This is a genomic window from Tateyamaria armeniaca (assembly GCF_045797845.1).
GTDB classification, from domain to species: domain Bacteria; phylum Pseudomonadota; class Alphaproteobacteria; order Rhodobacterales; family Rhodobacteraceae; genus Tateyamaria; species Tateyamaria armeniaca.
Window position 1 is genome coordinate 2,424,795 of sequence record NZ_JBHDIY010000002.1, and the last position, 53,462, is coordinate 2,478,256.

The 53,462-nt window shown below is 62.1% G+C and carries 60 protein-coding genes, 2 tRNA genes, 1 other RNA gene and 2 pseudogenes (2 of these 65 cut by a window edge); 34 read left to right on the top strand and 31 right to left on the bottom strand.

The annotated features are described in order from the left end of the window. Both ACERZ8_RS12225 and ACERZ8_RS12230 read left to right on the top strand, forming a co-directional pair. Positions 1-460: the end of a fatty acid desaturase gene (locus tag ACERZ8_RS12225; RefSeq protein ID WP_407592460.1), read on the top strand. 470 nt of this gene lie to the left of the window's left edge; only the last 460 of its 930 coding nucleotides appear in the window; its start codon lies off the left edge, out of view; its stop codon occupies positions 458-460. Positions 461-476: 16 nt separating this feature from the next. Beyond that, positions 477-1,379, top strand: a complete 903-nt coding sequence (locus tag ACERZ8_RS12230) for an EamA family transporter (protein ID WP_407592461.1) — start codon at positions 477-479, stop codon at positions 1,377-1,379. Between the two features lie 68 nt (positions 1,380-1,447). Here the strand turns inward: ACERZ8_RS12230 and ACERZ8_RS12235 are convergent, their stop codons facing one another. Further along, positions 1,448-2,146, bottom strand: a complete 699-nt coding sequence (locus ACERZ8_RS12235) for an NUDIX hydrolase (RefSeq protein ID WP_407592462.1) — start codon at positions 2,144-2,146, stop codon at positions 1,448-1,450. Between the two features lie 45 nt (positions 2,147-2,191). Beyond that, entirely contained in the window at positions 2,192-2,629 is a 438-nt protein-coding gene (locus tag ACERZ8_RS12240) for a DUF983 domain-containing protein (protein WP_407592463.1), read from the bottom strand. A 172-nt stretch (positions 2,630-2,801) separates the two neighbouring features. Here ACERZ8_RS12240 and ACERZ8_RS12245 point away from each other — a divergent pair, with 172 nt between their 5' ends. The 4 genes from ACERZ8_RS12245 (at position 2,802) to ACERZ8_RS12260 (ending at position 4,748) form a co-directional block, all read left to right on the top strand. Then, positions 2,802-3,251 carry an EF-hand domain-containing protein gene (locus tag ACERZ8_RS12245; RefSeq protein ID WP_407592464.1) on the top strand — a complete coding sequence of 150 codons (450 nt, stop codon included), beginning with the start codon at positions 2,802-2,804 and terminating at the stop codon, positions 3,249-3,251. 57 nt (positions 3,252-3,308) lie between these two features. Continuing rightward, positions 3,309-3,899: an RNA polymerase sigma factor gene (locus ACERZ8_RS12250; protein ID WP_407592465.1), complete on the top strand. Its 591-nt coding sequence runs from the start codon at positions 3,309-3,311 to the stop codon at positions 3,897-3,899. 5 nt (positions 3,900-3,904) lie between these two features. Continuing rightward, entirely contained in the window at positions 3,905-4,171 is a 267-nt protein-coding gene (locus tag ACERZ8_RS12255; RefSeq protein WP_407592466.1) for a hypothetical protein, read from the top strand. Between the two features lie 94 nt (positions 4,172-4,265). After that, complete coding sequence (locus ACERZ8_RS12260) at positions 4,266-4,748, top strand: periplasmic heavy metal sensor (protein ID WP_407592467.1); 483 nt, start codon at positions 4,266-4,268, stop codon at positions 4,746-4,748. Between the two features lie 90 nt (positions 4,749-4,838). On the opposite strand, the gene ACERZ8_RS12265 is transcribed toward ACERZ8_RS12260, so the two are convergent. Continuing rightward, positions 4,839-6,236: a diguanylate cyclase gene (locus ACERZ8_RS12265; RefSeq protein WP_407592468.1), complete on the bottom strand. Its 1,398-nt coding sequence runs from the start codon at positions 6,234-6,236 to the stop codon at positions 4,839-4,841. A gap of 95 nt (positions 6,237-6,331) precedes the next feature. Between ACERZ8_RS12265 and ACERZ8_RS12270 the strand changes: the two genes are divergently transcribed. From ACERZ8_RS12270 to ACERZ8_RS12310, 9 genes and pseudogenes are all read left to right on the top strand, one after another. Then, positions 6,332-6,616, top strand: coding sequence for a DUF3572 domain-containing protein (locus ACERZ8_RS12270; RefSeq protein ID WP_407592469.1), 285 nt, complete (start codon positions 6,332-6,334; stop codon positions 6,614-6,616). A gap of 8 nt (positions 6,617-6,624) precedes the next feature. Next, positions 6,625-7,328, top strand: a pseudogene (locus ACERZ8_RS12275) (HAD family hydrolase). A 112-nt stretch (positions 7,329-7,440) separates the two neighbouring features. After that, positions 7,441-9,003: a trimethylamine methyltransferase family protein gene (locus tag ACERZ8_RS12280; RefSeq protein ID WP_407592470.1), complete on the top strand. Its 1,563-nt coding sequence runs from the start codon at positions 7,441-7,443 to the stop codon at positions 9,001-9,003. A gap of 104 nt (positions 9,004-9,107) precedes the next feature. Then, a complete protein-coding gene (locus ACERZ8_RS12285; protein WP_407592471.1) occupies positions 9,108-9,695 on the top strand; it encodes a heme NO-binding domain-containing protein in 588 nt (195 codons plus the stop codon). Next, positions 9,692-10,819 (top strand): diguanylate cyclase domain-containing protein, encoded by a 1,128-nt coding sequence (locus tag ACERZ8_RS12290; RefSeq protein ID WP_407592472.1) that lies wholly within the window; start codon positions 9,692-9,694, stop codon positions 10,817-10,819. The genes ACERZ8_RS12285 and ACERZ8_RS12290 overlap by 4 nt, the downstream gene beginning before the upstream one ends. A 327-nt stretch (positions 10,820-11,146) precedes the next feature. Then, entirely contained in the window at positions 11,147-11,308 is a 162-nt protein-coding gene (gene pufB / locus ACERZ8_RS12295) for a light-harvesting antenna LH1, beta subunit (RefSeq protein ID WP_407592473.1), read from the top strand. Between the two features lie 12 nt (positions 11,309-11,320). Next, positions 11,321-11,647 (top strand): light-harvesting protein, encoded by a 327-nt coding sequence (locus ACERZ8_RS12300; RefSeq protein WP_407592474.1) that lies wholly within the window; start codon positions 11,321-11,323, stop codon positions 11,645-11,647. Positions 11,648-11,748: 101 nt separating this feature from the next. Then, entirely contained in the window at positions 11,749-13,206 is a 1,458-nt protein-coding gene (locus ACERZ8_RS12305; RefSeq protein WP_407592475.1) for a PucC family protein, read from the top strand. Further along, on the top strand, positions 13,203-13,886 hold the full coding sequence (locus tag ACERZ8_RS12310) for a hypothetical protein (RefSeq protein ID WP_407592476.1): 684 nt from the start codon (positions 13,203-13,205) through the stop codon (positions 13,884-13,886). Before ACERZ8_RS12305 ends, ACERZ8_RS12310 begins: the two co-directional genes overlap by 4 nt. 216 nt (positions 13,887-14,102) lie before the next feature. Here the strand turns inward: ACERZ8_RS12310 and ACERZ8_RS12315 are convergent. The 5 genes from ACERZ8_RS12315 to ACERZ8_RS12335 form a co-directional block, all read right to left on the bottom strand. Next, positions 14,103-14,177: transfer RNA gene (locus ACERZ8_RS12315), tRNA-Glu, on the bottom strand. 88 nt (positions 14,178-14,265) lie between these two features. Beyond that, the gene (recJ, locus tag ACERZ8_RS12320) at positions 14,266-16,005 is read right to left on the bottom strand and encodes a single-stranded-DNA-specific exonuclease RecJ (RefSeq protein WP_407592477.1); all 1,740 of its coding nucleotides are present in this window, start codon (positions 16,003-16,005) and stop codon (positions 14,266-14,268) included. Between the two features lie 50 nt (positions 16,006-16,055). Then, positions 16,056-17,024: a class II fructose-bisphosphatase gene (gene glpX / locus ACERZ8_RS12325; protein ID WP_407592478.1), complete on the bottom strand. Its 969-nt coding sequence runs from the start codon at positions 17,022-17,024 to the stop codon at positions 16,056-16,058. 31 nt (positions 17,025-17,055) lie between these two features. Next, positions 17,056-18,342 (bottom strand): homoserine dehydrogenase, encoded by a 1,287-nt coding sequence (locus ACERZ8_RS12330; RefSeq protein WP_407592479.1) that lies wholly within the window; start codon positions 18,340-18,342, stop codon positions 17,056-17,058. 99 nt (positions 18,343-18,441) lie between these two features. Then, positions 18,442-18,729 (bottom strand): hypothetical protein, encoded by a 288-nt coding sequence (locus ACERZ8_RS12335; RefSeq protein ID WP_407592480.1) that lies wholly within the window; start codon positions 18,727-18,729, stop codon positions 18,442-18,444. 107 nt (positions 18,730-18,836) lie between these two features. On the opposite strand from ACERZ8_RS12335, the gene ACERZ8_RS12340 reads away from it, so the two are divergent. Continuing rightward, positions 18,837-19,439 carry a TetR/AcrR family transcriptional regulator gene (locus ACERZ8_RS12340; RefSeq protein WP_407592481.1) on the top strand — a complete coding sequence of 201 codons (603 nt, stop codon included), beginning with the start codon at positions 18,837-18,839 and terminating at the stop codon, positions 19,437-19,439. Between the two features lie 71 nt (positions 19,440-19,510). On the opposite strand, the gene ssrS is transcribed toward ACERZ8_RS12340, so the two are convergent. The 7 genes from ssrS to ACERZ8_RS12370 form a co-directional block, all read right to left on the bottom strand. Then, a non-coding RNA gene (gene ssrS, locus ACERZ8_RS21725) (6S RNA) lies at positions 19,511-19,666 on the bottom strand. A 104-nt stretch (positions 19,667-19,770) separates the two neighbouring features. Next, positions 19,771-20,199 (bottom strand): SRPBCC family protein, encoded by a 429-nt coding sequence (locus ACERZ8_RS12345; protein WP_407592482.1) that lies wholly within the window; start codon positions 20,197-20,199, stop codon positions 19,771-19,773. Beyond that, positions 20,199-20,618 carry an SRPBCC family protein gene (locus tag ACERZ8_RS12350; protein ID WP_407592483.1) on the bottom strand — a complete coding sequence of 140 codons (420 nt, stop codon included), beginning with the start codon at positions 20,616-20,618 and terminating at the stop codon, positions 20,199-20,201. The genes ACERZ8_RS12345 and ACERZ8_RS12350 overlap by 1 nt, the downstream gene beginning before the upstream one ends. Further along, complete coding sequence (locus tag ACERZ8_RS12355; RefSeq protein ID WP_407592484.1) at positions 20,615-20,935, bottom strand: ArsR/SmtB family transcription factor; 321 nt, start codon at positions 20,933-20,935, stop codon at positions 20,615-20,617. The genes ACERZ8_RS12350 and ACERZ8_RS12355 overlap by 4 nt, the downstream gene beginning before the upstream one ends. Then, positions 20,932-21,342, bottom strand: a complete 411-nt coding sequence (locus ACERZ8_RS12360) for a cupin domain-containing protein (RefSeq protein ID WP_407592485.1) — start codon at positions 21,340-21,342, stop codon at positions 20,932-20,934. The genes ACERZ8_RS12355 and ACERZ8_RS12360 overlap by 4 nt, the downstream gene beginning before the upstream one ends. A 117-nt stretch (positions 21,343-21,459) precedes the next feature. After that, a complete protein-coding gene (locus tag ACERZ8_RS12365; protein WP_407592486.1) occupies positions 21,460-22,221 on the bottom strand; it encodes a COG3904 family protein in 762 nt (253 codons plus the stop codon). Beyond that, positions 22,218-23,498, bottom strand: a complete 1,281-nt coding sequence (locus ACERZ8_RS12370; protein WP_407592487.1) for a hypothetical protein — start codon at positions 23,496-23,498, stop codon at positions 22,218-22,220. The genes ACERZ8_RS12365 and ACERZ8_RS12370 overlap by 4 nt, the downstream gene beginning before the upstream one ends. A gap of 106 nt (positions 23,499-23,604) precedes the next feature. Here ACERZ8_RS12370 and ACERZ8_RS12375 point away from each other — a divergent pair, with 106 nt between their 5' ends. Continuing rightward, a complete protein-coding gene (locus ACERZ8_RS12375) occupies positions 23,605-24,075 on the top strand; it encodes an MmcB family DNA repair protein (protein WP_407592488.1) in 471 nt (156 codons plus the stop codon). 4 nt (positions 24,076-24,079) lie between these two features. Here ACERZ8_RS12375 and ACERZ8_RS12380 read toward each other — a convergent pair whose 3' ends face one another. From ACERZ8_RS12380 to ACERZ8_RS12390, 3 genes are all read right to left on the bottom strand, one after another. Continuing rightward, positions 24,080-24,664, bottom strand: a complete 585-nt coding sequence (locus tag ACERZ8_RS12380) for a ferric reductase-like transmembrane domain-containing protein (protein ID WP_407592489.1) — start codon at positions 24,662-24,664, stop codon at positions 24,080-24,082. Positions 24,665-24,675: 11 nt separating this feature from the next. Beyond that, a complete protein-coding gene (locus tag ACERZ8_RS12385) occupies positions 24,676-25,164 on the bottom strand; it encodes a peptidase associated/transthyretin-like domain-containing protein (protein ID WP_407592490.1) in 489 nt (162 codons plus the stop codon). Positions 25,165-25,316: 152 nt separating this feature from the next. Next, positions 25,317-25,505 (bottom strand): DUF6324 family protein, encoded by a 189-nt coding sequence (locus ACERZ8_RS12390; RefSeq protein ID WP_407592491.1) that lies wholly within the window; start codon positions 25,503-25,505, stop codon positions 25,317-25,319. Between the two features lie 81 nt (positions 25,506-25,586). On the opposite strand from ACERZ8_RS12390, the gene ACERZ8_RS12395 reads away from it, so the two are divergent. Both ACERZ8_RS12395 and ACERZ8_RS12400 read left to right on the top strand, forming a co-directional pair. Further along, the gene (locus ACERZ8_RS12395; protein WP_407592492.1) at positions 25,587-26,069 is read left to right on the top strand and encodes a GNAT family N-acetyltransferase; all 483 of its coding nucleotides are present in this window, start codon (positions 25,587-25,589) and stop codon (positions 26,067-26,069) included. Positions 26,070-26,112: 43 nt separating this feature from the next. Next, positions 26,113-26,189, top strand: a tRNA-His gene (locus tag ACERZ8_RS12400). A 124-nt stretch (positions 26,190-26,313) separates the two neighbouring features. Here ACERZ8_RS12400 and ACERZ8_RS12405 read toward each other — a convergent pair. Further along, entirely contained in the window at positions 26,314-26,631 is a 318-nt protein-coding gene (locus ACERZ8_RS12405) for a DUF6476 family protein (RefSeq protein WP_407592493.1), read from the bottom strand. Here ACERZ8_RS12405 and ACERZ8_RS12410 point away from each other — a divergent pair. The 6 genes from ACERZ8_RS12410 to ACERZ8_RS12435 all read left to right on the top strand — a co-directional run bounded on the left by ACERZ8_RS12410 (position 26,603) and on the right by ACERZ8_RS12435 (position 31,187). Then, positions 26,603-27,625 (top strand): RluA family pseudouridine synthase, encoded by a 1,023-nt coding sequence (locus tag ACERZ8_RS12410; protein ID WP_407592494.1) that lies wholly within the window; start codon positions 26,603-26,605, stop codon positions 27,623-27,625. The genes ACERZ8_RS12405 and ACERZ8_RS12410 overlap by 29 nt on opposite strands. A 251-nt stretch (positions 27,626-27,876) precedes the next feature. After that, entirely contained in the window at positions 27,877-28,773 is an 897-nt protein-coding gene (gene rpoH / locus ACERZ8_RS12415; RefSeq protein WP_407592495.1) for an RNA polymerase sigma factor RpoH, read from the top strand. A 170-nt stretch (positions 28,774-28,943) separates the two neighbouring features. Then, positions 28,944-29,930, top strand: a complete 987-nt coding sequence (locus ACERZ8_RS12420) for a Gfo/Idh/MocA family protein (RefSeq protein WP_407592496.1) — start codon at positions 28,944-28,946, stop codon at positions 29,928-29,930. 31 nt (positions 29,931-29,961) lie between these two features. After that, positions 29,962-30,231 carry a DksA/TraR family C4-type zinc finger protein gene (locus ACERZ8_RS12425; protein WP_407592497.1) on the top strand — a complete coding sequence of 90 codons (270 nt, stop codon included), beginning with the start codon at positions 29,962-29,964 and terminating at the stop codon, positions 30,229-30,231. Between the two features lie 180 nt (positions 30,232-30,411). Further along, positions 30,412-30,960 carry an alpha/beta fold hydrolase gene (locus tag ACERZ8_RS12430; protein ID WP_407594261.1) on the top strand — a complete coding sequence of 183 codons (549 nt, stop codon included), beginning with the start codon at positions 30,412-30,414 and terminating at the stop codon, positions 30,958-30,960. Positions 30,961-30,965: 5 nt separating this feature from the next. Continuing rightward, positions 30,966-31,187, top strand: a complete 222-nt coding sequence (locus tag ACERZ8_RS12435; protein ID WP_407592498.1) for an alpha/beta fold hydrolase — start codon at positions 30,966-30,968, stop codon at positions 31,185-31,187. A gap of 129 nt (positions 31,188-31,316) precedes the next feature. Here the strand turns inward: ACERZ8_RS12435 and ACERZ8_RS12440 are convergent, their stop codons facing one another. Beyond that, positions 31,317-32,246 carry a LysR substrate-binding domain-containing protein gene (locus ACERZ8_RS12440; protein ID WP_407592499.1) on the bottom strand — a complete coding sequence of 310 codons (930 nt, stop codon included), beginning with the start codon at positions 32,244-32,246 and terminating at the stop codon, positions 31,317-31,319. Between the two features lie 126 nt (positions 32,247-32,372). On the opposite strand from ACERZ8_RS12440, the gene ACERZ8_RS12445 reads away from it, so the two are divergent. Next, complete coding sequence (locus tag ACERZ8_RS12445) at positions 32,373-32,918, top strand: phosphoribosyl-AMP cyclohydrolase (protein WP_407592500.1); 546 nt, start codon at positions 32,373-32,375, stop codon at positions 32,916-32,918. Positions 32,919-33,262: 344 nt separating this feature from the next. Next, complete coding sequence (locus tag ACERZ8_RS12450; RefSeq protein WP_407592501.1) at positions 33,263-33,961, top strand: VPLPA-CTERM sorting domain-containing protein; 699 nt, start codon at positions 33,263-33,265, stop codon at positions 33,959-33,961. A 79-nt stretch (positions 33,962-34,040) separates the two neighbouring features. Here ACERZ8_RS12450 and ACERZ8_RS12455 read toward each other — a convergent pair whose 3' ends face one another. The 7 genes from ACERZ8_RS12455 to ACERZ8_RS12485 all read right to left on the bottom strand — a co-directional run bounded on the left by ACERZ8_RS12455 (position 34,041) and on the right by ACERZ8_RS12485 (position 40,672). Continuing rightward, on the bottom strand, positions 34,041-35,861 hold the full coding sequence (locus ACERZ8_RS12455; RefSeq protein ID WP_407592502.1) for a M3 family oligoendopeptidase: 1,821 nt from the start codon (positions 35,859-35,861) through the stop codon (positions 34,041-34,043). Positions 35,862-35,965: 104 nt separating this feature from the next. Continuing rightward, positions 35,966-36,088, bottom strand: a complete 123-nt coding sequence (locus tag ACERZ8_RS12460; RefSeq protein ID WP_407592503.1) for a hypothetical protein — start codon at positions 36,086-36,088, stop codon at positions 35,966-35,968. A 62-nt stretch (positions 36,089-36,150) separates the two neighbouring features. Continuing rightward, a complete protein-coding gene (locus ACERZ8_RS12465) occupies positions 36,151-36,822 on the bottom strand; it encodes an amidohydrolase family protein (RefSeq protein ID WP_407592504.1) in 672 nt (223 codons plus the stop codon). Next, on the bottom strand, positions 36,815-38,407 hold the full coding sequence (locus ACERZ8_RS12470) for an ATP-dependent DNA ligase (RefSeq protein WP_407592505.1): 1,593 nt from the start codon (positions 38,405-38,407) through the stop codon (positions 36,815-36,817). Before ACERZ8_RS12470 ends, ACERZ8_RS12465 begins: the two co-directional genes overlap by 8 nt. Beyond that, positions 38,404-39,402: a ligase-associated DNA damage response exonuclease gene (locus ACERZ8_RS12475; protein WP_407592506.1), complete on the bottom strand. Its 999-nt coding sequence runs from the start codon at positions 39,400-39,402 to the stop codon at positions 38,404-38,406. The genes ACERZ8_RS12470 and ACERZ8_RS12475 overlap by 4 nt, the downstream gene beginning before the upstream one ends. Before the next feature lie 38 nt (positions 39,403-39,440). Continuing rightward, complete coding sequence (locus ACERZ8_RS12480; protein WP_407592507.1) at positions 39,441-40,382, bottom strand: alpha/beta fold hydrolase; 942 nt, start codon at positions 40,380-40,382, stop codon at positions 39,441-39,443. Continuing rightward, the gene (locus ACERZ8_RS12485; protein WP_407592508.1) at positions 40,382-40,672 is read right to left on the bottom strand and encodes an SCP2 sterol-binding domain-containing protein; all 291 of its coding nucleotides are present in this window, start codon (positions 40,670-40,672) and stop codon (positions 40,382-40,384) included. The genes ACERZ8_RS12480 and ACERZ8_RS12485 overlap by 1 nt, the downstream gene beginning before the upstream one ends. Before the next feature lie 173 nt (positions 40,673-40,845). On the opposite strand from ACERZ8_RS12485, the gene ACERZ8_RS12490 reads away from it, so the two are divergent. The 5 genes and pseudogenes from ACERZ8_RS12490 to ACERZ8_RS12510 all read left to right on the top strand — a co-directional run bounded on the left by ACERZ8_RS12490 (position 40,846) and on the right by ACERZ8_RS12510 (position 45,778). After that, positions 40,846-41,304, top strand: a complete 459-nt coding sequence (locus tag ACERZ8_RS12490; RefSeq protein ID WP_407592509.1) for a tetratricopeptide repeat protein — start codon at positions 40,846-40,848, stop codon at positions 41,302-41,304. Positions 41,305-41,337: 33 nt separating this feature from the next. Next, positions 41,338-44,187 (top strand): annotated as a pseudogene (locus ACERZ8_RS12495) (helicase-related protein). Then, a complete protein-coding gene (locus ACERZ8_RS12500) occupies positions 44,188-44,574 on the top strand; it encodes an RNA-binding S4 domain-containing protein (protein WP_407592510.1) in 387 nt (128 codons plus the stop codon). Between the two features lie 52 nt (positions 44,575-44,626). Next, on the top strand, positions 44,627-44,962 hold the full coding sequence (gene fdxA, locus ACERZ8_RS12505; RefSeq protein WP_407592511.1) for a ferredoxin FdxA: 336 nt from the start codon (positions 44,627-44,629) through the stop codon (positions 44,960-44,962). Positions 44,963-45,265: 303 nt separating this feature from the next. Then, positions 45,266-45,778, top strand: coding sequence for a CarD family transcriptional regulator (locus tag ACERZ8_RS12510; RefSeq protein WP_407592512.1), 513 nt, complete (start codon positions 45,266-45,268; stop codon positions 45,776-45,778). A 52-nt stretch (positions 45,779-45,830) separates the two neighbouring features. Here ACERZ8_RS12510 and cobS read toward each other — a convergent pair whose 3' ends face one another. Next, positions 45,831-46,589 (bottom strand): adenosylcobinamide-GDP ribazoletransferase, encoded by a 759-nt coding sequence (gene cobS, locus ACERZ8_RS12515; protein ID WP_407592513.1) that lies wholly within the window; start codon positions 46,587-46,589, stop codon positions 45,831-45,833. A gap of 72 nt (positions 46,590-46,661) precedes the next feature. Here cobS and cobT point away from each other — a divergent pair, with 72 nt between their 5' ends. Further along, entirely contained in the window at positions 46,662-47,669 is a 1,008-nt protein-coding gene (gene cobT, locus ACERZ8_RS12520) for a nicotinate-nucleotide--dimethylbenzimidazole phosphoribosyltransferase (RefSeq protein WP_407592514.1), read from the top strand. An 85-nt stretch (positions 47,670-47,754) separates the two neighbouring features. Here the strand turns inward: cobT and ACERZ8_RS12525 are convergent, their stop codons facing one another. Beyond that, positions 47,755-49,635 carry a monovalent cation:proton antiporter-2 (CPA2) family protein gene (locus ACERZ8_RS12525; protein WP_407592515.1) on the bottom strand — a complete coding sequence of 627 codons (1,881 nt, stop codon included), beginning with the start codon at positions 49,633-49,635 and terminating at the stop codon, positions 47,755-47,757. A gap of 142 nt (positions 49,636-49,777) precedes the next feature. Then, on the bottom strand, positions 49,778-50,233 hold the full coding sequence (locus ACERZ8_RS12530; RefSeq protein WP_407592516.1) for an Lrp/AsnC family transcriptional regulator: 456 nt from the start codon (positions 50,231-50,233) through the stop codon (positions 49,778-49,780). Between the two features lie 139 nt (positions 50,234-50,372). Between ACERZ8_RS12530 and hppD the strand changes: the two genes are divergently transcribed. Next, positions 50,373-51,467: a 4-hydroxyphenylpyruvate dioxygenase gene (hppD, locus tag ACERZ8_RS12535; protein WP_407592517.1), complete on the top strand. Its 1,095-nt coding sequence runs from the start codon at positions 50,373-50,375 to the stop codon at positions 51,465-51,467. Between the two features lie 38 nt (positions 51,468-51,505). Here the strand turns inward: hppD and ACERZ8_RS12540 are convergent, their stop codons facing one another. Continuing rightward, positions 51,506-53,462, bottom strand: partial view of a hypothetical protein gene (locus ACERZ8_RS12540; protein ID WP_407592518.1) — the 3' portion only. Its footprint extends 602 nt past the window's final position; only the last 1,957 of its 2,559 coding nucleotides appear in the window; the start codon falls outside the window, past its right edge — the gene reads right to left on this strand; it ends in the stop codon at positions 51,506-51,508.

Sequence of the window (53,462 nt, forward strand, 5' to 3'; positions counted from 1 at the left end):
TATGCGGGGTGATTGGCAGGCGATGCGAAACGGCGACCGGCAGGTGATCAAAGGGTGGCTTTTGCACATCCCCGGTGTCGCGCTGGTGCTGGCCGTCGTATGGGCGTCGCCGATGCCGATCTGGTGCTACCTTGTGGCCTGCTACGGCGCGCTGTCGATCCTCAAGATCCGCACCTTTCTGGAACATCAGGCCCATACCCTTGCGCGCGGTCGCACCGTCATCGTGGAAGACCGCGGCCTGCTGGCCTTTCTGTTTCTGAACAACAACTTGCACGTTGTGCATCACATGCACCCCCGGGTGCCGTGGTACCGGTTGCCCGCCCTATATCGCGAGAATGCGGCACGGTATCTCAGCACCAATGAAGGCTACCGCTATCGATCCTATGCAGAGGTGTTTGCGCGCCACTTCCTTTCGGCCAAGGACCCGGTCGCCCATCCACTCTGGTCGCGCGATCCCTGATCGCGCATAGAGGGCCATGACCCTCTGGATTCCCATCACGCTTGCGGCGGCCTTCTTTCAGACGCTGCGCTTTATGCTGCAACGGCAATTGTCGCTGGGCACGCTCAGCGCGGGTGGGGCGACACTGGCGCGATTTTTTTATTCCGCGCCCTTGGTGGCTGTATTGATCGTCATCTACATGCAGGTGACCGGACAGAACTGGCCGCAGTTCAGCGCGACATTCTGGATCTATGGTGCCGCCGGTGGGCTGGCGCAGATCCTTGCCACTGTCGCAACTGTGATGCTGTTTCAGGCCCGCAATTTCGCCGTCGGGATCACGTTCAAGAAAACCGAGGTGATGCAGGCCGTTCTGGTCGGCTGGGTGGTTCTGGGCGACACGGTCAGCGGCTGGGGATTTGCGGCAATTGGGCTGGGGTTGGTGGGCGTTTTGCTGCTGTCCGCCCCACCGGAACTGGTGCGCTTTGGCTGGCGAGACATGGCGAACCGGGCGGTGGGTCTTGGCCTTGCCTCGGGTCTGCTGTTTGCCGTGTCGGGGGTGTGTTACCGCGGCGCTTCGCTCAGCCTTGGGCTGGACGATCCGCTGGCGCGCGCCGGGCTGACCCTGTCGGCGGTCACAGCGATGCAACTGGTCGCCATGGTAGTGTGGTTGCGCTGGCGCGATCCGGGGCAGGTCAGTGCAGTCTGGGCAGCACGCCGCGTCGCGGTCTGGGTCGGGTTGATGTCGATGCTCGGGTCATTCTGTTGGTTCACCGCCTTCACCTTGCAAAACGCGGCATATGTGAATGCCGTGGGGCAGGTGGAACTGGTGCTGAGTGCGTTGGCCTCGGTAATCGTTTTTCGCGAAGCGATCAGCGCGCGTGAATGGGTGGGCATGGGTGTGCTGCTTGGCTCTATCCTGATGCTGATCGCGGTGATCTGACAGGGCGCAGGACACCTGCGCCTTACCGCCCCGCGCAGCCCTAAGCCGCAGGTGTTAGGCGGCCAAACTCAGTCGGGCATCGGCGTGCCGCGCAGGCGCAGAAACAGGCTTTCCTCGTCATTGTTCTTGAAAAACGGCACGTTGTCGGGCGCGGCGCGATCCTGCACGCGCGCTGCGATCTCGCTCAGCACCACTTCTGTGATGAAGGGCATGTCGAACCGGCGCACATGGTCGAGCGCCACCCACTGCAAATGGGACAACTCGTCCGAGGCGGCGGTAAAATCGTCCGGGTCCGAGGCCAGATCGTCTGCATCGATGAGGAAAAACCGCGCATCAAAGCGGCGCGGGCGTCCCGGCGGCGTCAGCGCGCGAAACACGAACTGCAAAGGGGCTGCATGGGGCAGGTGCCCTGTGGCGGCAAATCCGTGCCAGCCGGGTGGCGGGGCATCCCACGGCCCCGGCGTGCCCAGAACCTGCCCGGTCTCCTCGAACAATTCGCGGATGGCGGCCGCTGCAAGGGCCGTGCCAAGACCCGGCGCGCTGCCCTCATCCAGACGTGCCGCATTGGGTTGGGCGACCGGCGATCCAAGGGGCACTGCGTGATCGCCCGCATCGACCGCGCCACCGGGAAAGACGAACTTGTTGGGCATGAACACAGCCTTTGCGCCGCGCTGTCCCATGAGGATTCGCGGCGTCGTGGCGCGGTCGCGCAGCACAATCACGGTCGAGGCGTTGCGTATCTGGCTTTTGTCAGTCTGTTCGCTCATGCGGGCCTGTCTATGCTCTGATCGTCGCCTGCGACGTTAGGCGCATCAGCCCGCCCGGGCAAACCCGCCCATGCCGCGCGCCCACTGAAAAGCGACAATCGCCCCTTTGAGGCGTGGCAGAAGGTAGAGCGACAGCGCCACGCACCCCACGGCAAAGATCGTAAACAGCACCAGCGGTTCGGGGCGCCATGTCACGAAGGCAAAATGTAAAAGCGGCGCCATCAGATGACCCACCAACAGGATTGTGAGGTAAGCAGGCCCGTCATCGGCGCGGTGGTGCGAGTAGTCGAGCTTGCAGACCGGGCAGGTGTCGGCCACCTTCAGATAGCCCTTGAGCAGGCCACCTTTTCCACACCGCGGGCACTTGCGCCGCCAGCCCCGGAACAGGGCAGGGCGCACGGGTCGCTGGGTCGCATCATTGTCTGCGTGATCGGTTCTGGGGTCGGTGTGCACGAAATTCATCCTTCGCCGCGATGTGCTCATACTGCGCCTCTGCGCGGCAAGAGGAAATGGGGCAATGAGCCCTTGCGTCCCGATGTCGCGCAAACGGGTCTTTGAAACTTTTTGCGACGGAACTGAGCGCGCGCGCCGTTTGATGGGTATGGCGCGGTTGGAAAAGCCTACCCGCCTCGAGGTAGAAACGGAGTAACACGACATGAAACGCACAACATTCATCACCGTCATTGCGGCTGCTGCCATCGGCATGACCACCCTGTCTGCAATGGCACGCGACGCGGGCCCCGACTTTTCCACGCTGGATGCGGACGGCAACGGCGAGGTGTCGCTGGCCGAACTGCAGGCACGCGGCGAGGCGCGCTTTGAGGCGGCAGACACGGATGGCGACGGATTTCTGACGCAAGCCGAGCTGGAAGCCGCTGGCCGCGAACGCGCCGGAGATCGCGCGGCCCGCATTCTGGCGCGCATGGATGCAAACGATGATGGCAAGCTGTCACCAGACGAGATGAAGGGCCCGCGTCGCGACCCCGGTCGTCTGTTCGAGCGGATTGATGCGGACAATTCGGGTGGCATTTCGCCCGAAGAGTTCGAAGAGGCGCGCGCCCGGATGCAGGAACGCCGCGGTGGCAAGCGTCACGGCGACAACTGATCCCAACCACGCCCCACCCCTTGCAAAAAGGGGTGGGGCAGGGATAGCCCGGACCTGATGCACATGCCGCTCGACACTGATCCGCACACGGATGACGCTGATTTGCTTGCCGCATATGCGCGAGGGGATGCCAGTGCCGCGCGTGTGTTGACGGTCCGCCTGACCCCGCGTGCCTACGGGCAGGCGATGCGGATGCTGGGGGACGGGGCAGAAGCCGAAGATGTCGCCCAAGAGGCGATGATGCGTCTGTGGCGCGTGGCGCCGGACTGGCGCGCAGGCGAGGCAAAGGTGACCACGTGGCTGTTTCGTGTGGTGGCCAACCTGTGCACAGACCGTTTGCGCAAGCGCCCGCGCCGGTCAGTGCCGCTGGATGCGGTCGCCGAACCCGAGGATCCGACCCCATCGGCCGAGGCGCGTATGCAGGCCGACGCCCGCAATGCGGCCTTGCGTGATGCGCTTGCCACCCTGCCGGAACGCCAGCGCATCGCAGTTATGATGCGTCATTTGGAGGGGGCATCGAACCCCGACATCGCGGCTGCGCTGGATGTCAGCACCGAAGCGGTCGAAAGCCTGACAGCCCGTGGCAAACGCGCCCTTGCGGCGGCACTGAAAGGGCAGGCCGCTGCCCTTGGATACGAAGAAGGATGAGCGACATGACCAAGGCCCCGAAGGATGATCCCATGATCGAGCGGATGCTGGATGATCTGGCGCGCGCGCCGGTGCCCGACACGCCGGATGATCTGATGGCGCGCGTTCTTGCCGACGGGCAGGCGATGCTGCCACCCCCGGTGGCCGCGTGGCGCCTGCCCCGTGGTGGCGCCAGATCGTGGACGGCATTGGCGGCTGGACGGCGGTGGGCGGGCTTGTTGCCGCTGCGGCCACAGGTTTTGTCGTGGGCTTGGGTGGGCTTGAGACTGTAGGTGTAAGCACGCCGTGGTCGGTGGATTACGAGACATATTATGACAGCCCCGGCACCTTGGATGCCTTTGGCTGGGACGTGGAAGAAGGCTGATCATGGACACTGAGACCAAAACCCGACGCTGCCCGATGTGGATCAAGATCGTGCTGGCCGTGTCGCTGGCGATCAACCTTGCGATCGGGGGGCTTGTGGCAGGATTTACCTTGCGCGGTGCGCCGATGGGCGCGCGCGTCCCGGCGATGGGATATGCGATGCCTTATGTTTTGGCTCTGCCGCGCGATTTGCGTCGCGAGGTTTTTGGGGTGGTGCGTGGCAATCCTGAGTTGCCGGATCGACGCGCGCGCCGGGCTGAATATAGCGAAATGATCAATGCCCTGCAGATGACGCCCTATGACCCCGCAGCCGTCGAGGCCGTGTTGACCCGCCAGGGCGCTGGCGCATCCCGTGTTCAGGCGGCGGCACAGGCCGCGTGGCTCGACGCGGTGTCACGCATGAGCGATGACGAACGGATCGCATACACGGCGCGCATGCAAGAGGCGCTGGAACGGGGCGGGCGGCCGCGGAACAAGAAGCAGTGATGTGAGGCTATCGGTTTGCGGGGGTGCAAATATGCGAAAGCCATCAGCCCGCCTTCATTGCCCTTCACCTACACGGACAATCGCGCCTTTTCAGGCGGCAGGGCGCAGCAAAGTCACCCGATCACGGCCCTCCGCCTTGGCACCATAAAGCGCCTTGTCCGCCCGATCCAACAAGGCTTCGGCGTTCATTGGCAGGGTCATCGCGGCCTTGACGGACGGATCACAGACCGTCAGCCCGATGGATATGGTCGCCGTGACAGGCGCGTCCTGTCCGGGCACGTCATAGGGGGTGTCGCGGATGGTCCGGCACAGGCGCTGCGCGGCCTTGCGTGCATTGCTGAGGCCCGCACCAGGCATCACGATCAGGAATTCTTCGCCGCCGATGCGCGCGACAAGGTCGACCGCGCGCAGGTCTTCGCGCAAGCGCCGCGCAGTTTCCACCAGAACGGCATCACCTGCGGCGTGCCCAAGCGTGTCATTGATCTGTTTGAAATGATCCATGTCCGCGACCATCACGGCAAAGGGTTTCTTGGACTTCGCGGCCCGGTCCACGATCCTTGCCAGATGCGGCATCGCATAGCGGCGGTTGTGCAGGCCGGTCAGCGGATCGATCACCGCCGCCTCGATGCCCGAGCGCACGGTGTCGCGCAGCGCATCCGACATTCGCTTGCGCGTCATCAAGGTTTCAACCCGCAGGGCAAGTTCGGCCGGGTCGCGATCAAAGTCCATCAGATCGTTTGCGCCCATATCCAGCATTTGCGCGCCTAGACGCGGGTCAGGGTCGGTCTGCACCACCATGATCGCGCTGTGGCGGGTGGAGGCATGGCTGCGGATGGTCGCCAGCAAGCCCAGCATGTTCATGCTTGTTTCAGGTTCGATCACCAGCACAAACGCATCCGGCACATCCTCGGGCAAATCGGCGACTACGCCTGCCGCCGGGGTGTTGACGGTCAGTGATGCTGACAGTTTTGGTTCCAGTGATTGTCGCCACGCATCAATGCGGGTCGGATCGCTCGCGATCACGCGCACCATCTGGCGCGGGCCGAACTGGGCGCTGGGTTCGGCAAATCCAAGCGCACGTGAGGTGCCATCGCGCAAGGTCCACTCGCTGGCCGAGGCATAGGCCCGCATGACCGAGCGCGTGCGCGCCAGCAGCAGCGCATCATCGACCGGGCGTTCCAGCACATCCTCGACCCCGCCCGCAAACAGGCGCTGTCGGTCTTGTGCAGCACCGGGCGCACCGATGACGATCACCGGAACCTTGCCGGACAACCCGGCCTTTCGCAGCCGCGCGAGCAAACGCAGCGGATCGCCATCAGGCAGCGAGTCAGCACACAGGATCATGTCCGGCACGCAGGTCGAAATCACGCTCATCGCCTCACCAATACTGTCGGCCTGCATCATTTCGTAATGACTGGCCGCCAGTTTGACGCGCAATACGATGCGATTCGTTGCGATGGCGTCGATGACGAGGATCTTACCGTGCATCCGTCCTATCCATTTCGTTACAATTCCTGTGCATTCGTTATTTGTTTGTTTAAGTTAACAAAGGGTTTCCAAATGTGCCGAAAGGGCCGGATGGGATGGTAATGTCGCAAGAATCCGCCGAAGTCGTCGGTCTCAAGGCCCTTGGCTGGATGGCGGGCAACGAAGAGTTGCTTCCCGTCTTCCTCGGCGCGACCGGAGCAAGCGAGGCTGACATCCGTGCAGGGGCAAGCGATCCGGCGTTTCTGGGGGCCTTGCTGGACTTCATCATGATGGATGACGCGTGGGTCAAAGCGTTCTGTGACACGGCCAGCCTGGCCTATGATCAGCCGATGTATGCACGCACGGCCTTGCCGGGTGGTGATCAGGTGCATTGGACGTGAGCGACGCTGTGAGCCCGGTCCATGGCATCGTCTTTGACAAGGACGGCACGCTTTTCGATTTCGCAACCACGTGGGAGGCCTGGGCCGCTGCCTTTCTGCACCGGCTGAGCGGGGGGATGAAGCGCAGGCTGCCAATCTGGGCGCGGCCATCGGGTTTGATCTGACCAAACAGCGCTTTGCGCGTGATTCTCTTGTGATCGCAGGCACCGCCGGGGAAGTTGCGAGCGCGCTCGCGCCTCATCTGCCGGACATGACATCGCCCCAGTTGCTTTATATGCTGAACGAAGAGGCCGGACAGGCGCCGCAGGCCGAGGCAGTGCCGCTTGATCCGTTTCTGACCGCATTACGCGACCGCGGGCTGGCACTGGGTGTTGCCACAAATGACGCCGAAGCCCCTGCACGCGCGCATCTTGATGCCGCCGGCGTCACCGCGCATTTCGACTTTATCGCCGGTTTTGACAGCGGCCATGGCGGCAAGCCGGCGCCGGGTCAATTGCTGGCCTTTTGCGCGGCCACAGGCCTTGCGCCGGACACCGTTCTGATGGTCGGCGACAGCACGCACGATCTGCGCGCGGGCCGTGCGGCGGGCATGCGCTGCATCGCTGTTTTGACCGGCATGGCTGATGCGGCAGAGTTGGCGCCACTGGCGCAGGTGGTTTTGCCGGATATCGGTCACATTCCGCATTGGCTCGATCAGACACAGCCCGCCTGACGACGTTCCCGAACACCCCGAACTGAAAAACGACACACACCGTCGCAAACGGCAATGTTGCCGCGCGCCGCCTGAGGTGTCCTGAGGGCAGAGTGTACCAAAGGGGATCAACATGGCCGACACCGACACCAAGCGCAAAACACGGGGCGGCGGACGCGCGGGCGCTGCGGCCCGCCGTGGTGGTGCTGTGATCGAACAGATGCCATGGAACCCGCCGATTCTGATCGACCCACCGGTTGAACCGCTTGGTCCCGAGGGTGTCGAGGCGATCCACGACGGGGCCATGCGCATTCTCGAAGAGATCGGCATTCAGTTCCTCAACGAAGAGACGCTTGGCATTCTGCGCGAGGCCGGGTGCAGGGTCGATGGGGATCTGGTCTTTATGGACCGTGATTTCGTGATGGAGATGGTGGGCAAAGCCCCGTCAGAATTCACGCTGACCCCGCGCAACCCGGACCGCAAGATCACGATCGGCGGGCGTCATATCACCTTCGGCAACGTATCTTCCCCGCCGAATTACTGGGATATGAGCATCGGAACCAAAGTGCCCGGCACCCGCGAGATGTGCGCGAACCTGCTGAAGCTGACGCAGTATTTCAACTGCATCCACTTTGCGGGCGGCTACCCGGTCGAGCCTGTGGATATCCACGCCTCCGTGCGCCATCTCGACGTGGTCTATGACAAGCTGACGCTCACCGACAAGGTCATGCACGCGTATTCGCTGGGCAAGGAGCGGGTCGAGGACGTGATGGAGATGGTGCGCATCGCAGGCGGCCTCACGGACGAAGAGTTCGAGGCGACGCCGCGTATGTATACCAACATCAATTCGACCTCGCCGTTGAAACATGACCACCCGATGATTGACGGGTGCCTGCGCCTTGTGCGGCGCGGGCAGGCGGTGGTGGTGACGCCGTTCACGCTGGCAGGTGCGATGGCCCCGGTGACGATGGCCGGGGCGGTGGCACAGTCCATCGCCGAGGCTTTGTGCGCTATCGCGCTGTTTCAGTACGTGCGCCCGGGCGCGCCATGCGCCATCGGGACATTCACCTCGAATGTGGACATGAAATCGGGCGCGCCCGCCTTTGGCACACCGGAATACATGCGCGCCACACAGATGACAGGGCAATTGGCACGGTTCTATGGCCTGCCCATGCGCTCTTCCGGCGTGTGTGCGGCCAATGTCCCCGACGGACAGGCGATGTGGGAGACATCCAACAGCCTTTGGGCGGCGGTGCAGTCGGGCACGAACATGGTTTATCACGCAGCGGGCTGGCTTGAGGGCGGGCTGATTGCAAGCCCGGAAAAATTCATCATGGATTGCGAGATTTTACAGCAAATTCAGAGGTATATGGACCCGTCTCTGACTGCGACCGGCCCGGAGGACATCGCGCTCGACGCGATCAAGTCGGTGGGCAATGCCGGGCACTTCTTTGGCATCCAGCACACGCAGGATCGCTATGCCACGGCGTTCTACCAGCCGTTCCTGAGCGACTGGAAAAACTACGAAGGCTGGGAGGCCGCCGGGGGCGTCTGGACGCAAGAGCGCGCGCACGCCATGTTCAAGAGCATCATCGCCAACTTCGAACCACCGCCCCTTGATCCGGCCATCAAGGAAGAGCTGGCTGCATTTGTGGCGCGGCGCAAAGCCGAAGGTGGTGCGCCGACCGACTTTTGACGCACTCCGCTGTTCGAGGCAAAAATAGCTCGATTTGTATCTGTTATCGGATTGTTTAGTCCTGATCGCCAAAAGTGAAGGCGCGGAATTGGGATTAAACTGCCATGCATGGGCTTATCAACCGGGCAATACAGCGCTTTGTCGTCGACAGTTACGGAACGGAAACGTGGGTCGAGGCGGCGCGCATCGCCGACCTCGGCTTTGTCGAGTTTGAATCGATGCTGACCTATGATGATGAAGTGACGCCAGCCGTGCTGAACGCCGTCAGCTTTGTTCTCAACCGGGACCGTGACGAGGTGATGGAGGATATCGGCACGTATCTCGTGTCTCATCCCAACGTCGAGGCGTTGCGCAGATTGTTGCGCTTTGGGGGCGTCAATTTTGTCGAGTTTTTGCATTCACTGGACGATTTGCCCGACCGTGCGCGTCTGGCCGTATCGGATCTGAAATTGCCGCGCATTGAATTGCAGGACCACGCTCCCGGGCATTTCAGTTTGATCTGCCAAAGTTCTCTTGATGGATATGGGCACGTAATGATGGGTGTCCTGCGCGCAATGGCCGACGATTACGGCGTGTTGGCCGTGCTGGAACATGCAGGATCAGGTGACGGGGTCGAAACCATTTCAATCAGCCTGATTGAAACCGAATTTGCAGAGGGCCGGTCATTTGATCTGGGCGCGCGTGCCATATGAACGATCTTGATCAACTCAGAAAGTCGCTCGACGTCTTGTGCCCCATGCATCTGGTCTTGTCCGACACGGGCGAGGTTGTGCACGCTGGACCGACAGTTCAGAAACTGCGACCCGACACGCCGCTTGAGGGGCACAAGTTCCTCGATGTCTTTGACCTCAAGCGTCCGCGGGCGATCACGACAATGGATCAGTTGCGGGAATCGGCGGGAACCAAGCTGCATCTGCAGCTGCGGGACGCGCCCCAAACCGAAATCAAGGGCGTGTTGATGCCCGGGCCGCATCCGGGGCAAAGCATCGTCAACCTGTCTTTCGGCATTTCCGTTGTGGATGCCGTCACCGATTATGCCCTGACCAGCGCGGATTTCGCAGCGACCGATCTGACTGTCGAAATGCTGTATCTGGTGGAGGCAAAGTCAGCGGCAATGGATGCATCGCGCAAACTGAATTTGCGGCTGCAAGGGGCGATGATTGCGGCAGAAGAACAGGCGTTCACCGACACGCTGACCGGGCTCAAGAACCGCCGCGCCATGGATCACGTCCTGTCGCGCCACATCGAATGGGGCACGCGGTTTGGATTGATGCAGGTTGATCTGGATTGGTTCAAGGCCGTGAACGACACTTTGGGACATGCGGCGGGCGATTACGTGCTGCAAACGGTTGCGCGGATCATGGTCGAGGAAACCCGCGAAAGCGACACAGTCGCACGCGTGGGTGGCGATGAGTTCGTCATCATTCTGCCTTATGCGAACAGCGCGGACGTTCTGAAAAACATCGGGCAGCGCATCATTGATCAGTTGTCACGGCCCATCACGTATCAGGGCGAGGATTGCAAAATCTCTGCCAGTATCGGGATGGCGTTCCACGAGCCGCATTCCCCCAAAACCGCAGCTGAAATCATGGATGACGCAGATGTGGCTCTCTATGCCTCCAAGGACGGCGGGCGAGGGCGGCAAACGGTCTACGATCCCGCGCTGCGCGACAAGCCGGCCACACCCCCAAGCGGAAAATCAGCGAAATCGAACGGCAGACGTAAAAGACGCCTCGCCAGACAAGATGTCCGCCATGCGGATTGTTTCAGCCAGAGCGCGTCTCCGAGCAGAGATTCTTCACGTTTTGCCCTGTGATTGGGCCCAAAACCGGAGCCATACGGGGCGCACGAGCGCGAGTCGCAAAGCAAGGACCCGCAAAAAGCCCAATCATTTGATTAACGGGCGCTGTCACTGTCCTGCAGTGTAATTGTCTGAAAACACCGGCTTGCTCTGCAAAACCACCGTTTCACTCAGGATTTTTAACAGTACACATAGCAGCATTCTGCAACTGTAAATCCTGATTTACACTTGTATGTGTCAGATAATGCTGACAAGGTGAAAGATACAGTGTGCGTTTATAGGTGCATGGGCCAAGGCACGAAATGGTCCACAACACCGACCCCGGCTTTAACACACGGAGGAATGAACGTGGCAACAAGTGAAGACAAAGTCTGGCCAACCGGCCTGACACTCGAAGAAGCAGAAGAGGTGCACAGCTACCTCATCGATGGGACACGCGTTTTTGGTGCGATTGCCCTGCTGGCCCATATTCTGGTCGCGGTTGCGACCCCATGGCTTGGATAAGGGAGGCACACAATGAACAATGCAAAAATGTGGTTGGTCGTTAAACCAACAGTGGGCGTTCCCCTGTTCCTGAGCGCAGTTGCGATCGGCTCGTTTGCCGTACACGTCGCGGTGCTGAGCAACACGACATGGGTGTCCGATTTCCTGTCCGGCAATGAGCTGGGATCGGGGTCTGAGTCGGCAGCGCTGGTGCCCGAAACTGACACCAATGTGGCAAAGGCATCCCATGTGGTTCCTTCAACCGATGGCTCACGCGAAGTGACGATCATCATGGCTGACGGAACACCGGTCAAGGCGATCCTGCAGCCACCGGAGCTACACGCTTCCATCACGCAATAGCGTTTTCAGCCCGCAGCCCCGTGTGTGCGGGCTGAATACTTTACGCGGCCGTATCTGCGCACAGGATGCGCGGCGGCGGCCCTTTTGTGGCAACCAAATCGATGTTCGACTATCGCACATTTGCAACGCGGAAACTGGTGGCTCTGGCGCCCCGCTATCTGCCGTTTGCCGATGTGGCCACGCCCGATTTACCCCTGTCCCGCCTGCTGCGCCTGTCCCTGTTTCAGGTGACGGTTGGCATGGCGCTGGTGCTGCTGGTCGGCACTCTGAACCGCGTCATGATTGTCGAACTGTCGGTTCCGGCCACGCTGGTCGCCGTCATGCTGGCCCTGCCATTGCTGTTTGCGCCGTTGCGTACGCTGATCGGTTTCAAGTCTGACACGCATGTCTCCGCCCTTGGCCTGCGCCGGGTGCCATATATCTGGAAGGGCACGCTGCTTCAGTTTGGCGGGTTTGCGATCATGCCGTTCGCCCTTTTGGTGCTGTCGGGCTATGCCGAGGCGGCGGATGCGCCGCGCTGGATCGGCTACAGCTCTGCTGCATTGGCCTTTCTGCTGGTGGGCGCCGGAGTGCACATGGTGCAGACCGTGGGCCTCGCGCTGGCCACCGACCTTGTGCGCACAGAAGACCAGCCCAAGGTGGTTGGCCTGATGTATGTAATGTTGCTGGTCGGCATGGTGATCAGCGCGCTGGTGTTCGGGGCGTTGCTGGATGTCTACAGCCCGGGTCGTCTGATCCAGGTGATCCAAGGCGCGGCTGTCGTTACTGTTGTGCTGAACCTGTTCGCCCTGTGGCAGCAGGAACCGCGCGACCGCAACCGCGCACAACAGATGAAGGTCACACCACCCGTCCCGTTTGCCGAGGCTTGGGCCACGATGATGCGCGCGCCCGGTATGCTGCGCTTGCTGGTGGTGATCGGCCTTGGCACCTTTGGGTTTGGGATGGCAGATGTCCTGCTGGAACCGTATGGCGGTCAGGCGCTTGGCCTGTCTGTGGCCAGCACAACGAAACTGACCGCGCTGCTGGCGGCGGGCACGCTGGTGGGCTTTGGGCTGGCCTCGCGTGCGTTGGGGCAGGGGGCATCACCTGATCGTTACGCTCTGATCGGCGCGGCCATCGGCATCCCCGGCTTTCTCGCTATCATCATCTCGTCCCAGGGCGCAGGCATCCCACTGTTTCTGCTTGGCACATTGGCGACCGGCGTGGGCGCTGGCCTGTTCGGGCACGCAACCCTTACGGCAGCCATCCGCCACGCCCCGCGCGACCGCATCGGGCTGGCGCTTGGCGCATGGGGTGCGGTGCAGGCAACCGCTGCGGGCATCGGTGTGGCAAGCGCGGGTATCGTGCGCGACGTCATCGTCGGCTGGCAAGGCGCAACTGGAACTGCGGCACAGACGCCCTATACTGTCGTCTTCATGATCGAAGTCGTCTTCCTGATGCTCGCAATCGCCGTCCTCGTGCCGGTCGTCACGGCGCGCCAGAAACAAAGTCACACGCTGGGCCGCCGCGCACCAGCCGAACGCAACAGTGCAAGTTCAAACCCGGTGGAGGTCCCATGACAACAATCATTTCCCGCGTGTTCCCCGACAAATCGGCCGCAGAAACAGCCAGCGCGCGCCTCGTTTCCCGTGGTGTGCCGCCGCGTGACTGCATGATCATCACCACTCAGGACGATGACAAGCTGGCCGCTGATATGGAGGCCGCGCGCATCGATGACAGTGCCCGCAAAGCCTACGCCAAGGCGGTGAAATCCGGCAATGCCGTGCTGGTTGTGCACGCCACATACAAACCCCTGACTGCCGCCACGATCGTGCGCGAAACGCTGGCAAAGTTCGAAACAGTTGATGTGGGCGATGTGACCAACGACTACTTCGTGCCGGACGGGCCGCAATCCGCGCCAAGTGTCCTGCTTGAGCACCCTCTGTTTCTCACGGTGCGCCCGAAACGCACCGGCTATCGCGGCGGGCCGATCACGCCGGGATATGGTTTCCGTCTGTTGAGCGCACGCAAGGAACGCACTTCTGCGATCCGGGGCGGCGGTTTCAAATCCCGCATGTTCTGGCCGATGCCACTGCTGTCCAAGAAAGAGCGGAAAAAGTCCGTGATGAGCGGGGGACGCTACATGTCCAAGGCGTTCTGGCCGATGCCGCTGCTTTCCAAGAAGGAGCGCTCGAACTCCGTCATTCGCGGCGGTGATCTGCCCTTTTCCCGCGCCTTGGGATGGCCTCCGGTCAGTTAAAGGCGCGTTGAATTGAAATTGGGCCTTCGCGACGCAGTCGCGGAGGCCTTTTTGTGACATGACAGACTGTTCGGAGTGGTTGCGTGCGGTAAACGGGCCTCTCGAACTGCGGTATGCCCGCATGATACAGCGTGCGGCGAACGCCCATGTCGCACGCAAAAGGCGCGCGTCTGGTTCTGTATATTTCTGGATGGCCACAGATGCTTGGCAAAGCAATGGCATCCCGTAGGGGAATCGAACCCCTCTTTCCAGGTTGAAAACCTGGCGTCCTAACCGATAGACGAACGGGACACAAACTGTGTGCGGTTCTTTAGGCAATCGAGGTATCCGGCGCAAGCGGAAAAATGGGCCCTGCGCCAGATTGTCTGTCGATGTCCTGTCAGGCGGGCGCGGCGTCCTCAAGACGCAGTTGCACGCTTTGCCGACCGCGAAACGTATTGATTTCCAATCGCCCGGCCAGGTGGAAAGATGCGCCGCCATGCCCGAGCAATGCAGGCCCCAATGGCCCGTCAAACGCCCCAAAGCTGATCGCATCAAGGCGCGCCCCGCCCGGTGCGCCAAAGGACAATTTCAGATGCGTCTCGCCCACCCGTTTGGCATGCAGGATGCGCATGCCGGCAAAGGCATATCGCGGGGCCGGGGCACCTGCACCAAACGGGCCAGCCGCATCAATCTGTTCCAGCAGGCCAACCGTTGCTGCGTCCGGCATCAATGTCCCACTCAGGCGCAGATCGGCGGGCCCCAGCGCGTCCGCGCCCTGTTTGACCAACAGTTCGGACAGGCGCGCCATCGCCGCCTCTATCTTGTCTTCGGCCACGGTGAGGCCTGCGGCCATCTTGTGCCCGCCGCCCTTGATCAGCAGCCCCTCGGCGGCCAGCCGCTGGATGGGCGCACCAAGGTCGATGCCTGACACGGACCGGCCCGAGCCTTTGCCGATGCCATCCTCGATACCGATCACGATTGCCGGGCGGTTGGTGGCCTCTTTCAGACGTGCGGCGACGATTCCGACAACGCCGGGGTGCCATTCCGGCCCTGCGGCCCATGCCAGCCCACCCTCAAGCCCGCGTTCTTCGGCCTGGGCGAGGGCGGCGGCGCGCACAGATGCCTCGATATCGCGCCGCTCGGTGTTGAGGGTGTTGAGCCGTTCGGCGAGCGCTGCGGCCTCGTGCGGATCGGGTGTGGCCAGCAGGCGCGCGCCCAGATCGGCCTGCCCGATGCGTCCGCCTGCATTGATGCGCGGACCCAGAAGGTAGCCGAGGTGATAGGGGGTCGGTGCCGTGTCCATGCCAGCGGCGTCCGCAAGTGCGACAAGGCCGGGGCGATCACGGCGTGCCATGACAGTCAGCCCTTGCCGCACAAAGGCGCGGTTGACGCCGATCAGCGGGGCCACATCGGCCACCGTGGCAAGGCCCACAAGATCGAGCAGCGCCATCAGGTCGGGGCCTTTTGTCCCGGCCTCGCGCATCTGCCGCCCGGCTTCGACCAGCAGCAGGAACACAACGGCAGCAGCGCACAGATGCGCCAGCGCGCCGTCTTCGTCCTGTCGGTTCGGGTTCACCACACTGTGCGCGGGCGGCAGCGTTTCCGCCCCGAGGTGGTGATCGAGCACGACCACATCTGCCCCTTTTGCAGCAGCAATCGGCCCATGAGACAGGGTGCCGCAATCCACGCAGATGATCAGGTCGTGCTTGGCAGCCAGCGCCGCCATCGCCTCGTCATTGGGCCCATAGCCCTCGTCGATGCGGTCGGGGACGTAAAGCGTCGCCTGCCGCCCAAGGTCGCGCAGCCACGTGATCAGCAGGGCCGCCGAACTGCCGCCGTCGACGTCATAGTCCGCAAACACCGCGATGCGCTCGCGCCGGGTCACCGCGTCCAGCACGCGTTTTGCCGCCTGCTCCATGTCCCGCAGGCTGCGCGGGTCGGGCATCAAGTCGCGCAAAGTCGGTGCCAGATAGGCCTGCGCGTTTTCTGCCAGTACGCCCGCGCGGGCAAGGATCTGGCAGACAGGAGGGGGCAGGGCGGTCTGCTGCATGATCGCTTCGGCGACACGTGCGATATCAGCCGATGGGCCAACCCACCTGCGCCCGGTCAGCGAGTGTTCCACATCCAGAAACGCCACGCTGCACCCCTTTCGTTGCCTCCGTCGCCATTCAAGGCGACGCCTTTTGATCAGATCGTGTGAACGGGTGTGCGATAGTTGATGCGCCGCACCGATCCGGTTTTCGAGCGCATCAGCAACGTCTCGCAGGTCAGCCAGCCGGGTTCACGGTGGACAGCAGCCAGAAGCGAACCTTCGGTCACGCCCGTGGCGGCAAAGATTACATCCTGCGTGACCATGTCATCGCGGGTGTAGATGCGGTCAAGGTCTGTGATGCCCGCCTTGGCCGCGCGGCCCTTTTCGTCGTCATTGCGGAACAGCAATTGGCCATAGATTTGCCCGCCCATGCATTTGAGCGCGGCGGCCGCCAGCACCCCTTCGGGTGCGCCGCCTTCGCCCATATACATGTCGATGCCGGTGGAGGGATCGGCGCAATGCATGACGCCCGCGACGTCACCATCGGTGATCAGGCGAATGGAGGCGCCAGTGCCGCGCACCGCTTCGATCATGCTCTCGTGCCGGGGGCGTTCGAGGATACAGACTGTGATGTCGCTGGAATCGCACCCCTTGGCCTTGGCCAGTGCCGCCACCCGTTCCGCCGGGCTCATCGACAAAGTCACTGTGTCGGTGGCAAATCCCGGGCCGATGGCCAGCTTGTCCATATACACGTCTGGTGCATGCAGCATGGATTCGCGTGGACCCATGGCGATCACCGTCAATGCGTTGGGCATGTCCTTGGCGGTCAGCGTTGTCCCTTCAAGCGGGTCGAGCGCGATGTCCACGCCTGGGCCGTTGCCTGTGCCCACCTCTTCGCCGATGAACAGCATCGGGGCTTCGTCCCGCTCTCCCTCACCGATAACGACGACGCCCGCGATATCGAGCATGTTCAGCTGTTCGCGCATCGCGTTGACCGCGGCCTGATCGGCCGCCTTTTCATCGCCGTGCCCGACCAGACGGGCCGAGGCAAGGGCCGCAGCCTCGGACACACGTGCAAGCCCAAGCGACAGCATACGGTCCTGAAAAATTGCGGTAGAGGTCATGGGCGTATTCCTTTGTGTGAAATGGCTTGGATCAGACGGATTCGATGCGCAGCACCACCGGATCAGACAGCAGCACGGATGTGGATTTCATCGCCGCGATGGCGGTGTTGAGGTCGGCGCGCGTGGTCTTATGCGTCACGATCAACACGGGGGCCGAGGCATCATCGTGTTCATATTGGCGCATCCGGTCGATGCTGACACCTGCATCGCCCAGCACGGTCGCGATCTTGGCCAGCGCGCCGGGTTTGTCGACCAGTGACATGCGCAGATAATAGGGGGCGGGCAGCACGGCTGTCGCCCGGTCGGCCTGTTCCAAAGACGCAGCAGGCTGGCCAAAGACAGGCAGGCGCACACCGCGCGCAATGTCGCAGACGTCCCCCATCACGGCAGAGGCCGTTGGCCCTTCGCCCGCGCCAGGACCGCGCAGCACGATCTGTTCGACAGCGTCGCCTTCGATGGCGACCATATTGGTGCCGCCCTGCAATTGCCCCATGGGCGACGTGGCGGGGACAAGGCAGGGCATCATGCGCTGTTCCAGCCCGCGCCCGGTGCGCTGCGCGACCCCCAGCAGCTTGATCTTGAAGCCCATGTCGTCGGCGTGGCGAATGTCGTTGATGCTGACCCGCTCGATCCCCTCAAGCTCGATCCCGTCGAAATCAACACGGGTGCCGAAAGCGATCGAAGACAGGATCGCCAGCTTGTGCGCCGCATCGATGCCGCCCACGTCCAGTTGAGGGTCGGCCTCCAGATAACCAAGGCCGTCCGCCTCGGCGAACACCTCGTCATAGCTGAGGCCCGCACTTTCCATCCGGGTCAGAATGTAATTGCACGATCCGTTCATCACCCCGACGATCCGGGTGATGTCGTTGCCCGCCAACCCCTCGGTCAGCGCCTTGATGACCGGGATGCCGCCCGCGACAGCAGCCTCGTAGCGCAGGGAAACGCCTGCCGTTTCGGCGGCTTCGGCCAGTGACTGACCATGAATGGCCAGCATCGCCTTGTTGGCGGTGACCACATCCTTGCCCGCCGCAATCGCAGCGTCGACCGATGCCTTGGCCGGGCCGTCCGTGCCGCCCATCAGTTCGACATAAACGTCCACGTCATCCCGTGTGGCCAGCGCGACCGGGTCGTCTTCCCACGCATAGGCCGACAGGTTCACGCCGCGATCCTTGTCACGCGAACGTGCGCTGACGGCAGTGATAGAGACGTCGCGGCCCGTGCGCGCGCTTAACAGGGCGCTGTGCTGGCGCACGGTCTTGACGACGCCGATACCGACCGTTCCCAATCCGGCGATGCCGAGGCGCAGGGGTGCGTTCATGTCGGGGTCCTTTATCTTCGGTCTGGCGCGTGTGCGCGCCCTGTCGCTGGCGATGTAGCGGGTTCCGTGCAGGGGTGCAATTGCGCAGCGGCGCGCTGTTCAGTTGCGCGCCGTGTTGAGCCTGTTTTCCGCATCCTGATCCACGATTTCACGCCGTTGCAGGGCTGCTGCGCGCGCCCGCAGAGCGGCCACACGGGCATCAAGGGCCTCGCTCGTCTCCACCGGGTCCGCCACAACCGGCGCGGTGCGCGCCAGAAGCGGTTCCAGCGGAACAAGGTCCGGAAAGTCGGCATTTTCCAGATCGGGTGCAACAGTGCCATCAAGTTCGGGAAACTGCGCGCAGGCCGCAAGCGTCAGAAACAGGAAAAGAGTCGCGGCACGTATCACTGGCAGGTGTCCGTTTGGGGTTCGGCAGATGCCAAAGTGATGCACGATGCGCCCCGCTCGCGCAAGCGTCGCTTGGTTTTGAACGACTGTTCAGTTAAACTGAGCAGATGCCCCGCACGATTGGTTCCCACTCTGACATCACTGGCCCACGGGTGCGTGCAGCGGCGTTGAAACTTTTTGCCGAACATGGCTTTGCCGCTGTTTCGATGCGCCGGATTGCCAGCGAGGTGGGCGTGCAGGCAGGCGCGCTTTACAATTACACCCCGGACAAGCAGACCCTGCTGTTCGAGTTGATGCAAACCCATATGGAGGAGTTGCTGGCGGCTTTGCCCCAGCAGTCCGACGCGTCCGTGATGGACCGGCTGGAAGGATTTGTGCGCTTTCACATCGCGTTCCATCACGAGCGCCCCGATGCCGTGTTCATTGCCTATATGGAATTGCGCAATCTCGATCCTGCCAATTTTTCGCGCATTGAGGCGTTGCGACGGCGCTATGAGACGGCGCTTGAGGACATCCTCGGGGCGGGGTCCGATCAGGGTATTTTCGACGTTGCGGACACCAAGATCACGACGCTGGCCGTGATTGCGATGCTCACGGGTGTCACCACATGGTTCCGCCCCGGCGGGCGGCTGAGCCTGAGGGCCGTGCAGGATCAGTACTGGGACATGGTGCGCCGGATGGTTGTGCGGGCGCCGGACGGCTCTGTTTAGCGCGTGCCGGGCCAAATGCGCCCGCCCGCCGACCCGGTGGGCGGTGTGTTCGTACTGATGCAGTGAAAGCGACGGGAACCACCACAACCGTTTGGTTCTCTCATTCCCGAGGACCTGTATATACAGGTGGGCGCCAGGTAAACGGACCAGGATCCGCACAGAGCCAGCTCCCTCGGAATTGCTTAAGGCCACCGGAATGCAACCTGTCACGAGAAGGGCAGAACCCGTCTCGTCTCAGATAGGCTGCGCAAGGGGGCAGGGCAAGGGCGGCATTGATCAGACGGGCAAACGGTTTGCTTTTGTCAATGACCCGGTCAGTCGTTGCCGCACGTCAGTCCGTATTCGGCGCACCTTGCTGTCCGTTCAGATGGTCGCGCAGGCTGATCTCGAAAAAGTGTTGCCAGCCCCGCTGGCATATATCAAAGCAGGGCAGTGCGGGCGTAAGCCCCTGATGCGTCAGTGTAATCGCACAGCCTGTGTCAGTCGGCTGGATGTGCCAAAGCAGGCGCGTGCCGATCCACTCGGCCCTGTCCTCGACCGCATCGATGATCATGTGGGCATCGGTGCAGGTCCAGCCGAAGGTTTCAGCCGTGTTGGCCGCATCAAACTGAAAAGTGGCGTGGCTGTTGTTGAACCGGGTCGTAAAGCTACGCGATCTGCGTTCGATCCGGGTGGACCACCACTTTTCCAGATCATCCGCGATGTCCTGCGCCGCCCTTTCGGGCGACGCAGTTGTGTGGATTGTGGCGCTGTAGTCCATCAGTCATCGTCGTGCAGGGCGGCCCGCATCTGCATGAAATGATCGTCCCATCCCTTGTCGAGCGCGAGTGTGAGCCCGAACGCCTCGGCGCCCTGCGGCAGCCCTTCATGCTCCAGCGACAGTTGCGTGCCCCCGGACACCTCCGTAAGCGTCCATTTCACCGTACTGACTGCGTCACCCATCGGCCCGACGGTGAATGTGTATTCAAGGGTTTCGGGTTCTTTGGCCGCAATCACATTGCCCCAGATCAGCAAATCACCGCTGGTGGTGCCGAACATTTCCAGCTTCTCGCCCTCTGCCAGTGGCGTCTTTGGGGCATGAAACCACTTTGCCAGATGCTCGGGCTGGGTAAGGTAGGCCCAGACCAATTCGCGCGGGGCCTTGAGGTAAATTGTCTTGCGAAGCGTCGTGTCGGTCATTGGATGTCCTTTTCAATTGCGGTTTTCAGTGCGGCGAGGCGGTCGTCCCAGACCTGGTCGAAGATTTCGAACCATGACAGTACGGGCGCGAGGCCTTTGGGATTGATCCGGTTGACCCGTTCGCGCCCCCGGGGTTCGACCTCGATCAAGCCGCCGTCGCTCAGCACCGTGAGGTGTTTCTTGACGGCGGCGCGGGTTATTTCGAAGTGGTCGGAGACTTGCGCGATGGTCATGTCGTCACGGCTGAGCAGCCGCAGAATGTCGCGCCGTGTCGGGTCTGCAAGCGCGCGAAAGGCCCCTTGTGCATGATCGGTCATGGCTGCACCGGCACGAAATCAAAGGCACCGTCCTGATAGAGCATGGTCACACATGGCGTGGCGGACACGCAGGCAGAGACGTGTGGCAGGTTGGCGGGCACGTGGTAATAGCTGCCCGGCCCGATAATGGTCGGATTTTCCTGATCGGCCGTGGCGTGGGTCATCTGCCCTTCGATCATGACGCCGAACATGTCCGCGGATTTGACGTGCGGCGGGCTGGTCGTGCCTGCGGGCAGGCGCACCATGGCGAAATATGCCTCGCTCCACCGATCACCGGAGAGCGCGGCAAAGGCGACACCCTCCGGGGTCGTTTCCCACGACAAAGACTGAGCGGGGGACAGCGTGATATTCGGGCCGGCGAGCGCCGGGGTCGCGGCGAGCAGGAGGGCGAGAGAGATGCGTTTCATGACTGGGTTCCGTGCAATGTGACACCATTTGGTTTCATTACATTGCGATACCTTTTGGTATCATGTCAACCCGCGTAAATACCCTGATGTGTCAGATCAGGACTCACGAGTAAGCCATTACTCTGAAGCGATAAAATTGTATTTTTCTAACTCGTTTGGCAGCAGCACATAAATTTCATCCGGCGGCGTGGACAGCGCATGCTGCATCACTAGCGGGTCGATTCCCATCTCATCAAGGTAGGTCATCACCTCGCCCTGACCGCGCTGAATGTCCTCGACTGCGAAGGCGGCGGGCAGGAACGTGTTTTCGCCGAAATAGTGCTGATGCACGCCTACAGATGCGTCAGTGTCGATGTCGCGCGTCACTCCGGCGGCCAGCAGGTACGGGCAGGCGGAATAGCAGAATTCACCCGCGAGCATCTGCGTGTTGATCCCTTCGGCGCGTATGTGGCGGCCAAGGGCAAGGGCGTCGCCGACGGACCCGCCAGGCGATTGCAGGATCAGGGTTTGTGGCGCCGGATCGGCGGCGTCGATCAGATCAATCAGGCGCGCGGCGTCGCCTGCGCGAATGCCCCCTTCCAGCCGGTAGGTCCCGTCGCCTGTCGCGGTCAATACCAACCGGTCCGGCAACTCACCCGGATCGCGGGCAGGCTGGACAATCGGTCGGTCCCTGTCCGGGCGAAAGGTGCGGCGCTGATCGCCGGGGCGCACGGGTTCGGTCAGGCTGGGCGCGTTGGGGCCAAAGCTGGGCAGGCGCAGGCCCTGCATGTCGCCGATCACCAGCAATCCACCAAGGCCAAGTTGAAAGATCAGGATGCCCATCAGCACCCGCGCGACGGGGCCGCGTTGCTTGGGTGCGGGCTCTTGCGCCTCGCTCATTCGGCGGCCTGTTGAGGCAGGGGCCGGGGCTTTGCCGCTGGTGCGTCATGCTCGTGCATTGTCTTTTCCACATCGCGCATTGCGGCCATTGCGGCGCGCAGTTCGGCCAACGTCAGCGTGTCTTCGATCGCCGCCCCTTCGCGTCCGCCGCGGATCGCTGATTGCGTAATGGCGAGGATAAAGACGAGCACAGCAGGCAGCAGATCGATGGCTATGGCACCCGCCCAAGAGGGCACGAAATTGCGCGCATAGAGGATCACAGCGTCAGCCGATGAAATCGGCGTATAGGTTACGTCAGTGGTCGGTTGCAGGGCCTGCACCGCCTGGGCTGCGCGTTCGAGCGTGGTGGCGCGCTGCGCCAGCACTTCGAGCACAGAACTGATGGTGGCCGCCTGATCCGCGCGCCCTTCAGTCGTGCCCCCGTCAAGTTCGGGCAGCACCACAGAGGCCGCAAGGTCTTGCGCCGCCCGCTCCACTAGCGGTGCGACGGTAAGCTGACGCAACTGCGTGATCAGGCCCGCAAGGCGCACGGCCTGTTCGGAAAATTCTACGCTGCGCGCCTCAACAGGGCCCGGTTCGACGGTGAGAGCGCGCATACGCGACAGGATCGCGTTGCCTTCGGTGAATGCCGCTTCAACCAATGGAGTTTGGGCGCTGATCTGGCCCTCAAGCCCAGACAGTTCCGCCGATTTCTGGCGCAACACGCGAAACACCGCACCACGCCCCGCAAGGCCCGACAATGACCCGGCAGCCTCTTGTTCGGACAAATCCTCGAAGGACTGGCGCACCCGTGCTACGTCACGTTCCAGCGATTGGCCAGTCAGGGCGACTTCGTGCGCGCGCTCAAGGCTGGTCTGGTAATCCTGCACGGTCTTGGCGAGGTGCTGTTCGACAGCCGCCGATCCGGCCAAGGCGGCAGCATTCAGCCATGATGACATGGCCACAATGGCCAGCGATCCGGCCCCCATCGCCAGCATCAGCCCAATCCGCGCACGCGCCGAGCGTACCGCGGGGAACAGCCGCATCATGTAGGACCAGAAGACAAAAATCCCCACTGACACCGCGACCGAATAGGCAATGGCGGCAAAGACCGACATCGCCCCGTTTTCATCCAGCAGTGAGGACACCCCGAGATAGGTGTAGATGCCCGAGGCTGTGGCCAGCACCCCAAGGGCGGTGCCCGAAAACGTGTCGAGCCAGCCAAGATGGCCCTCAAGCTCGCGCGCGTAGCGTACACCGCGCGCCTGTTCGGCCGTTGTGCGCGTGTCGTCTGTCATAGGTGTCCCCCGGTTGGTTGGGGATAAGGTAGGCGCGTGGCCACCTGACTCCAAGGGCCTGCTGTCCCTGCTTGCTTTTGTTCAGGTTTTGTTCATATTTGTACCCATGCAAAATGCGCCTAAATCCATGTCCTTGGTGCCCGACCTGATGCCGGGTCAGGTGCTGGCGCGCGGGGTTGCGCGCCATCTGGCAAGCCTTGGCTGGGTCACGGTCGAGGAATTGGTGCCCGCACGCGGATTGCGCGTCGATGTAATGGCATTGGGTCCCAAGGGCGAGATCTGGGTGATTGAGTGCAAGTCCGGCCGCGCCGATTTCATGAGTGATTCCAAGTGGGAAGGGTATCTGGAGTGGTGTGATCGGTTTTTCTGGGCGGTGGATGCGGATTTTCCCGTCGATCTTCTGCCCGAAGACAGCGGGCTGATCATCGCAGATGCCTATGACGCCGAAATCATCCGTATGGCCCCCGAGAGCAAGCTTGCCGCCGCCCGGCGCAAAGTCATGGTGCAAAAGTTCGCCACTCATGCCGCCCGCCGCCTGCAAGGGTTTCGCGATCCCGGGGCCGGGTTCGAGTGGTAGCGGGTCAGCGGCCGCGCACGTAGCGAACCCAAAGCACCGAAGCCAGGCTGATCGCACCGCTGATGCAAAGCGCCAGCTTGGACCACCAGCCCATCGTGCCTTCGATCTGGACGGCGTGAATGATGGTTGAGCTTACGATAACGACGGCCAGCAGGGCATGTATCGCACGCCACGTCCGGGGCCGCAGATGCAGCCGCCGCCAGGTGGCCGCGAGCAGCGCAGTGATCACAATCGCCCACATGGCCGTGACGCCGTAGATCGAAAAAGGTGTGGGGGAGGCGAGCAGCAGCGCATCCAGCGCATCAGGCGGGCTGGTGATGTAAAGACCACCGATATGCAGCGCTACAAGCAACAGGAGGGTCGCCCCAAGCATCCGGTGCCATTTGCGCTGACGCGGCGGGGTGACATCGGGCAAGTGAGCGCGCGCCAGCAGCGGTTGCAGGGTCAGCACCCCAAGGGCGGCAACGCCAGCAAGGCTCGCGATGATGTAAGGCGCATTTCGGCTGGCTTGCAGCGGGCTGGCGGCGGCGATGGCCAGCGGCACCAAGATCAGCAGCGCCAGCCCCGCCCAGATCGCCGCCTTTTTCACGCGCTCGGATGTCAGGCCGGTGCGAGGACGAAGTCAGCCGCCACGCTGGTGTCCGATGCGCTTGGCATGACGGGGCGCAAAAACACCGTCTTGAAGGCTGGATCGTCATAGGCCAGATGCGCGTGCGGTTGGCCAAAGTTCGGGACAATCTGCTCCATCTCAAGGCGGTAATTGCCCTCTGCATCGGTCAGAACACTGCCGTGATTGCGCGGTTCGCGTTCACCCCCAAGGGTCGTTGCGGCCCAAATCTGGATGCGCACCTTATCAAGCGGAGCCCCATTTGTCGCACGCACTGACCCGTAGACAAAGAAACCTGTGCCCAGTTTGTCGACCAGCGGTGCATTGGGGCGGTAATTGTTGCTGCCGCCCCGCATGGTTTGTGTCGGCGCAAGCGTGGTGGCGGCATGTGCCGTGCGGATCAGGCCGGGTGCGGCGAGTGTCGCGGCGAATGCGGTGGCGCCGATCAGAAGGGAGCGGCGGGACGGGGCGGGTGTGTGCATCTGAACTCTCCTTGGGCATGAGGGCGCAAAGGTGCGCTTGTGCTTTGGATCAAGCATAACCCTTACGCCTGTCAGAACCAGCCCGCCTTACGCGGTTGTGAAGCCCGCACGCGGCTTTCTGCGCAGATGTCTGTTTTTGACAGGCGCGTCGCCTACCGTTTGAGCGACGCTGCGGCCTTGGCTGCGGCCCGGATTTCATCTGCGATTTCGTTGGCCTCGTCCGGGTCAAAGTCCATCGGGATTTCAACACCCTTGGATTCGACGAAAATGCGCACCATGCCCTGATCGGTTGGTCCGATCTGCATGTTGGCCTCGATGTCGCGTTCGCTGTTGATACCCATGTGCGCCTCCGGGTTGACGTGACGCGTCTGCCAGCGCCTGCGGGCTTGAAAGGCAAGCTGGCCGCGTCCAGAGTAGCACCCATGTCTGATGTGATCCTGCGCCCCTTTGAAGCTGGCGACACCGACTGGCTGGTCGAGCGGCATGCCACTCTTTACGCAGATGCAGAGGGGTTTGACGACACGTTCGGGCCGCTGGTGCGCAGCATCCTTGAAGCGTTCAACGCTGGTCACGATGCGCAGTGTGAAGCAGGATGGATTGCGTCTTTGGGAGAGCAGCGCCTTGGGTCGATCTTTTGTGTGCGCCTTGATGCGGATACGGCCAAGCTGCGCCTGTTCTTGCTTGTGCCCGAGGCGCGCGGGCGGGGTGTCGGGCGTCAATTGCTGGCCCAGTGCATGAACTTTGCCCGTGATGCCGGATATGCTGGGATGCAGTTGTGGACCCATGAAAGCCACCGCGCCGCATGCCACCTTTATGTCAGTGCCGGATGGACGCTGGTCGACTCGCAGCCGGTGCACTCCTTTGGTCAGGATCTGGTCGAACAGACGTGGATTTTCCGCTTTTGACGGTCTTGCAATCGGGCTTGGCGGGGGGTATTTGACCCTCAGTGCCGCCTTAGCTCAGTAGGTTAGAGCGCTTGATTGTGGATCAAGAGGTCCCTGGTTCGAGACCAGGAGGTGGTACCACCATTCTTCAGCTTCGCTGAAAATGGTGGTGGTGGGGTGAGAGTGTTTTCGCAAGAAAACGCGCGGCCCCACACCCCCGATCCTCAATGCACAGAATCCAGCCACCCACGCGGGTTCATCCCCGTCACTCAATCGCAATCGTCTGCCGCAGTGTCCCTGTCACCTGATCATAGATCAGAATCTCGTCCCCTTCCGTCACCACGGCGAACCAGTCCGAACCAACCGTAAACGCCGTGGCCGCGGCCCCGTCGGGCAGCGTGACTTGTTGCGGCAGGGGCAGGGGGGCAGGTGCTTCATTCAGGCGGATGACAAGCAGGGACACCACCGTTACAACGCCGCCAATCATGATGACGGTCAGCACCGTCACCAACCGGCGCAGGAACCGCAGGTTTGCCGGTTCAATAGGGGTCTCGATGTCGTCCAACCGCCTGTCCTTTGTCATTTCCGATGATCCGCCTATCCGCCTTGATAGGGCGATTGCGCGCGACGTGCCAGAGGGTGCGGCCCTGTCGCGCACGCGGCTCGCTCGCCTGATCGCCGAAGGGGCCGTGATGGTGGATGGCGTCACCGCACGCGATCCAAAGGCACGCGTTGTCGCGGGTGCACTGATCGACGTCACGGTCGAAGAAGCGCAGGAAAGCCACATCCTGCCCGAAGCGCTCCCGCTCGACATCGTGTTCGAGGATGCAGACCTGATTGTGGTCAACAAGCCCGCGGGCATGGTGGTGCATCCGGCACCCGGCTCGCCGTCGGGCACATTGGTCAATGCGCTGATGCATCACTGCGGCGATGATCTGTCCGGCGTGGGCGGTATGAAACGTCCCGGTATCGTGCACCGCATCGACAAGGACACTAGTGGCCTGCTGGTCGTGGCCAAGTCGGACGCCGCCCATCACGGCCTCGCTGCGCAGTTCGCCGCCCACACGGTCGAGCGGTACTACCGCGCGTTGGTATACGGTGTGCCGGATGCCAATGACCCGCGTTTGCGCGGGATCAAGGGGGCCAGCTTCGAGAAAGGCAATGTGCTGAAACTGACCACGCAACTGGCGCGCCACAAGACTGACCGACAGCGCCAAGCCGTCCTGTTTCATGGCGGACGCCACGCGGTAACGCGCGCGCGCCTCGTGGCGCGCTATGGCACGCCAGAGGTGCTGGCGCAGGTCGAATGCTGGCTGGAAACCGGGCGCACGCACCAGATCCGTGTGCACATGGCTCATGCAGGGCACGGCCTTGTGGGCGATCCGGTCTATGGCGGGCGGCGCAAACTGGCACGCGGCGCGTTGAGTGAGGCAGCGGCAGAGGCGGTCGCGACCTTCAACCGCCAAGCACTGCACGCCGCCGTTTTGGGCTTTGAACATCCGATTTCGAAAGAAAAGCTGCGGTTCGAGGCGCCATTGCCTGACGATTTTCAGGCGCTTTTGGATGTTCTGGGCTGACGCAGCGGCGCAACCTGTAACAATTCGCGTTCGAAACTGGTCGGTACACAACGAAAAATCGGGATTTCCAGCTGATATTGCAACGAACAGCACATGCGCGTGAGCGCACGGGCGCGGCACTGCCACTTTGCCGCTCGTTGTGAGAAATTACATCCAAGCGCTTTTGCCCTTGTCGGGGCGCAAGTGCGGACCCATATAGATGTTAAGCCCATAAACATACCCGAGGTATGAGGGCATTCAGGAGGGACCACATGGCCAATTACGCAAATCTGCCAGCCCCTACCCCAGAAGGTGGGTTGAACCGGTATATGCAGGAAATCCGCAAGTTTCCGCTGCTGGAGCCGGAAGAGGAATACATGCTCGCCAAGCGTTGGGTCGAGGAACAGGACACCGAGGCCGCGCACAAGATGGTCACCAGCCACCTGCGTCTGGCGGCCAAGATCGCCATGGGCTATCGCGGATACGGGCTGCCACAGGCCGAAGTGATTTCCGAAGCCAACGTGGGTCTCATGCAGGCCGTCAAGCGTTTTGACCCCGAAAAAGGGTTCCGTCTGGCCACCTATGCGATGTGGTGGATCAGGGCCTCGATCCAGGAATATATCCTGCGTTCGTGGAGCCTTGTGAAACTGGGCACGACATCGGCACAGAAAAAGCTGTTCTTCAATCTCCGCAAGGCGAAATCCAAGATCGGTGCGCTGGAAGAAGGCGATATGCGCCCTGAAAACGTCCAGCGGATCGCAACCGATCTTGGCGTGACCGAGGCTGAAGTCATTAGCATGAACCGCCGCCTGTCCGGGGGCGATGCGTCGCTGAACGCGACTGTCGGGTCCGAAGGCGAAGGGACCATGCAGTGGCAGGACTGGCTTGAGGATGAAAGCGCGGATCAGGCGGGCGATTACGAGGCGCGCGACGAATTGGAAGTGCGCCGCGAAATGCTGGCAGAAGCACTGGACGTGCTGAACGACCGCGAGAAAGACATCCTGACCCAGCGCCGTTTGGCCGAACAGGTCATCACGCTCGAAGACCTGTCCGAGCAATACGGTGTCAGCCGCGAACGCATCCGCCAGATCGAGGTGCGCGCCTTTGAGAAGCTGCAAAAGAAGATGCGCGAGATTGCCAAGGCCAAGGGGCTGATGGCGACGGCCTGACCGACACACGAGTGAATTAATGAGGGCCTTGCCGAAACGGCAGAGCCCTTTTTCTTTGGGATAAGTGGATCAGCACGACACATCTGCAACGGACCAGGGGCCATATGCCCGGGCTTGCCCTGCGCCGTCTCCGGAGTATGGTAGCGCTCTCAGAACATCAGGAGGGTGTCATGGCAGACGCACTGCGTTGGGGCATACTTGGGGCCGCGAATTTTGCCCGCAACCACATGGCACCGGCGATACACGCCGCAAAGGGCGCAAAACTGGCCGCCCTTGCCACATCTGATCCCGCAAAAGCGGATGATTTCATGGCATTCTGCCCCGACCTGAAAGTGCACGACAGCTACGAGGCGTTGCTGGCAGATGCGGACATCGATGCCATTTACATCCCGCTGCCCAATCACCTGCATGTGGAATGGTCGCTCAAGGCGCTTGAGGCTGGCAAGCATGTGCTATGCGAAAAACCCATGGCGATGGCGGCGGGCGAATACGAGGCGCTGATTGCGGCGCGCGATGCGTCGGGGTGCTTTGCCACCGAAGCCTACATGATCGTGCATCACCCTCAATGGCAACGCGCCCGGGCGCTTTATCGTGAGGGGGCCATCGGGCAATTGATCCATGTTGAGGGTCTGTTTTGCTATGACAACAGCGCGGACCCCGCCAATGTCCGCAACAAACCCGAAACCGGGGGCGGGGGTATCCCTGACATCGGCGTCTACACCTACGGTGCCACGCGTTGGCTGAGCGGGGAAGAGCACGTCGAAATCACCCATGCCGACGTGGATTTTGAAAACGGTGTGGACGTGCTGGCCCGCGTTTCGGCCCGGTTCCCGTCCTTTTCGGCCCACTGGGTCAATTCAATGCGGTTGCATCCGTTTCAGCAGATGACCTTTGTGGGCAGCGCCGGGGTGATCAAGATGACGGCCCCGTTCAACGCCGGCGTTTTCGGCACCGCGCGGGTCGAGCTGCAAAGAAACGATGCAAGCCCGCCGGTGATCACCGAGGAACGGTTTCCGGGCGTGAACCAGTATACGCTGCAGGTCGAGGCATTCTGCGCCCACGTTCGCGATGGGGCGGAGTATCCTTGGCAGTTGGAAGATGCGCGTGGCACGCAGGCGTTGATTGATGCGGTGTTTGCCCGTGCCCATATGGGTTGAAAGCAGGGTCCAAGGCAGCGAAGGAGCGATCATGGCAGGTGGATGGGCCAAGGACGGTGCGGTGTCCGAACAGATCGAGGCGTCGATTTCGGATGAGCTGGCGCGGATGAAAGCCCGGCGCGCGCCGGTTGGGGAGAGCCTGACCCACTGCGCCGAATGTGAGGAGCCGATCCCCGAGGCGCGCCGATTGGCGGTGCCGGGGGTGAAGCTGTGCGTGGACTGCGTGGCCGAAAGGGACGGCGAGTTTCAGCGCCGGGGTGGCATCAACCGGCGGGGGTCGAAGGACAGCCAGTTGAAATGAAGCACCAAAGTGTCCCACGCTGGGACAGAGTCGCGCACAAGCAATTTCAATAGCTTACAGCGGCACTTTCATCCTTTCTTAACTTTTGCGGCCAAATGGAGAGAGACACATGTTCATCGATCTGGGATCAGCACGCCTCTTTTTTGACGTGGTCGGCACCAGCCTTGAGGTGACGGAAAGCTGCATGGAGCCGCGGCCCACGCTGCTCGTTCTGCATGGGGGCCGGGCTATGATCACTCGACATTGCGGCCCTATTTCGATCGTTTCGCGGACACGCATCAGGTTATCTATCTCGATCACCGCGGATGCGGGCGGTCGAGCGGCGAGATCGACACTTGGACGCTGGATCAATGGGCTGACGATATCGCGACGTTCTGCGCGGCATTGGGCATCGAAAAGCCGGTCGTGTTCGGCCAGTCCTTTGGCGGCATGGTCGCGATGCACTATGGCGCGCGCCATCCCGAGGGGCCGTCGCGGCTTGTCTTTTCGTCCACGGCGGCGCAGTTCGAACTGGACGCGGCCGTCGACATGATGCGCCACCTTGGTGGGGATACGGCGGCCGAGGCATCGCGCGCCTTTTTCTCGGCCCCTTCGCTTGAGCGTTACAAGGTCTACGGCGAAGTCTGTTTGCCATTCTACACGCAATCCTACGATCCGGACGCGCCCACATTCCGGGGCGCGCAATCGAGCGGCCCGAAGTGGCGGTGCATTTCTTTACCAACGAGATGATGGACATGGATCTGCGCCCTTCGCTGTCGCGGATCGCCTGCCCGGTGCTGGTGATGGGCGGCGCGCTTGACCCTGTGACGCCGCCGGTCTGTTCGCACGACATCGCCAGTGCCGTCGGGGAAAACGCGCAGTTGGAGATGTTCGAAGGGTGCGGGCACGGGGCACACCGGGACGATCCTGACGGGGCAGAGCGTGTGATGCGGGCGTTCATGGGGCGTGTCGGGTAAAACGGCGATTGCGTCTGCTGTGCGGGTCGCCGCCATTTGCACGCACCGGAGGGCGCGCTGTTGCGCATCGCGTCCTATCGCGCAGGGCCGCATTCAAACCGCCCGTCTCCACATCCCCCCACTGCGTTCCTAGATGCCGAATTGTTCAGCGCGCGATTGCCGTATCTCTTGCTTTACTTCGATCAACCGCGCCGCAAGCTCTTCGAAATCCGAGCCCAGGGGCGATGCACGCCGCCAGTGCAACACGATCTCGTGCACAGCCAACGGGTGATCGATGCGCCGAACGACAAATTCCGGATCGCGCACCGCCTCGGCCAGAGCGTAAAGCGAGGGCAGAACGGCAATGCCCGCGCCCATCACCGCCATTTGCCGCACGGCATCCAGACTGCCGCCCTGATAATCGCGACTGACATATGCACCAGCCTCGGCGGCAAGGCGTTCGACCACATCGGCAAGGGTGAATTCAGGGCTCAACGCCAAAAGCGGGCGTCCTTTCAGATCCGATGCTGATACCGGTGACGTGCTGCGCGACAAGGGATCGTCACTTGCCGCACAAATCCACAAAGTCTCGGCAAAGAGCGGGATGCTTTTGAACTCGGGCGCGTTGTCTGGCGTGCCGATCACCGCATCCACCTTGCCGGCGCGCAAATGTTCCAGCAATTGCACGGTCGCGCCCTCTTGCACGACAAGACGCAGATCGGGATACAAAGCGTGCAGCCTGCGGTTTGCAATGGGCATGAAGTAGGCACCGATGGACTGAAGCACGCCGATGGACAGCCTGTCGCCGAACAGCCCCACGGAACCCTGCGCAACGGCGCGAAATTCGCGGACGTCCTGCAGAATGATCCGCGCCTTGTCCAGCAGCAGCCGGCCCAAGGGGGTCAGTGTCACCCGGCGCGATGTACGCTCGAACAGGGGCGCGCCAAGCTCATCCTCCATGATGGCAAGTTGCTTGGACAGGCTGGGCTGACTGACCGCAAGCGCATTGGCCGCTGCGCCGAACGCGTTGTGATCTGCGACGGCGACAAAGTATTGCAGTTGGCGAAGTGTCGGACGCATGAGGTTCTTTCCAATCAATGCCCTCAGGCTATCAAAAATCACATTTTTAACAATTGGAATTATGAATGCTGCGTCGCTATCTCCTTTCCCACAACAGACACGCAACCAACCGTTCAGGAGATATTCATGAAAAAGACACCTATGATTGCCGCCGCCCTTGTTCTTGCAGGTGCCAGCACCGCCGTCCACGCTGGCACAACCAGCGCATCCGAGGGCCTGACCTTGCCCGAAGTGTCCGAGTTCAAGCGCGCCTGGGGCGAGGGCATCGTCAACATCGGTGAAATCCACACAAGTGGCGGTGATTACCGGCAGGCCGCTGAGGATCATATCCTGCATTTCTATGCCTATGGCGAACGTCCGGTGCTGTTCAAACCGACGCTGGCCAGCGAAGATCAGTTCCGCGGCACGTTTGACGAGGCCCTGTCTTACTTTGTCGGTGGTGATCTGGCCGAGGACGGCGGTTTTGCCATTGCGCCCTACACGAACGTGCGCTGGGAAAGCGAGGGCACGGTGATCAGCGGTGACACGGCGATGTCGATGGGGAATTATTACTTTATGCAGACGGATGGCAACGAGGTGAAAGTCGAATACACGTTTGGAATCGAAAAACTCGACAGCGGCGAGATCAAGTTCGTCCTGCACCACTCATCACTACCGTTCACGCCCGGCTGATGCGCAAGCCACACGGAACACTAAGGCTCCGGCGGTTGCTGGGGCCTTTTTTCGTACGGGTGCGGCCATGTGGTGCGGGGCATGCGGGTGGTTCTTTGAGCGGATGCCGCGGCGTATTTCCCGCCTGTTGTTTTTGGTTTTGTGCGTTCCGGGGCCAAATTGCCTGCCACACCGACGCGCATATGCGCTGAAAACAGAAGAATTCCACTACCTGAAATAGAAAGACGCGTAATTGCTGTGAATTACGCCGCTCGGCCCTTCAATTCCGGGAATGCCATCTATTTAATGAGCGGCGTGAGATTGCGCGAGCGTTTCATGTGTTTTTTACGGGGAAGGGAAAGTACGTGATTAAATTCAAGACAATTCTGGCGGCTGCTGTGGTATCCATCGTTGGGGTGGGCGCAGTTCAGGCGGCCCCTGTCAACGGGACGGGCGATCTGCAAGGTGGCGTTGTGTTCGGCAGCGGAAACGCCAACGGGTCATTTACCGGCGTCAACGCATTCGGGGTCGAACTGGGTCTGCGCGGCAAGCTGCGCTTTGATCTGAATGGCGATCCGCAAAACCAGTTCAACTATGACGGTGATCGGACCTATACGTTTGATCCGGCTCTCAGCAATGCACCGGGCAACCGCGCGATCTGGAACTTCGAGTTTTCGCTTGATGTGTCCCAAACGCCATCGGGGACTTTCGCAACCAGCGGGTGGGATTTTCTGATCGGGATCGATACGGATCCGAGCGCGGGTGTGAACTTGGCATTTGGCGGTCCGTTTGATCCGCTTTTGTACAGTGACAACGCGGGTGGTCCTTCGGTTGCGCAGAATTCGCAGAACATCGGCTTTGCTGCGTATGGTGCGGCCGATCCGCAGGCCTTTGGCACCTATACGATCAGCCTGTTCGGAACGAACGGCACTGAGCAACTGAGCACGAGCATCGATATCGTGGTTGCCCCGGCCCCTGTGCCGCTGCCCGCGTCGGCCTTGCTGCTGCTGGGTGGTGTTGGCGCAATGGGTGCCTTTGCGCGCCGTCGTCGCAAGACGGCCTGATCCGCCGTCACATTTGAAAACGAAAAAGGCGACCCATGCGCGGGTCGCCTTTTTTGGGTCTTGGGCATGTGGCGGGGGCTTAGCCCTCCATCGCCTCCAGCTCGTCAATGAAGCCCGAAATCATCGCCAGCCCTTTGTCCCAGAATTTGGGATCAGAGGCGTCCAGCCCGAACGGGGCCAGCAGTTCCTTGTGGTGCTTGGACCCACCTGCTTTGAGCATGTCGAAGTACTTTTCTTCAAAGCCGTCGGCTCCGTCCTCATAGACCGAATAAAGCGCGTTCACGAGCCCGTCGCCGAACGCATAGGCATAGACGTAGAACGGCGAGTGCACGAAGTGGGGGATGTAAGCCCAGAAGGTTTCGTAGCCGTCCATGAATTCGAAGGCAGGCCCGAGGGATTCGGCCTGTACTGACATCCAGAGGGCGTTGATATCGTCTGGCGTCAACTCTCCGCCGCGCCGTGCGTCGTGCAGTTTGCATTCAAAGTCATAGAACGCGATCTGGCGCACGACAGTGTTGATCATATCCTCGACCTTGCCCGCCAGCATCACCTTGCGCTGGGCGTCATCCTTGGCCCCGTCCAGCATTTTGCGGAAAGTGAGCATTTCGCCAAAGACCGAGGCCGTTTCGGCAAGCGTCAGCGGGGTGGAGGACAGCATTTCGCCCTGACCTGCCGCCAGCACCTGATGCACACCGTGGCCAAGTTCGTGCGCCAGCGTCATCACATCGCGCGGTTTGCCCAAATAGTTCAGCATCACGTAAGGGTGCACGTCCGTGACTGTTGGATGGGCAAAGGCACCCGGCGCTTTGCCCGGTTTCACGCCCGCATCGATCCAGCCCTTTTTGAAGAAGGGTTGCGCCAGTTCACCCATGCGCGGATCAAAGGCGGTGTAGGCGTCCATCACCGTCTTTTCCGCCTCGTCCCAGCCTACGATGCGCGGGTCTTCCATGGGCAGGGGCGCGTTGCGGTCCCAAACCTGCATGACGTCCAGACCCAGCCATTTGCGTTTCAGCTCGTAATAGCGGTGGCTGAGTTTCGGATAGGCGGCGACAACCGCATTGCGCAGCGCCTCGACCACCTCGGGTTCGACCTGATTGGACAGGTGCCGCCCGGTCTGGGCAGTGGGCATACCGCGCCAGCGGTCCATGATCTCTTTTTCCTTGGCTTGCGTGTTGTGCACGCGGGCAAAGGTCTTGATATTGCCGGAAAACACCTCGGCCAACTCGCGCGCCGCCGTTTCGCGTTTCTTGCGGTCGGGGTCAGTGAGGAAGTTCAGCGTACCTTCGATGTTGAGCGGTTCGCCGTCGATATCGAAGGTGAGACCCGCAATCGTTTCGTCAAACAGCCGTTCCCATGCATCCCCGACCACGCCGAGGTCGTGCAGGAATTTCTCCATCTCGTCAGAAAGTTGATAGGGCTTCATCGCGCGGATGCGGTCGAAGATCGGCTTGTAGCGGGCAAGGTCCGCATTCTGGTCCAGAAGGCCGGCGAGGTGATCATCCTCAAGCCGGTTGAGTTCGAGCGTGAAAAAGACCAGCGGCGTGGTGAAGTTCGTCACCTTTTCCTGCACGTCGGACATGAATTTGGCCCGGTCCGCATCGGTGGTCAGTTGGTAATACCGCAGCCCCGCATAAGACATGATGCGCCCTGCGATCTGGTTGATCCGTTCCTGGCGCTGGATGCATTCGAGCAATCCGGCAGCATCGAGATCGGCCAGTTTGCCTTCGTAGTCGGCGGCAAAGCTGTTGCAGGCGGATTCGAGCCAGTCGAGGTCGCGTTTCAGTTCCGGTGCGTCCTGACCGGTGTAGAGGTCGTCGAGGTTCCATTCGGGCAGGTCGCCCAGTGAGTCATCCCCGCTGGATGCATTGATGTCGCGGACGGGGAAGGGCAGGTTGAACATTGAAGACCTCATTGATGTGACGCGCCATAGGTATGGCTGTAACGGGGTGGGGGCAAGAGTGTCGCGACGGTTGCGGCGCGGCGGTGCGGTTGGTCAGGCGAAGATCAGGACAGGAACAGCCGGTCGGGGTTGTCGCAGAGGATTTTCTGCCGTTCCTCTGCGCTGGTGATTGCGCTGAAACTGTCGGCCAATGTGCTGGCATGGGGCATCGGCACACCGTTCAGCATGAGGTAGGGCCAGTCCGACCCCCAGAGGCAATGATCGACATTTGCCTTGATCAGGCGGTGGATCAGGGGGTTGCAGCACTCCAGTCCGCGCAGAACCGATAGGGGGCGGAGAGTTTGACATAGACGTGCCCCTCGCTCAGCAAAGCGCAGAGCGTGTCGATGGCGGGGGTGTCCACCGCCATGTCCGTGGGCCAGCCGCAGTGGTCGATCACGACGGGAACGGGCAGGGCGCGGATGTCGTCGGCGATCTGTTCGATATGTTTGTCGGCGTGGATCAGGATCTGGATGTGCATCCCCTGATCGGCAAGCATCGGTGCCATCGCACGCGCGCCATCCCAAGACAGCAGCCCGCCATGCACATAGTTGAGGCGCACTGCGACGATGCCCGCCTGCGCAAACGCTTTGATGTCCTTCGGACCCGCCCCGTCCGGCAGCAGGCCGACCCCCTTGAAGCCGTCGCCCATAGCGCGGACGGCGTCCAGCGTGACGGTGTTGTCACCCCCGTAAAGGATCGTGTGCACGATCAGGCCCTTGCTGCATCCGAGCGCTGCCAGATGGGCGCGGTACATCGCCAGCCAGTCATCGAAATCATAACCCGGGGCCGGGTTCTGCACCCGCGTGGGCGATAGGCTGTGCTGTGGTCCGCCCAGCAGATGCACATGGGCGTCCCATGCACCGTCGGGAAAGGCGATTGTCGGCGATGCCGGGGCAAAGGGCGGCTCTGAGTTATCCATAGGTGTCCAGCATTTCATTGAGGTCATCGAGGCTGTTGGCCTCGTGGATCGGTTTATCATGGCGCCAGCGCGACATGCGGGGAAAGCGCAGGGCGACGCCGGATTTGTGGCGGGGCGAGGCCTGAATGCCCTCGAACGCGATTTCGAACACGTGTTCCGGCGTGACGCTGCGCACTGGGCCGAACCGTTCCTTGGTGTTCTTTTTCACCCATGCCGTGATCTTGCGGAATTCATCATCGGTGAGGCCGGAATAGGCCTTGGTGAAGGGGATCAGTTCGTTCCCTTTCCAGACGGCGAACGTGAAGTCGGTGAACAGGTTGGCGCGCCGTCCGTGCCCGGATTGGGCGTAGATCATGACGGCGTCGATGGTCAACGGGTCGAGCTTCCATTTCCACCAGTCGCCTTTTTTGCGGCCCGTCCGGTAGGGGCTGTCCAGACGCTTGAGCATCAGCCCTTCGGCCGAGGCGTCGCGGGCTGATGCGCGGATGTCGGCGAGGGTTATCCAACTGTCAAAGGTCACGCTGGGGGAGAGTTTGACGGGCGCGTCGTCGGGCAGATTTTGGCAGAGATCAGAGAGGGTTGCGCGCCGATCTGCAAGCGGTTCCTGCCGAATGTCGACGCCCTGCCATTCCAGCAGATCATAGGCGTAAAGGATCACCGGCGCGTCGCTCAGCAGCTTTTTCGGGACTGTCTTGCGCCCGATCCGCTTTTGCAATGCGTTGAAGGATTGCGGCCCGTCCGTGCCCCAGACCAGCAATTCGCCGTCCAGCACAGTGCCATCGGGAATGAAATCGCGGGCGCGGGCAAACTCGGGGAAACGGTCTGTCATCAACTCTTCGCCGCGCGACCAGACAAAGTGCGCGCCGTCCCGCACGATCAACTGGCCGCGGATGCCGTCCCACTTCCACTCTGCCTGCCAATCCTTTGGTTTACCTAGGTTTTCGACCTCGTCATCGAGACCGTAGGCCAGATAGAACGGATAGGGGCGCGAGGCGTTGGCCGACGGATCATCGGCCTCGATCAGCGCGTCCCACGTGGTTGTGGCGGGGTCCCAGTCGCCCATCAGGCGGTGCGCCATCTCTGCCTCGTCCCGCCCGGTGGCGCGGGCCAGTGCGCGTGTCATCAGCTTTTGGCTGATCCCGATGCGAAACCCGCCTGTCAGCAGTTTGTTGAAGAGAAAGCGTTGGGTGGTGTCAAGGCTGTCCCAGGCTTGCAGAACGACGGCCTTGCGCGCGTCCTCGTCCATGTCAGAAAGTCCGCGCAATACGTTGATCCAGTGAGATAACCCGTGATCTGAATCCGAAGAGGGTGGTGGCAGGACCAGCGCAATGGTTTCGGCCAGATCGCCGACGATGGGATAGGCCTCTTCGAACAGCCAAAGGGGGATGCCTGCGACTTCAGCCCCCCATTCGCGCAGGCGCGTGGTGGTCACTGCGCGTTTGGGGCGACGGCCCGAGAAGATGGCGATGGTCCAGATGCGGTCGGTGTCGGGCGCGGTTGCGAAGTAGTCGGCAAGAGCGGCGACCTTGACGGTGGTTTTGGTCGACTGGTCGATGGCGTTGAACAGGGCGGCAAAGGATTTCATGCGGCGTCCTCGGCCTCGTCCCCGCCAAATTCGGTGGGCACGACCTGCGCGTTCCAGCCCTGTTCGTTGAGATAGCGCGCAAAAATGTCGGTGTACCCGTGTGTGACATAGATGTTTTCGGCACCCGTGCGCGTGATCGCATCGATCAGCCCGGTCCAGTCTGCGTGATCCGAGATCACAAAGCCCCGATCCCCGGAGCGCCGGCGCCTTATGCCGCGCAGCGCCATCCAGCCGCTTGCAAACGCCGTTTCGCGCGCACCGAACTTGCGCGCCCAGGCCGAATCGAGCGCGGAAGGCGGCGCGAGGACAAGCGCGCCGGGATGATCTTTGGGGGTGAGGTCGGGGCCCGCCTGTACGGTGTCGGGCAGCGCGATGCCTTGCGTGCGCATCACGGCGTTTGTGTTTTCAATCGCCGTGTGCGTAAGGATCGGGCCGATCTGCGGATCAAGCAGGGTCAGCAATCGCTGCGCCTTGCCCAAGGCATAGCAGCCCAGAAAGGCGGTCTTGCCTGCCGCCGCACAGGACGCCCACCACGCATTGATCTGGGCGGCCACATCGCGCTGCTTCTGCCAGCGAAAGACGGGCAGGCCAAATGTGCTTTCGGTGATGAAATGATGGCACGGAACCGGTTCGAACGGGGTCGACAGCCCGTCATCGACCACCTTGTAGTCACCTGATGCGACCCAAACTTCGCCCGCAACTTCGACCCGGATCTGGGCAGAGCCGGGCACGTGCCCCGCGGGATGAAACGACACGCGCGCGCCGCCGATCTGGCGCACCTCGCCATAACCCACTGTTTCAATGGGAAAATCACCCAAGCGATGCCGCATGACCGGGGCGGCGAGGTCGCTCGCCAGATAGGCACCCATGCCGCTGCGCGCGTGATCGGCGTGCCCATGGGTGATCAATGCCCGCTCCACGGGCCGCCATGGGTCGATGTAAAAGTCGCCTGCGGGGCAGTAGATGCCGGAGGGTGTGAAGGTCAGCGCGCTCATGAGCGCAAACCTAGCATGGGATCGCGTTTGTGCCAGCCTCAGGCGGCCTGGGCAAACCGGTCTGCGATCGTGTCGAAGATGCTGCTCCGGGTCTCGATGCCTTCCATGAGCACCTCGTGCTCGCCGCCCTCGATCACGTGCAATTCGCCGTTGTCCCAGCCGCGCATCCGCGCCTCGATCCGGCCCAGATGGACGATGCGTTCGTTTGTGCCGACAAAGGTGTCGGCCTGCACCTCTGGTGCGGGTTTGCGCGCAAGTGTCAGCATTTCGGCCATCGCCTCGCGCAGCCATACGAAACTGGGCCCGCCCAGTTCAAGTTCGGGATGGGCCTGCAATTGCAGCTGCATCATCTCGTACATCTCGTAATCCGAGGTGAGCATGTTGTCGTCAAAAGGGGCGGTCAGCACATAGGATTCGACGTTTCGACCGGGGGGCAGGCGGTGCCCGTGGCCGATGGCAGGCATGACCTGCCCCAACGCCCACGCCACCGGGCGCAAGTGCGGTGCAATCTGGATGCCCCACATCGGGCCGGTGAAGGCGGCGGCCGCGACGTCCAGCCCCTCGTAAAGCGAGCGCAGGCCAATGCAGCCCCCCATGGAATGCCCAAGCAGGTAAAACGGTTTGGGCAGCTTGAGGTGGTCAGCGGCGGCAACCATCGCATCCACGTCTTTCTGGTAGTCCGCGAACAGGCCCACATGGCCCACGCGGTTGTCATCCAGCAGCCGGTCCGCCAGACCCTGCCCGCGCCAGTCGATCACGAAGGTCGCATAGCCACGCCGCGCCAGATCGCCTGCCGCCGGCGCGTATTTTTCCACATATTCGGTGCGCCCGGGAAACAGCAACACTGTGCCCTTTGCCCCGTCAGGGACAAAGGCGCCCAGCCGGATGCGCACGCCATCTGCGGCATGGGTCCAATAGGCGGCCCCTTCCAGCGGTGCGGGGCTCACATCGGTGAAGAGGGGGGCCACCGTCAGTGTCATCAGGCCAGCGCAGACGCCAGCGACATCGCCATGCCCATATCGCCGTCAACCTTCAGCTTGCCGGTCATGAAGGCGGAGGTGGGGTTGGTGTCACCCGACAGGATGGCCTTGAACGTCTCGGCATCTGCGGACAGGGTCACATCGGCAGGCTCATCGCCCGCGCGCGCACCCGCGCTGTCCATCATCACAGCACCTTCGCCTTCGATGTCAAACTTTGCTGTGCCTGAAAAATTGGCACCTGCCAGCTTTTCATTCAGTACAACGACGGCTTCGTTCACGGTGTCACTCATCTTTGATGCCCTTTTTGGCTGCGACCGCCCACACGTCTCTGGAATTCGCTGTGCGGCCTGTTACATTCACAGTTATGGGCACACATATGCGTAAACTCTACCCTGTCGTCACGGCACTTTTACTGACAGTAGGGAATTCCTTACCTGGCCATGCGCAATCTTCTCTTGACGAGATGCTTGGGGACCTGCGTGACGCCGAGGCCGCAGAGGCCATTCGCCTCAGCCGCGAGATCGAGCGGGAGTGGGCGAAATCGGGCTCAACTTCGCTGGATATGCTGCTGCGCCGGGGTCGTGAGGCCCTGGAAGAAGAGCAGATCGACATCGCCATCGAACACCTGACGGCCCTGACCGATCATGCGCCGGACTTTGCCGAAGGCTGGCATGCCCGCGCCACCGCCTTTTACATGAAAGGCCTTTATGGCCCGGCGCTGGACGATTTGCAGCGTGCCCTGATCCTGAACCCGGACCATTACAACGCGATCTTTGGCCTCGGCGTGATGTTGCAGGAGTTTGGCGATTATTCTCTGGCGCAGGACGCCTTTTCTCAGGTTCTCGACTTGCATCCCAACCATGAAAACGCCAGCAAGGCGCTTGAGCAGCTCAAAACCAGAGGCATTGGCCGCGAGCTTTAACAAGTAGCACCGAGCCAATCGGGGGGATGGCCCATGTCGGGCGACGCGCGGGTGGTGGCGGTACTTGGCCCCACCAACACAGGCAAGACCACATATGCAATTGACCGGATGCTGGGCCACCGCACAGGTGTGATCGGCCTGCCGCTGCGACTGCTCGCGCGCGAGGTTTACGACCGCATCGTCGCCCTGCGTGGCCCGTCCGTGGTGGCCCTTGTCACGGGCGAGGAACGCATTGTGCCGCCCCGCACGCAATACTGGGTCTGCACGGTCGAGGCGATGCCCGAGGGCATGGGCGTCGATTTTCTGGCTGTGGACGAAATCCAGCTCTGTGCGGACCCTGAACGGGGGCACGTGTTCACCGACCGTCTGCTGCGCGCCCGTGGCTTGCACGAAACCCTGTTTCTGGGGGCCGATACGATGCGCGGGCCCATTGGTGCGCTGGTGCCGGGTGTGCAGTACATGCGCCGCGAGCGGATGTCGCAACTGGTCTATTCGGGCCAGAAGAAGGTCAGCCGGATGCGCCCGCGCAGTGCCATCGTCGGATTTTCGGTCGACAACGTCTATGCCATCGCCGAACTGATCCGCCGTCAAAAGGGCGGGGCGGCAGTGGTCATGGGGGCCTTGTCCCCACGCACCCGCAACGCGCAGGTCGACATGTACCAGAATGGCGAGGTCGATTTTCTGGTGGCGACGGACGCCATCGGCATGGGGCTGAACCTTGATATCGATCACGTTGCCTTTTCCTCGCTGAGCAAATTTGACGGGCGGCGGATGCGCCCGCTGGCGCCCAATGAGTTGGCCCAGATCGCGGGACGCGCGGGGCGGGGGCAAAAGGACGGTACATTTGGCGTCACCGGCGACGTGCGCCCGCTGGACGACGGTGTGGCGCAGGCGATCATGGATCACCGATTTACCCCGCTGTCCAAACTGCAATGGCGCAATCATGCGCTGCAATTCGGCACCATCGACGCGCTTGTTCGCAGTCTTGAGGCCCCACCCGATCACGAGGTTCTGGTGCGCGCGCGCGAGGCGGACGATGTCATGGCGCTGAAATCGCTGGCCGAAAGTGCCGAGGTGACGGCGCGCTGCACGGACGGGCGATCAGTCAAATTGCTGTGGGATGTCTGCCGGGTGCCCGATTTTCGTGGTATCAGCCATCAGGAACATTCCGGCCTTCTGGACGTTATCTTTCGCTATCTGCACGAACGTGGCTCCATCCCCAATGACTGGATGGCGCGACAGATCAAGCGGATCGACCGCAGCGATGGCGACATCGACGCGATCAGCAAACGACTGGCGTTTATCCGCACATGGACCTATGTCGCACAGCGCAAAGGGTGGGTGGACGATATAGACCATTGGCGGGGCGAGACCCGCCATGTAGAAGACCGCTTGTCAGATGCTCTTCATGAAAAGCTGACACAAAGATTTGTAGACCGGCGCACCTCGGTTCTGTTGCGCCGGCTTGGCCAGAAGGAGGCCATGGTGGCCGAAGTAAACGATTCCGGAGAAGTAAGCGTCGAGGGCGAGTTCGTCGGCAAGTTGGATGGATTCAGGTTCTCTCAGGACAAGGGTGCCGGTGCTGCCGAGGCCAAGACGATCAAGTCTGCCGCCTTGCAGGCGCTGGCCCCCCATTTCCATCTGCGCGCTGACCGCTTTTACAACGCGCCCGATACGGAGATCGACTTTACCGAGCAGGGCGGCCTCATGTGGGGTTCTGCCGCGGTGGGCAAACTGGTTGCGGGATCCGATCCCCTGAAACCGCAGGTCGAGGTGTTTGTGGACGATGTGGCAGGCCCCGAGGTCGCGCAGAAAGTGCAGCGCCGCGCGCAGCATTTCATCGACCGCAAGGTGGCGGCCCTGTTTGAGCCGCTCTTGAACATGCAAAAGGATGAGGCGCTGACCGGTCTGGCCAAGGGCTTTGCATTCCGTCTGATCGAGGCGCTGGGCGTGTTGCCCCGTTCGGCTGTGGCCGACGAGGTCAAGGCACTGGATCAGGACGCGCGCGGCGCGCTGCGCAAGCACGGCATCCGCTTTGGCCAGTTCACCATTTTCATGCCTTTGCTGCTGAAACCCGCGCCCACGCGGTTGCGTCTGGTGTTGTGGTCACTGTCGAAAGGTCTGGGCGAATTCCCCGAATCCCCGCCCCCGGTCTGGTCACGATTCCGGCCATGACGGACGGCGCCGAAGGGGCCGATACGATGGCGGGCTATCGCAACGCGGGCGAACGGGCGATCCGCATCGACATGCTGGAACGTCTGGCCGACATGCTGCGCGCCGAGGATCTCGCGTGGCGGGTTCGAGGCCAAGGCCGACATGTTGTCTATCACCGGCATGACGCTGGAACAGTTTGCCGGTCTGATGACCGGCCTTGGCTACAAGGCTGAAAAGGGCGAGCGGGAGAAGGTGAAACCGGTCACGGATGTCGTCACCGAAGAGCCAAAGACCGACACGCCCGTCATGGACGCAAACGCACCGGCAGATGTGCCGGACGGGGTGGCCGATATCCCCGACGAGGGCCAGGCGCCCATCATTGCCGAGGCCGCCGAAACACCCGAAGTTGCGGCAGAAATCCCGGCTGTGTCAGAGACCGAGGTTGAAACAGGCGTTGCAGCCGATGCAGAGATCGCCGCGCCTGAAATCGAAGTTTTCTACACCTTCACATGGGGCCGTGCACCGGCCGCCAACCGGGGTCGCCCGGCGCAGGGCGGCAAGCCGCGTGGCAAAGGGGGCAAGCCCAAGGGCAAGGGCAAAGGCCCGCGCAAGGACGGCGATGGCGGAAAGGGGCAGAACTTTTCCGCACGGCCCCCGCGCCGGGAAAAGCAGATCGATCCCGACAATCCGTTTGCCGCAGCCCTCATGGGGCTGAAGGACAACAAGTAATTGGCGGATGCGCCGGACAAGCTGCGGCTGGACAAATGGCTGTGGTTTGCGCGTTTCTTCAAGACCCGGTCGTTGTCAGCCGCCCGCGTGGCGGCAGGCGACGTGCGGGTCAACGGCGCGCGGGTCACCAAACCCGCAACGACCGTTGCCAGCGGGGATGTTCTGACCTTTGCCATTGGCGATCACGTGCGCATCATCGAGATTGTTGCCATCGGCACCCGGCGCGGCCCGGCCCCCGAGGCGCAGGCGCTTTACAATGACATGTCCCCCGAACCTGCGCCGCGCGAAACACCCGTTTCGCAAAATCCGCGTTTCGAGGGAAAAGGGCGGCCGACCAAGCGCGACAGACGGCAGGGTGATCTTTCGCGTGCCCGCCATCTTGAATGATACGTCACACTCATTTACCTAAACCGCTGACCCTAAGCACACGAGCGCCCGCATGACCTACATCGTCAATGATTCCTGCATCGCCTGCAAATACACCGACTGCGTCGAAGTCTGCCCGGTGGATTGCTTTTACGAGGGCGAGAACATGCTGGTGATCCATCCGGACGAATGCATCGACTGTGGCGTGTGCGAACCTGAATGCCCAGCTGACGCGATCCGCCCCGATACAGAGCCGGACATGGAAAAATGGGTCGAGTTCAACCGCAAGTATTCCGAGATGTGGCCCGTCATCATCACCAAGAAAGACCCGCTGCCCACCGCTGACGAGATGGACGGCAAGGAAGGCAAGATGGAGCTGTTCTCGGAAAGCCCGGGCGAAGGCGGCTGATCCGTTTCGAATCGCTTTTTCGCGGCGGCGTTGTGCATGTGCGGCATGAGCTTTGGCGCGTAACAGACTGAAAACCCGTGCGCTTCCTTTTGCTGTCTTAAGGTAAGCTTCCGAATCCGCCATTTTTGTGTTATATTGATTTTACAAACGACAAACGGATGCACCCTTGGCCGGTCGATCATATCGCGGGCCGCATGAAAATCTCGACCTGAACCGCACCTTAGGCGTGGCATGTTTGCCCCGGCTGATGCGGATTTGACTGTCGAAAAGGGTCGTGTCCAGCGCGTCTTATGAGGAACAAGAATGACAAAATCTAAGAAACTCGACTTTCGCCCCAATGAATTCGTGGTCTATCCGGCGCATGGTGTTGGCCAGATCATTTCGGTCGAAAGCCAGGAAGTGGCAGGAATTTCGCTTGAGCTGTTTGTGATCTCGTTCGAGAAGGACAAGATGACGCTGCGCGTGCCCACCAACAAAGCGACCGAAATCGGGATGCGTGCCCTGAGCAGCCCCGACGTGATTGCCCACGCGATGAAGACGCTGAAGGGCAAGGCCAAGGTCAAACGGGCCATGTGGTCGCGCCGGGCGCAGGAATACGAGCAAAAGATCAACTCGGGCGACCTGATTGCCATTGCCGAAGTGGTGCGCGATTTGCACCGCACCGACGATCAGCGCGAGCAAAGCTATTCCGAGCGTCAGCTTTACGAAGCTGCCCTTGAGCGTCTGACCCGCGAAGTGGCCGCCGTTTCCGGTGGCGACGAGTTGGCGGCCGCCAAGGAAGTGGGCGATGTGCTGACCAGCCGCGTCGCGGCCTGAGCCACCGAAACTAAAAGATGTGAAAACGCGCTCTTGACCGGGGCGCGTTTTTTTATGTCAGCGCGGTGAGTGTTAGCAGCACGGCGATTTCGGTGCAGATTTGAGTGGCCCCAAGAATGTCGCCCGTTTGCCCCCCGATCTTGGCCCGTGCCAGCGCGCCCATGCCTGCGGCCACGCCGCTTGCGATGATCAGTGCAACAAGGCCCGCACCGCCCGCAAGGATCAGCGCACACAGGGCCGCAATCAGAACGGCGACAATCACCGCGCCGGTGTCGGGCCGTCCGACACTGTGGGCGAGCCCCGTGTCGCGCGCATGGGGCAGGGCCAGCATCAGCGGGGTCATCAGCGCGCGCGAGATCACAAGCGCGGCGACCAGCGCGCCAACGCCCACATCTGCGATGCCGAGCCAACGCAGACCCATGACAAGGATCAGGGCCAGCACGCCGTAGGCCCCGATGCGGCTGTCCTTCATGATCTCAAGGCGGCGCGCCGGGTCATTCCCGCCCCAGAGGCCGTCGGCTGTGTCGGCCAGCCCGTCCTCGTGCATCGCGCCCGTCAGCAGGACAAGCGCCCCCAGCACCAGCCCCGCGACGATCATGGGCGGCAGGACCAACGCCGCACCCCAGCAGATCACACTGATGATCGCGCCCAGACCCAAGCCGACCAGCGGATAGGCCCAGACCGCCCGCGCGCCGTTGGTAAAGGCGTGATCGGGCAGGGGTGGCAGCGGCAGGCGTGTCAGCAAAACGAGCGCTGCAGGCACATCCCAAAGGCGCTGCATCAGTGGCGTGTCGGTTTCTTGGCGTGCCATGTCCGGTCCTGACTTGCGGCTGGGTTTTCAATGGGTAATGAGCAAAGGGTAAACAGGCAAGGACAAGACGTAATGAGCTTTGAGACATTGGATGCATTGCGCGCGCTGTTGGCTGACATGCCGGGGCCGGATGCAGAGGCGGTGCAGGGTGCCACGGACCGCAATGGCCAGTTGACCAAACCCCCCGGCGCGCTGGGGCGGCTTGAGGATCTGGCGATCTGGTATGCAGGCTGGCGCGGCGATGCGCGCCCTGCGATCAATGCGCCGCAAGTCATCGTCTTTGCCGGAAACCACGGCGTTGCGGCCCGTGGCGTGTCCGCCTTTCCGCCGGAAGTCACGGTGCAGATGGTTGCGAATTTCGAACATGGCGGTGCGGCGGTCAATCAACTGGCGAAAGCCTTTGGGGCGCGCATGGACGTGGTCGCGCTGGATCTTGACACGCCCACTGCCGATTTCACCGCCGGTCCGGCCATGTCCGAGGCCGAGGTTGTCGCCGCCTTGCGCGCAGGCTGGGATGCGGTTGACCCACAGACCGACCTGCTGGTCGTGGGCGAGATGGGGATCGGCAACACCACCTCCGCCGCCGCGATTTCCGCAAAGCTGTTCGGCGGAGACGCCACCGCCTGGACGGGGCGCGGCACCGGGGTCGAGGGCGGTGCACTGGCGCTAAAAACCAAGGTCGTCGCCGATGGGCTGACGGCGCATGCAGAGGCAGGCGATGGTCTGGACGTCTTGATGCGCCTTGGCGGGCGCGAGTTGGCGGGCATGGCCGGGGCAATCGCCCGGGCGCGCACCTTGCGGGTGCCGGTGATCATGGACGGCTTTATCTGCACCGCGGCGGCGGCCTGTCTGGAACGCACGGTTGCGGGCGCGCTGGATCATGTGGTTGCAGGGCATCAAAGCGCCGAAGGGGCGCATCCGCGAATGCTGGAGGCCTTGGGCAAAGAGCCATTGCTGTCGCTGGGTCTGCGCCTTGGCGAAGGGTCGGGGGCTGCATTGGCCATCGGCATCCTGAAAGGGGCCGTTGCGTGCCATTCCGGCATGGCGACATTCGGCGAGGCGGGCGTGTCTGACGCCTGAGCCCGCCGGGCGGCACTGTTCTCACACGCGCCTTGCAGCGCGCGTGAAAAGGCGCCCGCCCACCGGCCCTTGGCCATCGCGCGGATCAGGCCCGTTTCGGTTCGTCCTGCCGGGCGGACAGGGACACTTCGAGGTCCTTTTCCAACTCGCGCGCGCGGGCCACGTAGGCGTCGTTCTTGGAGGTCGGGATATTCGGATCCCAAAGCTCGGCCAGTTGGCGCACTGCATCGCGGTCATGGGTGTAAAACAGGTGTTCAGCCTCGGATGCCTCGTATTCGCTGAGGCCGAGGTTTTCGAGCGCATACCGGCCTGCCCGCAGCGAAGCATCGAACATCTCTCGCACGATGTCGTCTGCGCCTGCCTGATACAGATTGTAGACATGCACCCGGTCATAGGCGCGGGCGATGATGTGAATGTCCGGGCGGACCTTGCGGGCATAGGCAACAAGGCTGGTGGCGGCCTTTGGATCATCCAGAGCAACCACAAGGATGCGTGCCGTGTCGATGCCCGCGGCGTGCAGGATGTCGGGGCGGCTGGGATCGCCCAGAAACCCCTTGAACCCGAACCGGCGCATCAGGGCGATCGTTTCGATGTCGTGATCCAGCACCACGGTCTTGAACCCGGTGCCCTGCAGCAACCGGTTCACGATCTGACCGAAACGCCCGATGCCTGCGATGATGACCGGACCTTCCTCGTCGATTTCGTCGGCCTCGACGTCGCCATGGGTTTCGGCCATGCGGCGCGAAATCATCTCGTAGAGGATGAACAGCAGCGGGGTGATCAGCATGGTGAGCGCGATGACCAGCAACAGGGTCTGCGCGACGTCCTGCGGGATGACCCCCTGACCCACAGAGAAGGCGGCGAGCACAAAGCCAAATTCACCCGCCTGCGCGAGCCCCAGCGTAAAGAGCCAGCGATCCCGCCCACGGATCTTGAATGCGACGGCAAGGCAATAAAGCACGATCCCCTTGAGCAGAATGACCAGCAAGGCCATGGAAATCAGCGCAGGCCAGTCCGCAAAGAGCAGTGCAAAGTTGATGCCCGCACCGACGGTGATGAAAAACAGCCCTAGAAGCAGGCCTTTGAACGGTTCGAGGTCGGTTTCCAGCTCGTGACGGAACTCGGAACTGGCCAAAACCACGCCCGCCAGAAATGCGCCAAGGGCGGGGGACAGACCGACCAGCATCATCAGGAACGAGATTGATACGACGATCAGCAGGGCCAGTGCCGTGTACATCTCGCGCAGGCGCGCGGCGTGGATGAACCGAAAGACGGGCCGCGTCAGGAACACGCCGGCCAGAATGACCGCGATGATCGCCGCGATGGTGACAAGGGTGACGCCCCATGCCGGCAGCCCTTCGACAAGGCTGAGCGATCCGTGCCCGTGCCCGCCGCCGTCGTGGCCGTCATGTGTGCGTTCGATTGCGCCGTTCTGCATGATCTGCACCGGCAGGGTGACTGCGATCAGGGGCAGGAAGGCGAGAATGGGAATGACCGCAATATCCTGCGTCAGCAGGACTGAAAACACGGAGCGCCCCCCGCCGGTCTGCATCAGCCCCTTTTCCGACAGGGTCTGCAGCACGATGGCCGTTGACGACAGCGCCAGTGTGAGACCGATGGCAAGTGCGACGCCCCATGGCTGATCATAGGCCATTGAGACCCCCATCAGCGCAAGGGTCGACAGTGCGATCTGCAGCCCGCCAAGGCCCAGCAGTTTGTGCCGCATGTCCCAAAGCGCGCGGGGTTCCAGCTCAAGCCCGATCAGGAACAGCATCATCACGACGCCGAATTCGGCAAAGTGCTGCAAATCCTCGGTTTCTGCGCCGACAAGGCCCAGAACCGGCCCAATCAGAATGCCCGCAGCGAGGTAGCCCAGCACCGACCCAAGCCCGAGGCGTGCCGCGATGGGCACCGCAAGCACTGCTGCTGCAAGGTAGATCGACGCCTGATACAGAAAGCTTTCCATGCACGTAGCCTTTCAGGTTGCGCAGAGAATGTGAACCTTTGCGGGTAAGTACAACCGGCAAGATGTCCAATGCACGACAAAGCGGCGGATTTGACCGCATGGTGCTGGAAATACTGTCCCGTCTGTGCAGGCGGGCCGCGTGTCAGGTCGGCAATGGGCCGTCGCGCTTTAGCTGGTCCATCACGATCTGGCTGTGGACACGGGCCACGGCCGGGTGCGGCAAAAGAACGTCATGGATCAGGCTGTTAAGCGCGCTGAGGTCGGCGCAATAGACCCGCAGCAGGTAATCCGCATCCCCGGTCATCGCCCACGCGCTGGTGATTTCGGCTTGTGTGTCCAACAGGCGGGCAAAGCTGGCGGAGTGTTCAGGGCCATGGGTGCTGAGGTGGACCTGCACAAAGCCCTGCACGCTGAGGCCGAGGCGCGCGGCATCGAGGCGCGCCACATAGCCTTCGATGAACCCTTCGGCTTCGAGCCGCTGTCGGCGTCGTCCGATCTGACTGGCCGACAGGTTCAGCCGTTCGCTCAGCTCATGTGCTGTGAGGTGCGCGTTTTGCTGGAGTGCGGCCAGCAGGCGGGTGTCGATGGAATCAAGCATGTGCGGCCTTTTTGGCATGATATGCGGATATTATGCGGCAAACCCGCATGAAATGACAGGCAAGGGATGCATATTGCGCAAAAACTGTGGCCTGTCTGTCGTAATTATGCGCGAAACACCCCTTTTGAGGAGATGCCGCATGGGTCCGTTCCCGCATGACGCCCCGAAATCAGAGATCACCGAGGCCAACCCGATGGGCACGGATGGTTTCGAGTTTGTCGAATTCGCGCATCCTGAGCCTGAGGCGTTGCGCACGCTGTTCACGCGCATGGGCTACAAGAAGGTGGCCCGCCACAAGACGAAGAATGTGGAATTGTGGCAGCAGGGCGATATCACCTATGTGCTGAACGCCGAACCCGACAGTTTTGGTGCGCGCTTTGTCGAAGCGCACGGGCCCTGTGCGCCGTCAATGGGCTGGCGCATCGTGGATGCGCAGGCCGCATATGAGCGCGCGCTGTCGCTGGGCGCTGAACCTTACGAGGACACGGACAAGGTGCTGGACGTGCCTGCGATCTACGGGATCGGGGGCAGCCTGATCTATTTCGTGGATCAGTATTACGACACGTCGCCCTATAACGAGGAATACGAGTGGCTGGCGCAATCCAAGCCACGCGGCGTGGGGTTCTTCTACCTCGATCACCTCACTCACAACGTCCACAAGGGCAATATGGACACGTGGTTCCGCTTTTACGGAGACTTGTTCAACTTCAAGGAAATCCGCTTTTTCGACATCGAGGGCAAGTTTACCGGCCTGCTCAGCCGGGCGTTGACGTCGCCCTGCGGTCGCATCCGCATCCCGATCAACGAGGATCGGGGGGAGACCGGGCAGATCGTGGCGTACCTCAACAAATACAAGGGTGAGGGCATTCAGCACATCGCGGTCGGGTCTGACGACATCTATGACAGCACCGATGCGATTGCAGAAAACGGGCTGAAATTCATGCCCGGTCCGCCGGATGCCTATTACGATCTGAGCACATCGCGGGTTGTCGGCCATGAAGAGCCGCTGGACCGGATGCGCAAACACGGCATTCTGATCGACGGCGAGGGCGTCGTCAATGGGGGCGAGACCAAGATCCTGCTCCAGATTTTCTCGAAAACCGTGATCGGGCCGATCTTTTTCGAATTCATTCAGCGCAAAGGCGATGACGGGTTCGGAGAGGGGAATTTCAAGGCGCTGTTCGAGAGCATCGAGCAGGAACAGATCGACAGCGGCGAGTTGACGGCAGACTGATCGCGCCTGACTGGAGATAGCTGGCAGGGCGCGTTGGTTTAGCCCTGCGGCATCTTCAGCACCACGTTGCGCCCACCTTTTTGATAGCGCAATTCGGCGTCACCGATGGCCGACACGCGTCCGCCGTCAAAGCGGTCGCCGACTTCGACCTTTTTGTACCGCCCGTTTGGCAGGCGTACCAACGCGCGTCGGTTGGATGGTGTGCCGTAGACCCCGATCAGGTTCACCCGCCGCAGGTTGATGGCATTGCGCACCGTCGCCTCGCGCGTGACGGAAGCCGATGAGGGGATGGAAGGCGTCACCGTGCGCGGTGCGACCGCAGCAGTGCGTTGGGGTTCGGGGGTTGGCGTAGCCCGCGCAACCGTGCGGGCAAAGTTGCGGGGCCGGGTTTCGGGGCGCAGCGATGAGGCCGCAGCGAGGGTCGACACGGGTGTCTCCTCCGCCGCGTTTTCCTCAATCACGTCGCGCAGGATGTTTTCAATCTCTTGCGGGGCCTGTGGCCGCAGGCGTGGCCGCAGATCGGCAAGCTCGCTGCGGGACAGACCGCCAAGCGTGGCGCGTTCGTTTTGTTCAACAAGGTCGGTGGGCCGGTTGCGCGGGCGGACCTGCGCCAGCGCGCTTGTGCTTGGCCGTGCCTCTTCGCCCGTATCAAGACGCACGAATGCGGCTGGCGGTTCAACCGGCGGGCGCCCCAGAAACACGGTAAACCCATCGGGGCTGAGCGCGCCGGCCACTGTTGGAATGATCCGGCCCTGGGCGTCGCGTTTGAAATTTGTGCCCGGTGCGGCCGGGGAGGTGATGAGCGCAAGCTGGCGATCCGTGCGGAACGAGGCAGAGGCGGGCAGGGCGACTGCATCCAGAGCCGGGCTGACCGGGTCGATGCCGGTGACATAGAGGTCTTCGATATCGATCACGTCTGCCGGGGTGGGCAAATCGGGTGCTTTCGGCCAGATGCCCGTCACCGCATATCGCGCCTCAAGCGCTGCGGCGTCGAGTTCTTCGGGTGCGACCGGATCGGGCAGGGGGTCGCGCAGAGCGTCCAGCACGGCGGCGTCTTCGGCGCTGAGGCCATCGTCGCTGAGCGAGTCGTTCAGTGCGGCGACAACGACGCCGTCTGCTTCTGCTTCGGGATCGGGGGCAAGATCGGTTGTGGCCCCCACATCTTCGGCCAGCGATGCGCGTGTGTCATCGGGCAGGGTCGAGGCCAGCGTGCGTTCGCGGCCCGGGAACAGGCGTGCCAGACCGTCGTCCAGAAACACCGAGGCCCAGGCAGCAACCCCGGCGAGGAACACCAGCAGGATGGCCATGAGGATCAGGCCCAAGAAGCGCGGCTTGCCACCAACTGTCCCGTCGCCGCGTGCCCCGAACACGGTCATCCGGTCGGATTCCATTGCGTTCTGCGATGGATTGACCCTTGGCGCGGCGACGCGGGCGGCGGGTTTTTCCAGCGGCGGGGGCGCTTTGGGCGGCGTCTTGCGGCGCGACAGGAACCCGCCCGTGCGCGTCTTTGGAGCTGGCGCGGCGACCGGGGGTGGGGTGCTGTCGCGCGCCGCGACCAACGGGGTCGGGCGCAGGCTGTCGGTTGCGGATTTGGGCGGGGTGGCCAGATTGATCTCGTCCGCACCTTTTGCGGGCGGCGACGGCATAGCCACGGGCGGTGTGGTGCTGAGCGGCGGTGTGGTGCGCGCCGGTGCTGCGGTCCGTGTGACACCGCCAAGACGGACCGGTGCCGCATCCGAGGACGGGTCCTGGCGGCGTCGGGTGGCAAAGCCCAACAGCGGCGGAGTTGTGGTTTCAGCCTCTGGTGTTGGTTCGGGTACGGCGTCGGGCGTGGACTCTGGCGATGCCTCGGCCTCGATTGCTTCGTCGTCCTCGGCTGTGACCTGCGCGATCTGCGGTGCGAGCACCTTGGGGCTTTCCGCCTCCTCGTCAGACGGTGGTGTATCCGGTTCCGCCTCGACCGGGGGCGCGTCGTCGACCTGCGGTACAGCAGAC

What these genes read in the sequence shown, in the direction of transcription:
- ACERZ8_RS12230 (WP_407592461.1), top strand. Translation starts at nt 477, where the DNA reads ATGACCCTCTGGATTCCCATCACGCTTGCGGCGGCCTTCTTTCAGACG.
- ACERZ8_RS12235 (WP_407592462.1), bottom strand. Translation starts at nt 2,146, where the DNA reads ATGAGCGAACAGACTGACAAAAGCCAGATACGCAACGCCTCGACCGTG.
- ACERZ8_RS12240 (WP_407592463.1), bottom strand. Translation starts at nt 2,629, where the DNA reads ATGAGCACATCGCGGCGAAGGATGAATTTCGTGCACACCGACCCCAGA.
- ACERZ8_RS12245 (WP_407592464.1), top strand. Translation starts at nt 2,802, where the DNA reads ATGAAACGCACAACATTCATCACCGTCATTGCGGCTGCTGCCATCGGC.
- ACERZ8_RS12250 (WP_407592465.1), top strand. Translation starts at nt 3,309, where the DNA reads ATGCACATGCCGCTCGACACTGATCCGCACACGGATGACGCTGATTTG.
- ACERZ8_RS12255 (WP_407592466.1), top strand. Translation starts at nt 3,905, where the DNA reads ATGACCAAGGCCCCGAAGGATGATCCCATGATCGAGCGGATGCTGGAT.
- ACERZ8_RS12260 (WP_407592467.1), top strand. Translation starts at nt 4,266, where the DNA reads ATGGACACTGAGACCAAAACCCGACGCTGCCCGATGTGGATCAAGATC.
- ACERZ8_RS12265 (WP_407592468.1), bottom strand. Translation starts at nt 6,236, where the DNA reads ATGCACGGTAAGATCCTCGTCATCGACGCCATCGCAACGAATCGCATC.
- ACERZ8_RS12270 (WP_407592469.1), top strand. Translation starts at nt 6,332, where the DNA reads ATGGTAATGTCGCAAGAATCCGCCGAAGTCGTCGGTCTCAAGGCCCTT.
- ACERZ8_RS12280 (WP_407592470.1), top strand. Translation starts at nt 7,441, where the DNA reads ATGGCCGACACCGACACCAAGCGCAAAACACGGGGCGGCGGACGCGCG.
- ACERZ8_RS12285 (WP_407592471.1), top strand. Translation starts at nt 9,108, where the DNA reads ATGCATGGGCTTATCAACCGGGCAATACAGCGCTTTGTCGTCGACAGT.
- ACERZ8_RS12290 (WP_407592472.1), top strand. Translation starts at nt 9,692, where the DNA reads ATGAACGATCTTGATCAACTCAGAAAGTCGCTCGACGTCTTGTGCCCC.
- pufB (WP_407592473.1), top strand. Translation starts at nt 11,147, where the DNA reads ATGAACGTGGCAACAAGTGAAGACAAAGTCTGGCCAACCGGCCTGACA.
- ACERZ8_RS12300 (WP_407592474.1), top strand. Translation starts at nt 11,321, where the DNA reads ATGAACAATGCAAAAATGTGGTTGGTCGTTAAACCAACAGTGGGCGTT.
- ACERZ8_RS12305 (WP_407592475.1), top strand. Translation starts at nt 11,749, where the DNA reads ATGTTCGACTATCGCACATTTGCAACGCGGAAACTGGTGGCTCTGGCG.
- ACERZ8_RS12310 (WP_407592476.1), top strand. Translation starts at nt 13,203, where the DNA reads ATGACAACAATCATTTCCCGCGTGTTCCCCGACAAATCGGCCGCAGAA.
- glpX (WP_407592478.1), bottom strand. Translation starts at nt 17,024, where the DNA reads ATGACCTCTACCGCAATTTTTCAGGACCGTATGCTGTCGCTTGGGCTT.
- ACERZ8_RS12330 (WP_407592479.1), bottom strand. Translation starts at nt 18,342, where the DNA reads ATGAACGCACCCCTGCGCCTCGGCATCGCCGGATTGGGAACGGTCGGT.
- ACERZ8_RS12340 (WP_407592481.1), top strand. Translation starts at nt 18,837, where the DNA reads ATGCCCCGCACGATTGGTTCCCACTCTGACATCACTGGCCCACGGGTG.
- ACERZ8_RS12345 (WP_407592482.1), bottom strand. Translation starts at nt 20,199, where the DNA reads ATGGACTACAGCGCCACAATCCACACAACTGCGTCGCCCGAAAGGGCG.
- ACERZ8_RS12350 (WP_407592483.1), bottom strand. Translation starts at nt 20,618, where the DNA reads ATGACCGACACGACGCTTCGCAAGACAATTTACCTCAAGGCCCCGCGC.
- ACERZ8_RS12355 (WP_407592484.1), bottom strand. Translation starts at nt 20,935, where the DNA reads ATGACCGATCATGCACAAGGGGCCTTTCGCGCGCTTGCAGACCCGACA.
- ACERZ8_RS12360 (WP_407592485.1), bottom strand. Translation starts at nt 21,342, where the DNA reads ATGAAACGCATCTCTCTCGCCCTCCTGCTCGCCGCGACCCCGGCGCTC.
- ACERZ8_RS12365 (WP_407592486.1), bottom strand. Translation starts at nt 22,221, where the DNA reads ATGAGCGAGGCGCAAGAGCCCGCACCCAAGCAACGCGGCCCCGTCGCG.
- ACERZ8_RS12370 (WP_407592487.1), bottom strand. Translation starts at nt 23,498, where the DNA reads ATGACAGACGACACGCGCACAACGGCCGAACAGGCGCGCGGTGTACGC.
- ACERZ8_RS12375 (WP_407592488.1), top strand. Translation starts at nt 23,605, where the DNA reads ATGCAAAATGCGCCTAAATCCATGTCCTTGGTGCCCGACCTGATGCCG.
- ACERZ8_RS12385 (WP_407592490.1), bottom strand. Translation starts at nt 25,164, where the DNA reads ATGCACACACCCGCCCCGTCCCGCCGCTCCCTTCTGATCGGCGCCACC.
- ACERZ8_RS12390 (WP_407592491.1), bottom strand. Translation starts at nt 25,505, where the DNA reads ATGGGTATCAACAGCGAACGCGACATCGAGGCCAACATGCAGATCGGA.
- ACERZ8_RS12395 (WP_407592492.1), top strand. Translation starts at nt 25,587, where the DNA reads ATGTCTGATGTGATCCTGCGCCCCTTTGAAGCTGGCGACACCGACTGG.
- ACERZ8_RS12410 (WP_407592494.1), top strand. Translation starts at nt 26,603, where the DNA reads ATGTCGTCCAACCGCCTGTCCTTTGTCATTTCCGATGATCCGCCTATC.
- ACERZ8_RS12405 (WP_407592493.1), bottom strand. Translation starts at nt 26,631, where the DNA reads ATGACAAAGGACAGGCGGTTGGACGACATCGAGACCCCTATTGAACCG.
- rpoH (WP_407592495.1), top strand. Translation starts at nt 27,877, where the DNA reads ATGGCCAATTACGCAAATCTGCCAGCCCCTACCCCAGAAGGTGGGTTG.
- ACERZ8_RS12420 (WP_407592496.1), top strand. Translation starts at nt 28,944, where the DNA reads ATGGCAGACGCACTGCGTTGGGGCATACTTGGGGCCGCGAATTTTGCC.
- ACERZ8_RS12425 (WP_407592497.1), top strand. Translation starts at nt 29,962, where the DNA reads ATGGCAGGTGGATGGGCCAAGGACGGTGCGGTGTCCGAACAGATCGAG.
- ACERZ8_RS12435 (WP_407592498.1), top strand. Translation starts at nt 30,966, where the DNA reads ATGGATCTGCGCCCTTCGCTGTCGCGGATCGCCTGCCCGGTGCTGGTG.
- ACERZ8_RS12440 (WP_407592499.1), bottom strand. Translation starts at nt 32,246, where the DNA reads ATGCGTCCGACACTTCGCCAACTGCAATACTTTGTCGCCGTCGCAGAT.
- ACERZ8_RS12445 (WP_407592500.1), top strand. Translation starts at nt 32,373, where the DNA reads ATGAAAAAGACACCTATGATTGCCGCCGCCCTTGTTCTTGCAGGTGCC.
- ACERZ8_RS12455 (WP_407592502.1), bottom strand. Translation starts at nt 35,861, where the DNA reads ATGTTCAACCTGCCCTTCCCCGTCCGCGACATCAATGCATCCAGCGGG.
- ACERZ8_RS12460 (WP_407592503.1), bottom strand. Translation starts at nt 36,088, where the DNA reads ATGCTGAACGGTGTGCCGATGCCCCATGCCAGCACATTGGCCGACAGT.
- ACERZ8_RS12465 (WP_407592504.1), bottom strand. Translation starts at nt 36,822, where the DNA reads ATGGATAACTCAGAGCCGCCCTTTGCCCCGGCATCGCCGACAATCGCC.
- ACERZ8_RS12470 (WP_407592505.1), bottom strand. Translation starts at nt 38,407, where the DNA reads ATGAAATCCTTTGCCGCCCTGTTCAACGCCATCGACCAGTCGACCAAA.
- ACERZ8_RS12475 (WP_407592506.1), bottom strand. Translation starts at nt 39,402, where the DNA reads ATGAGCGCGCTGACCTTCACACCCTCCGGCATCTACTGCCCCGCAGGC.
- ACERZ8_RS12480 (WP_407592507.1), bottom strand. Translation starts at nt 40,382, where the DNA reads ATGACACTGACGGTGGCCCCCCTCTTCACCGATGTGAGCCCCGCACCG.
- ACERZ8_RS12485 (WP_407592508.1), bottom strand. Translation starts at nt 40,672, where the DNA reads ATGAGTGACACCGTGAACGAAGCCGTCGTTGTACTGAATGAAAAGCTG.
- ACERZ8_RS12490 (WP_407592509.1), top strand. Translation starts at nt 40,846, where the DNA reads ATGCTTGGGGACCTGCGTGACGCCGAGGCCGCAGAGGCCATTCGCCTC.
- fdxA (WP_407592511.1), top strand. Translation starts at nt 44,627, where the DNA reads ATGACCTACATCGTCAATGATTCCTGCATCGCCTGCAAATACACCGAC.
- ACERZ8_RS12510 (WP_407592512.1), top strand. Translation starts at nt 45,266, where the DNA reads ATGACAAAATCTAAGAAACTCGACTTTCGCCCCAATGAATTCGTGGTC.
- cobS (WP_407592513.1), bottom strand. Translation starts at nt 46,589, where the DNA reads ATGGCACGCCAAGAAACCGACACGCCACTGATGCAGCGCCTTTGGGAT.
- cobT (WP_407592514.1), top strand. Translation starts at nt 46,662, where the DNA reads ATGAGCTTTGAGACATTGGATGCATTGCGCGCGCTGTTGGCTGACATG.
- ACERZ8_RS12525 (WP_407592515.1), bottom strand. Translation starts at nt 49,635, where the DNA reads ATGGAAAGCTTTCTGTATCAGGCGTCGATCTACCTTGCAGCAGCAGTG.
- ACERZ8_RS12530 (WP_407592516.1), bottom strand. Translation starts at nt 50,233, where the DNA reads ATGCTTGATTCCATCGACACCCGCCTGCTGGCCGCACTCCAGCAAAAC.
- hppD (WP_407592517.1), top strand. Translation starts at nt 50,373, where the DNA reads ATGGGTCCGTTCCCGCATGACGCCCCGAAATCAGAGATCACCGAGGCC.